Below are 45,747 nucleotides of genomic sequence, written 5' to 3' on the forward strand. Positions count from 1 at the left end.
GCTCAGAGATGTGTATAAGAGACAGGGTCGAACGTGAGTCCCGAAACCCACACGGGAGCAGAGCGGCGAGGAGAGCCAGGAGGAAGGCCGGGCCCGTTAGACGCCCGTCGAGTACCGCAAAATACCGGCGAACCCGCCGAACGCGTTGTACAGCTGTTCGCCCTTCTCGAAGTCGGTCGAGATGAACTTCGTCTCGGTGCCACGCTGTTCGGCGATCTCGATGAGGTGGTCGATCGCGTCCTCGCGGTCGTCTTCGGTTGCCTCGATCTCGGTGCCACAGTCCCTACAGGAGTGGTCCGGCGTCGCCTTGCGTCGGTCGATGACCTCACGATCGGTGTTGCCACACTCCTCACAGTCGTAGGTGACGACGTCTTTCCGGAGGTCCTCGCTGATTAGCAGACGGTCGACTGCGCCCATCATCAGGTTCTGTCGGGTCTGCTCGAACCCGTAGGTCGCGAGGTCGCCAGCGTTGAGTTCCTGGAAGAACTCCTCCATCTGCTTTTTGTCTTTCATCACCTCGGCGTCGGCCAGTGCGTCCTCGGCGTTGTCGACGAGGTCGTACAGCCCCGATTCGTCGGTGTAGGCGACGTCGAACTTGCCGATTACGTTGTCCTGAATCTCGTGATGGAGATAGTCGCCGTCCAGAAACTCGTCTTTGGTCGGCGAGGGACCACCCACGAGGATCCCATCGAGTTCGTGGCGCTTGGCGACGAACAGGTCGTTCGCCATGCCGGCGACTTCCTGGTAGAAGTTGTCGATCGCCTCGAGTCGCAGGCGGGCGAATCGCTGGGCAGACTGGCCACCTTTGCGCTGCTTGCCCGGGACCAGCGAGGACGCGGACTTGACGGGTTCGACGCGTTTGCCCTTCAGCCAGCCGACGTTGGCCTCGCGCCGGTCGAGGACGATCAGGCCGTAGAGGCCCTTGTCCGCCATCATCTCTTCGAGTGGCTCCGTCAGGAAGTCCGAGTCGCAGTGATACCGGAACGACTGGACGGGTTGGGGCGGACTCTCGAGGACGCGGGTGACCATCTCGGTGCGGCCGCCTCCGGAGTCGACGGCACCGGAGAAAAGCACCATCCCGTTCTCTGGTGGGTAGGTGTCGTAGTACCGAAGCCGATCCTTGATGCTGGTAAGCGCGTCCTGAACGGCCGTTCGCGTCTGTTTGGATTTGATGTTGGCCGCCTCGCTGTGCTCCTGAGTGACGTGTTGGACGACGTCGCTGACCTGTCTATCTTCAGGAACGTAGATCGAAACGAGTTGCGTACCGGACCCTTCGTAGTCCTTGAGATCCTCGATAACCTTCCGGAACTCGTACTTTTTCCGGTCGGAATGCTCTTGTTCGCCCTCCTGGCTCATTGGGCGTACAAAACGGTGCTGCGGCTAAGTATTCTTTGACACGCCGACGAGCGCGTAACAGTCCGTGACGGCAACCGGATCGACTCGACTTGTTTTCCCAATCGTCTCCTCCGGACGCGAGGTGACGATTTAAGGTGTTGCCGTTCGTCGGTTCGGACAGTAACTGAGTATGTCTCAAGAGACGGTGTACGCCATCGCGAGCGGGAAGGGCGGCGTCGGGAAGACGACGACGACGGTGAACCTCGGCACAGCACTCGCTCAAGCGGGCGAGCGCGTCGCCGTCGTCGACGTCGATCTCGGCATGGCGAACCTCGCCGGGTTCGTGAGTCTCTCGCCCGACGCGACGACGTTACACGACGTGTTGACCAACGATGCATCGATCGAAGACGCTACCTACCGACTGGCGGACAACATCGTCGCCGTCCCCAGCGGGACGGGACTGGACGACTACGCGAAGGCCTCCCCCGAAGGGCTTCGTGACGTAGTCGCCGAACTGCGGGACGCCTACGATTTCGTCTTTCTCGACGTGGGCGCAGGCATCAGCCACGAAACCGTGCTCCCCCTCGGGCTCGCCGACGGGGTCCTGATCGTCTCGACTCCCGAACCCGCGGCGGTCCAGGACTCCCGGAAGACGATCGAGCTGACCGACCGCGCCGGCGGCGCGGTCGAGGGACTGATCGTCACCCGCACGCACGCGGACAGCGACGTTTCCTACGAAGAAATCGCCGCCCAGCTCGACATCCCGCTGATGGGCGCTGTCCCCAACGACTCCTCGGCGCGTGAGAGCGTCTACGCCGGCACCCCGCTGGTCGTCTACGATCCCGAGGGCCCGGCCGCGACTGCCTACCGACGGATCGCCGCCGATCTTGCCGGTATCGATCTCGAGGAGCGAGCCCGTCGCCGGAGCGAGAGCGACAGCGACAGCGAACGCGAAGACGACGGAGCGACAGGCGACGACCAGGATGGGACTCACGATCGCGAAGCGGCACACGACGAGGTCTCGAGCGCGATCACGGAAGCCGAATCCGACTCTTGAATTCGGTCTCCTCACGACTGGTCTCATACGGATTGCTGTACCGATGTCCCGGTGAACTCAAGTCCGAGTCGCGGTTGCACCGGAACTGACGGACAGGAAACCGTCTCAGTATCTCCCCTCGACGGCGACCGTCGTCGGTTCGCTGAATAGGCACTGCCTGTAACGGACTGTTCGGCCCTCGAGATACCGAAACTGGTCGAAAGCCATGGCTACCACCCGTTCCGGACGGTCGACCTATCGGGACCGTACGCCGACGTGACTGGTAAGCGTTCGTGAACGAGCTGTGAACCGTTCCGATCGTCACCTCATATCCCATAATACTGCTCGTTATGGCTTCTCCTCCGCAGAGGGAGCGTTCGTCAGCGACGATGACAGTACGAGCTAATTACTAATCCCGAAGTCTCTCGACCGCTCGAGCATGGAGCGACGTAAGATCCTCCTCGGCAGTGGAGCCGCGCTCGCAACCGCGCTTGCGGGCTGCTCAAGCACCGAAACCGGCGACGAAGACCCCGACGACGGCGACGACGGGTACGACGACGATGACGGCGGCTACGATGACGACGGGTACGACGACGATGACGACGATGACGACGATGACGACCACGACGAGGTCCCCGGCTTCGACGACGACCTCGAGGCGGACAGCGACGTGATGTCGATCATGGACATCGATCGCGACGACGACCGCCTCTACGTCGTCACCCAGACCGACACGACCGATCCTGACGTCCTCTCGAAGGAACTCGAGACGGTCGGATACGACATCGCGGCCGCGGTGAGCGATACAGACCACTTCAAAGCCGAGATCAGCGAGATCGAGTGGGTCCTCGAGCACGACGACAACCACGTGCTCGCCGTATTCATCGACGTGCAATGGGTCGTCGACTTTATCGAAGACGAACTCACCGACGACGAGTTCGTCAAGAAAGTCCTCGAGTCGAAAGACCAGTAATCCCGCCTCGCGGGCTCGCGACTCGGTCCCACGAGAGCGGAGAACTGTCGGACGACATCGTTTTCGTCTTTGTTTTTCGACGGCTGTCGGGTGTCGTGTGTCGTGTGTCGTCCGTCGCCGTCGACTTGCATCCGCTCGGGGTAGTTCCTCGTTCCAATGGTGGCCTCGAAAGAGAAGAGTGGAGGGGAAGAGAGGGGAAGAGAGGGGAAGAGAGTGGGAAGAGAGGGGAAGAGAGGGGAAGAGAGGGGAAGAGAGGGGAAGAGAGGGGGAAGAGAGGGGAAGAGAGGGGAAGAGAGTGGGAAGAGAGGAGAGTGGGAGGAGAGCAGAAAAAAGAGGGGAAAGGAGTGAAACACACAAAACGAGGAAACGCAGCGGCGTCGACGGCAGCGACGCTACATCGAGCGCGGTGCCGCTACGCCGAGGATCGACAGCGCGTTCGCGACTGTGTACTTCGAGGCCGCAACCAACGCGAGTCGGGCCTCCCGCAGTTCCGGATCGACACCATCGGCCAGCACCGGACACTCACGGTAAAAGGCATTGAATCGGTCCGCGAACTCCCGAGTGAACGTCGCGATCTGGTGTGGCTCGAGGTCGTCGGCAGCTTCGTCGACGACGGCGGGGAACCGACCGATCGTCTCGAGCAGACCCTGTTCTGCCTCCGTCCCGAGCAGGTCCGCGTCGAGGTCGCTGGCGACGTTGATCTCGCCGGCAGCGATCGCGTCGGGTTCGAAGCCGGCTTCCTCGAGGATGCCACAGCATCGCGCGTGCACGTACTGGACGTACGGAGCCGACTGGGCCTCGAAGTCGAGCGCGCGATCCCACTCGAAGGTGATCGCTTTCGTCGGCTGTTTCGAGACGACATCGTATCGAACCGCGCCGATGCCGACCTGATGGGCGATGCGTTCGACATCCTCGTCGTCCAGATCATCGTCGCGAATCCGGTCGTCCAGCCGATCCTCGACCTCCTGTCGAGCACGGTCGATCGCTTCGTCTAACAGGTCGTCCAGGTCGACGCCGGTCCCGCGCCGCGTGCTCATTTTCCCCTCCGGCAGGTTGACGTACGAATAGAGGACCTGTTCGAGCGGCTTCGTGTCGTTGCCCAGTAACTCGAGGGCGGTCCGAAGCTGGCGGGCCTGCAGTTTGTGGTCTTCCCCCAACACCGTCACCGCGCGGTCGTAGTTGTCGAACTTCCACTCGTGGTGGGCCAGGTCGCGGGTCGCGTACAGGGAGGTGCCGTCCGAGCGCAGGAAGACGAGGTTCTTGTCGATGCCGTGCTCGTCGAGGTCGAGTTGCCAGGCGTCTTCCTCGTAGACTGCCTCATCGAGGTCTTTGAGCCGTCCGACCAGCTCCTCGGTGTCGCCGTTTCGCATAAACCGGGTCTCCTTGACGAACTCGTCGAACACAGCGGGCAGACGTTCGAGACACTCCCGCATCCCCGACAAGACCTGATCGACGACCTCGCTGACCCGCTCGTAGGTCTCGTCGTCGCCTTCCTCTAGGCCCTGCATGATCGACTCGATCTCGGCTTCGGCCTCGGCGACCTCCTCGTCGGGGCCGTTCTCGAGGAAGGCGTTGCCTTTCCGGTAGTACCGGACGAGGTCGTACTCGACGCGGTCGCGTTCGGGACCGTCCTCGAGGTCGTCCTCGTCGAAGGTCTCGTAGGCCCACGTGAAGACGGCCATCTGCCGGCCGGCGTCGTTGACGTAGTAGTGCCGGTCGACATCGTACCCCGCGTAATCGAGCAGGTTCGCGACGGCGTCGCCGATGATCGGGTTCCGCGCGCGGCCGACGTGGACCGGACCCGTCGGATTCGCGCTGGTGTGCTCGACGACGACCGAGGTATCCCGATCAGGGAGTGCGCCGTAGGCGTCGTCGGTCGCGGTCTCGAGAGTCTCGGCGAGGTAGGCCCCGCTGGGCAGGAAATTGAGGTACGGCCCCTGTGTCTGTACCTCGGCGACGTAGGTCAGCTCGTCGGCATCGATCTCGTTTGCCAGCTGGCCGGCGACCTGCGGCGGCGGCGCGCCCGCTTCGCTGGCGAGTCGGAACGCCACACTCGAGGCAAGGACGCTGTCGACGTCGTCCGGCGGTTCTTCGATCCCGAGGTCGTCGGTGGGGAAGTCGAGTTCGGAGAGCGCCCCCTCGAGGGCGTCCTCGACCTCCGCGCGTAGGGAGAGGAACATACCCGCTCGTATTCAGGGCGGGAGTAAAGGAATGTCGGGTTTCGTTTTGTTGCCGTCCGGACACACGGCGTCGGCGGTGCTGTCGTCCACCTCGTGCTACTGTAGGAACAACTGCAACGATTTGCACACTGATCGCCGATCCGTCTGGCGGTCAGGTGCGCACTGACGTGCAGTGGCTGCTATAGCGTCGCGTGCAGTTGTCCCTCCCACCCCATCGGTTCCGCTGTTAGGAGGGGACGGTGTTCCACCCTCGAGAGGGTGGTTGGATCAGTGACGAACGTGCTACGGTTTCGGTTTTCACCACCAACAGTTAAACTTACTCGTTTATAGTAAGCACTAGAACAGTAGTAGACCACGGTACAGCAGAACTACAGTAGTAACAAAAGGCTATTTTGGCTCTACTGAAAATGGACGACAGCGTCGAGGTTAACCGATGATCTTTTCTCAAAAGTGAAACCGAGGAGACAGATATGGCAATCGACCTCCTTAACTTCGTTCAGAACGCACTACACGCAGCTAAACAAGCGTTGGGAAAACGAGCGGGGAAGCTCGCCTGACTCGGGCTTCCCCGCGAGACTCATATCGTCGTTCACTGCATCCGGAAAGAAGAGGGACACACATTCACAGGTTCCATGCCTTGTGAAGCGGTGTGAACTCACGATGCTTGATTAGTGGACGAATCTCGTGTTGACGGGCAAGCCGTCTGATTTTCTGGTCGTCGTAGCCTTTGTCCCCGAGCGAGATGTCGATTGCCTCGGGGTTCCGTTTGATCAACGACGGAGCGATCTGGCTATCGTGTTTTCGCTTCGTCGTCACGTGTAAATCAAGGACTGCGTTCACTTTGGAAGCGACGAGCAGTGTTACTTTGAGTTGCTGAATCGTGAGTTCGGCGCGTTTCGTGTAGTGTTTTGAGGCGTGGCTGCGGTCGAATCCCGAAGCATCGATTCCCGCAACGCCGTTGGTCGGGAACAGTGAAATAGAGAGATTGAGCAGCACTCGCAGACAGCCATATCGAGTCTATCGAACGCTTTGCACAGTGTTGATGGGGCTGGCAGTTCAGTGAGATTGATTGCGTTCCGGATATGGGGCATCTCGATGAGCTCGTCGAGGAGTGTACGATAGGTCGTGTTCTTCCGAACCTTGAGACAGAGGAGAACGATGTGCTGATGGAGCGTGTAGCGCTGTTTCGAGAACTTCGAGGAGTATCGAGCTACGGCACGTTTCGCTAACTGAAATGCTTCCTCAACAAATCGGAGCAACCGAGACTTTGGGAGGGTCTGCATCTACTCAAACTACTGACTGAACCTGTAACTCACTAAGGATTTCAACAGAGCCGCTATTTTCTAACATAACGAAGACACGGTACGGTAACAGCGGACGGGAACAGTACGATGACAGCCGACGGGAACAGTACGATGACAGCCGACGGGAACAGTACGATGACAGCCGACGGGAACAGTACGGTAACACGGGAACAGTACGGTAACAGCGGAACTGGTGGGGTCCGTCCGCAGTAACTACGGCCACCGACGACAGACACTCACCCAGTAACAGCGGAAGTGGTGGGGTGGGACGGGGTAAATCACTTGGAATAGAGCAGGGCGAGTGTTGGATATGAGGAGATGGTGATTGAGTACAAACAGGTCGATCCCCCAGTAACAGCGGAAGCGGTGGGGTAAGCTCCACGACGAGACCTACGGCGAGGTACCGATCAACTCTTCCAGTCCCGCTTTGACACTCGAGAGCGACTGGTTCAGCTCGTGTTCCTTGTACTTGCCGCCGCTTTTGCCGCGATTGTGCTGTGTCGAGTTAGTAATCCCGAGCGTCTCCAGTTCGGCCAGATACTCCCGCACCGCGCGATCGGACACTGGATCGGTCGCCCGCTGTGTGCACAACTCCTCGTAGGGATCGCGGATTTCCCTCGTTCGGGCGGGGGTCTCTCCTCGTTCCTCGAGCAAACACAGTGCCCAGAGCACGAGTTGACCGTGTCGCGAGTAGTTGCTGATCCCTTCTATCACCTGGTTCGTTTGCAGCCGTTCGCGAGCGCGGCTGACGTGGTCTTCGGTGACACGGTCGACGTTTTCCTCCCGAGCAATATCGCCGCTCTCGAGCAGCAGATCGAGTGCCTGTCGGGCGTCACCGGAGTCTTTGGCCCCGTACGCCGCACACATCTCGATGACGCCGTCCGCGAGGACGTCGTCTCGGAACGCGACTGACTCCCGCTGCCGGAGGACTTCGATTAGTTCCGGGGCGTCGTACGCGCTGAACGAGACTTCTTTTTCACAGAGACTCGAGCGGACTTTCGAGCTGAGGTGGTTCCGAAAGCTGAGATCGTTCGAGATGCCGATAACGCCGAGTCGCGCACGTTCGATGTCCCCGTTCGAGCGGGCTCGGGGCAGCTTGTAGAGGAGGCTGTCGTCTTCGATGTGATCGACCTCGTCGAGGACGATCAGGATAGTTCCGCCGAGGTCGTCGATCTCGTCGAACAAGAACTGGTAGACCGAGGCCTGCGGGTACCCCGTGTTGGAGATCTGGTCTGCGGGGTCCCGGAGCTCGTTGACGAGGGCGACCGCGGTCTGATAGCTCGAGTTGAGGCCATCGCAGTTGATCTCGACGGTGTGGAGGTCGAGCCCGTCGACGTCCTCGGCACTTTCCTCGAGCCGACCGAGCAGAAATCGCGTGGCTGCGGTCTTTCCGACGCCACTCTTTCCATACAGAAAGATGTTCGACGGAGTTTCACCCTCGATGACGGGTTGTAACGCGGCGTGGTACTGCTTGAGTTCCTGGTCGCGACCGACGAGTTTCTCTGGCGTCCACTCCTCGAGTAACGCTTCCCGCTCCGCGAATATTTTCCCCGTAGGCTCGAAGGTGAATTCGCTCATTAGGTTGCCTGTATCAGGCGAACGACTTAACCCTTCTTTCCGATGTTTCCGCTGCCGGCGATCGTTTATAATCGTCGAACCCCGTCACTTCCGCTGTTTGTCAACGAGTCTCGAGACCCGTCTCCGGGCCTGATACACCACCGCAGATGACTCACCTACTCCGGGCGACACAACACCGCAGACGGCCAAACCGTTCCGGAACGACGACCGAGCGACTGCCGTCCGGGACGGGTTCGGACGACGACCGGCTGAGAGGGACTCCAGCGGCTGCCGGCAGCCCCGACCCTTGACGGCTCAAAGCGTCTTCAACCCGCTGCCCGTCAGCGGTACGACCACGTCGTCGTCTTGGTCGACGACACCTGCCTCCCGGTAGCGAGACAGCGCAGCGGTGGCGACCGCGCTCGTCGGCTCGACGTAAAACCCGCCGCGGTGGAGTCGATCGATCGCCGTCTCGATCTCGTCGTCGTTCAGGGCGATCGCATCCCCGCCGGTTGCCTCGATAGCCTCGAGGATTTCGGTGTCGCGGGCGGGCTCGGTAATCTGGATACCGTCCGCGATGTCGCTTGGGTCGCCGTCACGGTCGGAGTCGGTGTCGGAGTCGGAGTCGGAATCGATACCACCCTCGAACTCCTCGACGATCGGCGCGTACCCCTGTGCCTGGCCGGCCAGCAGTTTCGGCATCCCGTCGACGATACCGGCCTGGTTGAGTCGGGCAAAGCCCTGGTAGGCACCGAGAAAGAGGGTCCCGTGACCCACCGGAAGCACGACCGCGTCGGGAACCGTCCAGTTTCGCTGGGCGGCGACCTCGAACGCGAAAGTCATCGTCCCCGCGTAGAAGGCGGGGTTCCAGGCGTGGCTGGCGTACCAACCCTCGCCGTTTTCGACGGCCTCGATGCAGGCGTCCGTGACGGCCTCCCGGGTCCCCTCGATTCGGACCGGCCGGGCATCGGCCCGCTGGATAGTCATCAGTTTCGACTGTTTGACATCCGCCGGAACGTAGATATCGGCATCGATGCCCGCACGGGCCGCGTAGGTCGCGATCGCCGCGCCGGCGTTGCCCGAGGAGTCCTCGATGACTTTCTCGACGCCGAGTTCGACTGCTCGCGAGAGCGTCGTCGTCGCGCCTCGGTCCTTGAACGAGCCCGTCGGGAAGACGTACTCGAGTTTGAACTGTGCGTCCCACTCGGGGGCATCGACCAGCGGCGTGAACCCTTCGTGGAAGGTGACGTGGGGTTCGATCGGGAGGAACTCGAAGAACGTCCACAGGCCGTCGCTGGTGTCGAGCTGTGACAGCGGAAGCGGATCGCCTGCTGGGAGCGGTTGTTCCGTGAACTGGAGGGCGCGACCGCACTCGCAGCGCCACGGTTCGTCCGGGCCGCTGGCGTACGTGTTTCCGCAGTCGGGGCAGGTAAGATCGGCAGTCATGTCAGTATGGTCAGTATGAGTCGAGGTCGGTCCCGAGCGAGCAGACGTACTCCCCGGTGGCGACCTGCGGGAGTCGCCGCGTTCGCCAGAGGAGACCGTCGCTGTCGGCGGTGACGGTCTCTTTCGTCTCGCCGAACGGCGTCGTGATACGATACAGCGTCTCGCCTCGGGCGACCTCGTCGCCCAGCTCTTTCTCGAAGTCGACCAGGCCGCCACAGGAGGCACCGTACTGTTCGAACCCGTTTGCACGGGTCTGTCGCTCGAGTTCGATCGGTTCCTCGAGGAAGTCGTAGTAGCTGAGGACGTTGAAGACGCCGTCGACGCCTTTCCGGATGCTCTCTTCGTCCCAGCCGACGGCACCGCCGAGCTCGGGGTCGACGGTCGGGATTCCTTCGTCCGGGGCCGCACGCGCGAGTTGGCCGTCCGGTCCTTTCTGATCGAGCACGTAGCCACAGCCGAAGGCTTTCGCGAGTTCGAGGCAGTCGTCGTGGAGCCGGTGGCGCTTGCCACAGCGGACGCGAACTTCGTCGATCATCCGACTCGTCGAGCCCTGGTGGAGATCGAGAATCAGGTCGGCTCGCGTCGCCGCGTCGAACGTCGCCGCGGCGATGCGCTCGCTCGAGGTGCCGTTCTCCGAGCCGGGGTAGGCCCGGTTCATTTTCGTGTCGTCGATGGGATTGCGGTGTTCGGCGACTTGGAACGCGTGGTAGTTGACGATCCCGACGAACAGGATCGTCCCTGCGATCTCGGCGGGATCGAGTTGCGGGACGACGCGTTGCACGACGCCGACGCCGTGGAGTTCGTCACCGTCGCTGACCGCCTGTACGTAGAGCGTCTTCCCCGGCTTCGCACCGTTTACGACGGCGACGGGGAGGCCGAACGGGGAGCCGTCTCTGGTTTCGCCAACCTCGAGACGGCCCGTATCGACCTCGCCGGGCCCCGCACTCGCCGTTCCGAGCCTCGTCGTCATGTCAGCTACGACGGACCCGTCGGCCTTTATTGGTTCGGTCTGGGCGCACGACAAGAACGGAGCCGTCCGGCAAACACGTCGAATTTCGCCGGAGACAAACATGTCGAATTTCGCCCGATAGTCGGAACGTCGCCGTTAGAGGAACGGCTGATAGTAGTACGGGCTGACGAACCCTTCGATGAACGCTGCAATCGCAAGCAAGACACCGACCCCGATCAACACCCAGAAGGCCTGTTCGAGGCGATCGGCGAACGCGACTCGGCCGGTCCGTCCCCGTACCACCCGCCAGAAGACGACGCCGAGTCGGATGCCGAGTGCGCTCGCGATCAGGATCGCGGGAATCTCGAAGAGTCCGTGGGGAACTACGAACGCGAGAAACTCCATCGGCTCGACCTCGAGGCGTCCGTACACGCCGATGAAGATACCGTTGAACAGCAGGGAGACGATCGCCGGAACCGCAAGCGCGAGGCCGCCTACTGCCGTCGTCAACGCGACCATCCAGTTGTTGCCGAAGAACTCGAGTGCCGCGGCGGGCGGGACGTGTCCCTCGAGACGAGCCGCGATCGATGCCTCGAGCCCTTCGACGCCGACAAGCGGCGCAGCGGCCCGCCAGCCGGCCCAGAAGCTCCCGACCGCGAGGACGATCACCACGGCGTGGGTAACCGGCGTCGAACGCACGAACGACAGCATCTCGGCCCAGCCGCGGCCGACGCCGCGGCTGAACTGCTCCCGGAGCGAGCGTTCCGGCGGCGCGGGCGGGGTCAGTCGGCCGCGATGATCGCAGTAGATCGCCGTCTTCAACAGGTCGAGTGCGGGCAACAGGAGGAACACAGAGACCACCGCCACGATGGAAGCGGCCTCGAGCAGTGCGAGCAGTCCCGTGAGCAAAGAGAGTGCAACCGTCGAGACGACGGCGACGACGTAGTAGAATCCAGCCCCGACCGGCTGTGCGCGGATGAACGACGTCGTCGCGGACAGCGAGCCGAAAACGCCCGCATCGTCGACGACGACGGCGACCGGCGCGAACGCGAACAGCGCCCGAACAGCCGCGAGCACGCCCACGGCGAGCAGTCCGACGAGCAGTGCCGCCAGCACGCCGGCCAGCGGCAAACCCGCAAGCGAGAAGACACCGACGAGCGCGCCGAGAACGGCACCAAATCCGACGATGACGAAGATCCAGAGGACGAACTCGAGAATGTACAGCGCGAGGAACCGTCCGGCGTATCGTCGCGAGCCCGCGATACCCGCGACGAGACCGCGTTCGTCACGCAGCCGACCGTAGCAGGCCGACAGCTGCGCCGCGGAGACGAGCGGGAAGAGGACGATCAACAGGAGAACGAACAGGAGGACCGATACGACGGTGAGTGTGACTGTCGGAACCGTCAGCAACTGTTCGGCGACCGGGACGAACTCCTCGACCCACGCCTCGAACGCGTCGGGGTCGGCCTCCGGGTCCGGTGGTGACATCTCGATACCAGCTAGTTCCTCCCGCGCCGCCTCGAGTCGGCCCGTCGTCTCGAGGTAGAGGTAGCCAACGGCGGCGGCGAGAAACGGAACGGCGCGGGCAATGGCCGGTATCGCGGCCCCGAGCACGTACAGCGGCAGGATATCTCCGGGCCGACGACGAAATACGGCGACGACCGCACTGATCGTGTCCGAAAGGGAACGGGACATGGTTGTCTGTCGACTCGTTGCGCGGTAAAGGAAATCGTTCCGGTACCGGCGACGAAACGAGGGGTTGGGATGGGGCGAAAACGAGCGGTTTCGACGGGCCAAAGGAGAAACGAAGAACGAGAAACGAGAAACGAAGGCGAGTCGTCAGTTGAACGTCCGGTCGTCGAACCCGCCGGCGTCTTGTTCGTCGCCGCTACCGCCGGAGAGTCGGGGCGTGAACCCGCCGGTGAGGATGACCGCGACGACGATAAGCGCCGCAGAGAGGACGACGTAGTTCGCGCTCGGTTCGTAGCCGGCGAGCCCAGCGCCGGTCGAGACCACGAAGATCGTGACGGTGAAGACGATGGTCGCGATCACTCCAATGACGACGATCCCGACGACGCTGGCGAAGAGCCCGCCGAGGAGACGACGAATCCGTGACATAGGGGGTCGCGTTCGGGTTCGTAGCGAGCGTACGTAGTCGTTGCGTCATCGCGTCATCGACCTCACGCGGGCCCTGGCGGGGGAGACGAGTTCGGAGACACGGGACTGGTAAAGACTGACTCAAGGACGTGAGACAGGCGGAGACGTGGAACGAAACGCGAAATCCGGGTCCGCAACGGAACGCAAAGACGACGCTGCGGGACCGCAATCGTGACTGTCCGCTGGGAACCTTAGGAGCCCCAGAAGTTCTCGCGGCTGCCGAGCCGTTCGCGGGCGTTGTCGGGACCGTCTTCCGTCTCTTCTTCCGCTTCCGCTCCCGACTCGTCGTCGCCGTCGTCGGCTGTACTGTCTTCCTCGTCGGAGTCGTCGATATCTTCCTCGCCGTCCATTGGAAGCCGCTCGACTTCCTCGGCACGGGCGTGGTTGCTGTGGACTTCCGTGATCTCGACCCTGGCGCGGACCTCCGGGAGGAGGCCGTCGACCATCACGATGAAACCGTCGTCGGTTCGACCGACGCCAGCGCCGCTCTCGTGCATGTCGACGACGTCGATGACGACCTCTTCGCCGGATTTGACAGGCTGAGTTTTCAGGTCCTCGATCGGTTGGTTGTAGTGGTTACACCACTCTTTGCCACCCCTGTCGCCGTAGTGTTGACATCCCATTCCCGAGATCCGTTCGGAGAAACTCGGACAATCGTCGGCGAGCGGACAGTCTGCCATGGCCCGTACTACCGCCGGCGGCGTTAAACCGTTTCCGTCTTTCTCCGGGCCGTCCCCACGCCAACGGCCGCTCGAGGGCGAGAGGCGACGATCCACGAACTGTCGAACACATCGAAAACGCGGGGAACAGATAAATGAACGACGACTCCGCAAAGTAGTGTTTCGAAAACGTTTACGGGTGGGCCGTGTGAGTGATACACGATGAAAATCCTCGTTACGGTCAAAGAGGTCGCGACCGTCGAAGACGAGTTCGAGATCGAGGGTACTGAAATCGCGGATCAGTACCTCGGTGCCGACCTCAACGAGTGGGACGACTACGCCGTCGAAGAAGCCGTCCAGCTCCAGGAGGCCGGCATCGCCGACGAAGTCGTCACGGTCACTATCGGCCCCGAAGACTGCGAACAGACCATCCGACAGGCGCTGGCCAAAGGCGCTGACCGCGCCGTCCGCGTCTGGGACGACGCCCTCGAGGACGTCGACCTGCTCGACGTGGAGGCAAAGACCGAGATCCTGCGTGGCGTCGTCGAGGAAGAAGACCCCGACCTCGTCCTCTCGGGCGTCCAGTCCGGCGACGACAGCTGGGGTGCCACCGGCGTTTCGCTGGCCGAAGAGCTCGGGTTCGAGTGGGCCGCCGTCGTCAACCACCTCGAGCACGACCTCGATGACGGCATCGCCTCCGTCCGCCGCGAACTCGAGGGCGGTGTCGAGGAGCTGACCGACGTCGAGCTGCCGGCCGTACTGACGATCCAGACCGGGATCAACGAGCCACGATACGCGAGTCTGCGTGGTATCCGACAGGCCCAGCGCAAGCCACTCGACGTACAGACGCTCGCCGATGTCGGCGTCGACGAAACCGTCGTCGACTCGGATCTCGAACTGACGGACATGTACGAACCCGAAAGCGAAAGCGACGTTACCGTTTGGGAGGGAAGCGCCGAAGAAACCGCCGGAGAGCTCGCTGATCTCCTCGAGGAGAAGGGGGTGGCACCATGAGTGACGTACTGGCAGTGGCGGACCACCGCCGCGGCGACCTGCGCGATGTCAGCTACGAGATCATTACCGCCGGCCGTGAGCTCGCCGACGAGACCGGCGGCGACCTCCACCTGGCGGTCATCAGCGGCACCGTCGACGAGTTCGCCGAGAAGCTCGACCGCGAGGGCGTCGATGCCATCCACACCGTCGACTACGGCGAGGAGTTCAACCACGGCGTCTACGCCCAGACGGTCACCCAGCTGTACGACGACCTCGCCCCGCAGTACGTGTTGACACCCAACAGCGTCAACGGGCTCGACTACGCCCCCGCAGTCGCGAACGAACTCGGCCTCCCGCTGGTTACCGACACCGTCGGCCTCGAGACCGACGGCGACACGCTGACCGCCACCCGTGAGATGTACGGCGGCAAGGTCGAGACGACGACCGAACTCGAGGGCCAGGCTGTCGTCACGATCCGCGGTGCCGAGTGGCCGGCTGCGGACGGAACCGGCGACGCCACAATCGAGGCCTTCGATGTCGACGTCGACGAGGACGCGCTGGGCACGACGGTCAACGGGTTCGAAGAGGTCGGCGGTGGCGACGTCGACATCGGCGAAGCCGACGTGCTCGTCTCGGTCGGCCGTGGTATCGAAGAGGAGGAGAACCTCGAGATCATCGAGGAGCTGGCGGACGCGCTGGATGCGACCGTCTCGGCCTCGCGCCCGATCGTCGACAACGGCTGGCTCCCGAAGAACCGGCAGGTCGGCCAGTCCGGAAAGGTCGTCACGCCGGACGTCTACGTCGCGATCGGTATCTCCGGCGCGGTCCAGCACGTCGCCGGGATGAAAGGCTCCGATACGATCGTCGCGATCAACACGGACCCGAACGCCCCGATCATGGACATCGCCGACTACGCGATCACGGACGACCTGTTCGACGTAGTGCCGGCGCTGACCGAACGGTTCCAGTAGTCGGATCGGTCGGGCTCAGGCCCGGATTCCGCCGACTCGAAAACGAGTTTCACTTTCAGACCGCGTTCAGTTCGAGAGTACCGACCACGAACTGGAAACCGTGATCCGTTAGCTACTTTTTCACCCCTTCCTAAGCCCGGGTAATGGAACTTCTCGAGCGCCGTCGGGCGCTGATCGAAGAGCGCCTCACCGAAGTCGTCGACGGACTCGAGCCCGAGACGCTCAACGAGGAAGTTCGCCACGTTACCCTCTCCGGTGGGAAACGCGTCCGGCCGATAGTGACGCTACTGGCTTGCGAAACCGTCGGCGGCAACGCCGAGGACGCGGTCGAGTTCGGCGTCGGTGTCGAACTCGTCCACAACGCGTCGCTGGTCGTCGACGACATCATCGACCGATCGGAGCTCCGGCGAGGAACCACGAGCGCCTGGGCCGAGTTCGGCCACGGACCGGCGATCATCACGAGTGATGGGCTACTCGGCGAGGCGTTCGACCTCTTCTCCGCTGATCCTCGAGCCATGCAGGTCGTCGCCGAAGCGATGGTCGAACTCGGCATCGGCGAGGCGACCGAGCTGTCCGCCAAGCCGGAAAACGAGGAGGAGTATATGACTCTCGCACGACGGAAGACGGGTGCACTGTTCCGCGCCGCCGCCGAACTCGGCGCGATCGCTGCCGATTCGGACCCCTTCACCGTCGAAGCCCTCGGCGAGTACGCCGAACGGGTCGGCGTTGCCTTCCAGATTCGGGACGACGTGTTGGACGCCGTCGCCGATTCCGAGGAACTCGGGAAACCGACGGGACACGACGCCGCCATGGAACGACCGTCGGTCGTACAGGTAACTGACCTCACGCCAGCGGAGGCAAACGCCCGCGCCAGATCGGAGGCCGATCGGGCGATCGATGCCCTCGAACGGGTCGATGTCGCCGATCCCGAAGCGAAAGCGTATCTGCTCGAGTTAGCCGAGTTCGTGGTCGAACGGGAACGGTAGCGAGACGAAAGCGAAGGCGAAGCGAGGGGCGTTCCGACGACGAGACAGTGGGCTACGAACTCGTCCCTTCTGCAGGCGGTCGGCCGTCGGTTTCCGACTCGGTGTCGCGGTCGTGGTCACGGTTCCGGTTCCGGTTCCGGTTCCGGTTGTGGGCTCTTTCTCGGTCACCGCTTCTGTCACGGTCCCGACTCCGCCGTCTCTCCCGTCCTCGAGTCCCCTGTTCCGAGTCGGAAAACCGCGACTCCGCGACCGCGAACGCGAGCGTACTCACGATCCCAAGCAGCGTCCCCGCAGTCAGCGCCGTCGCGAGGTAGCTGATCCCGACCTCGCCGAGGAAGTACGCACTGACCGCATGAAGGACGATCGCGATCGAGACGACGTAGAACGGGGCGTTGAGGTAGCGCCACTCGAGGGAGCCGGCGATGTACTCGTCGGTGATCTGGCCCAGACTGGTCGTGACTCCCGCAGCGGCGAGCCACTGGATCGAGCCGTAAACCAGCGCCGAGAGCATGACCGGAACGCCGACATCGCCGGCCGTCGTCTCCTGGATGCCCTCGAGTTCGTTCACGCCGCTGACCCCGCCGAGGACGAACAGTGTAGCGGCCACGACGTAGGCAAGCAGGGTCGTCCGACCCGCATACAGCGACCGACGAGCGCGTTCGGCGGCGGTATCGAGTCGATCCCCGAGCCCCAGACCCCGGGAGATGAGATACAGCCCGAGCAACGCCGAGGTCGTCCCCAGCACGAATCCCGGCATCTCGAGGGCGCTCCCGATCAACGCGAGCGGGTAGATCAACAGGAGGATACCAAGCGGGATGAGGACCGTCCCGCGTGTCTCCGGGTCGTTCAACACCTGTTTGATCGTGTAGTACATCGACTCGAGGTTCTGGGCCTGCCTGACGACGACCCGGCGGACGCCGTCGATTGGGACCCGCGAGCGGATGATGGGGATCACCGACTCGTCCTGTGCGCCGTCGGTGATGACCAGGGCGGTGACGTCCTCGGCGGTCGAGAGGCTCGCGAGGACCGTGTCGACCTCGTCGCCGACTTCGCGGTTGGCGGCGACATCGCCCTCGTCGTTGCCGGTGACGACCGCAACCTCGACGCTCTCGTCGCGGTCGACGAAATCGTCGTAGACGTGCAACCCCTGGAAGATGACGTTGACGTCGGAGTCCTCCGGGTCCGCGGTCGCGAGAGCGATCGCAGCCTCCTCGACGGAGTCTCGACCGATAACCGGCGTCGAGAACTCGGTCTTCCGACCGAGGTCGTCGTCGAGGTCGACACAGAGGACAAGCAGCATCGGTTCGTCGTTGGACGGCGTGGTATTTCCCTTTTCTGGACCAGCGAATCCGTGCGACCCGACCCCGCATTCGGCGGGTCGTTTCGCACATCTTTTGTGGCTCGGACGGATAGGAACGGTCGAATGATCTCGAAGGGGTGTGAACAGTGCGCCAAGGGCGGCAAGATGGTGCTTTTCGTCTACGGCTACTGCGATCAGCGCGATTGCTTCTACTGTCCGCTTGGCGAGAATCGCAAGAACGTCACCGACGTCTACGCCAACGAGCGACGCGTCGAGAGCGACGAGGACGTTCTCGAGGAAGCACACCGAATGGACGCGCTTGGCACGTCGATCACCGGCGGCGAACCCCAGGAGGCGCTGGATCGAACCTGCCACTACCTCGAACTCGTCAAAGACGAGTTCGGCGAGGACCATCACACCCACCTCTACACCGGCATCACCGGCGGCCGCGAAAACATGCGCCGCCTCTCGGAAGCGGGCCTCGACGAGATTCGCTTCCACCCGCCGTACGAACAGTGGGGTGAGCTCCACGGCACCGAGTGGGAGGACATCCTCTATATCGCCCGCGAAGAAGGCCTGACCCCTGCCTTCGAAATCCCCGGCATCCGCGCCGAAGCGGAGTTCCTCGAGTTCCTCGACGAAGGTGCTGCCGAGTTCTGTAACGTCAACGAGTTCGAGATGTCCCAAGGTAACTACCGCCGGATGCAGGAACAGGGGTACGAACTCAAGGAAGACCACATGAGCGCCGTCGACGGCTCCCGCGAGGAGATCCTCGACGTGATGGGCGACCACGAGCAGGTCTACTTCTGTACGTCCGTGTTCAAAGACGCCGCCCAGCACCGCCGACGACTGAAGCGCATGGCCCGCAACGTCCGCCGGGAGTTCGACGACGTCACCGACGATGGGACCCTCGTCTACGGGAAAACCCACGCCGATCCCGAGCGATTCGAGACACTGGGTGTCCCCGAAGAGTTCTACACCGTCAAATCGAACCACGTCGAAGTCGCCTGGTGGCTGCTCGAGGAGATGATCGAGGAAGGCGACCTCGAGGACGGGGAGATCGTCGAGCAGTACCCGAACTACGAGGGACAGGTCGTCGAACGAACGCCGCTTGCGTAGCGACACCGGAGGAGATTCGTATCGCCGGTTTGTGGCTTCAGATACTCCCGTAGCTCCTACCGCACTGAACACGACGGGTCAGCGGTGAGGTCCGAACGAAACCCGCGCAAGCGGAGAAAACGAGACTCACCATAACGAAGAGCCCGGACGATCCGCGACGATCGAGATCGGTCAGTCGATCTCCGTCGGATCGACATCGGGAAGCGTGATTAGATTCTCGCGGCCGATCCGGAGTTTCTCGATGTCGCCGTCTTCGTCCATCTGCGAGAGCAGTTGTGAGACTTTCGCGTTCGACCAGCCGGTCTCCGTGACGATGTTTGCCTGCTTCATTCGACCGCCGTTTTGCTTGAGAAGACGGAGGACACGTTCCTCGTCGGCTAACAGCTCGGGATCGATGTCTTCCTCGAACTCCTCTCGAAACTGCAACTGTTCGCGGGTTTCTCCGTCGGCGGACTCTGCACTACTGTCGTTGTCCCCACCAGTGGAATCAGTGACTCCAGCGGACGACGAGGACTCAGTACTAACGGCCTGATCGCTTCCCGATTCGGTCGTGCGGAAAAGCGGTATACGGGAAATGATAGGGTCGGCAGGCGAGTCGGTGCCGGTGTCAGTGTCGGTATCGGAGTCACGACTGGCATAATACCGGCTGTAAAGGGCGTAAGCGACGATTGCAGTGAGTAAAAAGGCGAGTGCACCGGAGAGATACCAGACGAGGCTAGACACGCCTACGGGACCACGAACGAATACGATTTCGAGCTCCCCTTCTTCGAATTGGTAGGGACCGTTCCAGACGAGATTCGTCGGCGTTTCGAGGGCGTAGCCGGGCGGCGCTTCGACGACGAGTCGCTGGTCTTCTGGAAGGGTCGGGAACCACGTTCCCTGTGGGGACTGGAAGGCATCGCCGAAGTAGATCCGATCGTCATCGACCGTGGCGAAGTTTTCCCAGACGAACGAATACGAGATCACGCCGACTCGGATGTCCGTGTCTTCGTTCTCGGTTACGCCCGCCAGATTCTCGGCCTCGGGGTCGTCGATCGGCTCGACTCGCCACTCTTCCCAGCCGGCGTCTTCGATCGCCATTTGACGGTCGGTCGCCGCTTCAGCCGCCTCGAGTTCGGAGTCAAAGCTCAGTTCTTCGTATCCTACCGAACGTTCTCCCGCGGTTACCGCTTCGGCAAACTCTTCGAACGTCTCTTCGTCCGCCTCGTCGGTGATCAAAAAGCGGCTCTCGAAGGACCAGTAGACATCGCCGCTCTCGGTGACGTTCAACCGGATTATCTGTTGGGGATCGGCCGGCTCGAGCAGGGATTGCTCCGCTGTCGGCGAAACCGCAGTTCGAAGTTCCGGATGGTGCTCGGTTAGACTCGGGTCAGAAGTGGACAACGGGAGGGGTTCCTCGTGGGACCGATCGTCGGTCGTCGTCGCCGGAGCGGTTGCCTGCTGTGAAGGAGCTGGCACCGAGGATGCCACAGCCACCGCCCCAAAAGCGGAGATAGCGAGGAGGACTGTCAGGGCAAGCGTAACGGCGGTGGATAACCGCATGCGTACCAACGGGTGGTTTCCCGGGGGAAAAAACACTTTCCATCGAAAATAAAACGTTATCTTCGGCCACAAACCGTCTCGCGGAGGCAGAACACGTTCGACTGGGATGGTAATACCGGATGAATCGGTTCGACTTCCTTTTATATCAGGAGCCCGTATAGGGGTTCGATGAAGAGCGCGATCCCCGCTTTCTTCGCGTTACTTCTCGTCTGTTCACTACCCGCAATAACCGTCGTTGCGGCCACTCCCGGAAGCGAAACCAGCGGTGAACTCGACGAGATCCCCCACCTCACCACTCAGGCTTCGATGCCAACCGAGGCCGAAAACACGACGAATCGGTTGGGACTCGAGGGAGAAGTGAGGAGTGAATACGCCGAGCACGAATCCGGCCTCGGATCGACGCTCGCTAGCGCTGACGATGCTCTCAGAGTGGACCATACCCAGTACGTCCTCTTAGAACGGGAGTTCAGCGAAGCGAACGCATCCGAGCGCGAAGAGATGCTCGATTCGGCACACGCACAACTGAAAGACCGGGCAGCCGCTCTCGAACAGCGAGAACGCGACGCGGTTCGCGCTCACGCGCAAGGTGATCGGTCGGACACCGAACTCCTCCAGACGCTACTACGAAATTATCACGAAGCAGAAGCGATCGGAAGCGCACTCGAGGATGTCGACGATAGAGCGGACACTGTTCCCGGATACTCCCTCCCTATCGACTCGGATATGAGACTGCTGGACTTCCATCGGACGCAGATCCTCTCGGGTCTCGCAGCCGAGGAGACTCTTACGGGGGAGCCGGACGAACTGTCGATTAAAACGTCGGAAACGGGCTACCAACTCTCGACGATCGAGGGCGGGACCTACGTCGTAGAGACGACTCGATTCGATCATCGGGATACGGACCAGGACGACCAGTTTAGCCGCTATGAACGCTCGGAGCGGTTCGATCGGACGATAGAAAACTACCCGTGGGCCGATGCGCTCGATGGTGGACGCGTCCTGTTCCACGAGTACGGTGCGGAGAACCTCTACTGGCTTCGAATCGATCACGAGGACGTAGATCTGGTAGCCAACTTCGACGGTGGCACAGGTGAGGTCCACCGGGAAGCACAGGAGCTCTCACTCAGTACGCTTCCCGTCTCGAACGAGAGGACGTACGTCGATGACGGTCTTGAGCTCACGCTCAACGAAACGCCTGCGAACGGGCCAGTCGAGCTAACCGTCGCCGATACAACAGTAGACGAACCGGTTGCTGCAACAGTCTCGATCGACGGAGTATCGATCGGACAGACTCGAGCTGACGGCTCCCTGTGGATCGTACCCCCCGCTGACGACTACGAACTGACCATCGAGTCCGAAACAGGAGCGATGGATGTCACCGTCCCAAACGAGAGCGGCGAGACCGCTGAAAGCGCGTGAGTTCGTCCTGATCCCGTTCGCTGATTATTTATATAGTATCGCGCGGCCAGGTCGGAGCGATGGAGAAACGACTGTTTTTGGCACTCAAATCCGGTATCGGGCGAGAACCGGGAATCAGCCCAGTCGTCGGCCTCTTGGTACTTATTGCGATCACCGTCTGCTTAGCTGTACTCCTCGCCGTCGGCGCGGCCTCGTGGGCCCTCGAGTCACCGGCACCCACAGCGGTGGTCGAACTATCCGTGGACGGTGATCGATCGCAGATCGTCCTCGAGCACGTCGCCGGCGACGCGATCGACGTACGCCAGCTGTCGCTGACGGTCGCGGTAGACGGGACGGAGCTTGCCCACCAGCCGCCGGTGCCGTTCGTCGGGGCGGAGGGGTTCGTCGGTGCACCTGGTGGTCCGTTCAACGGTGAATCGGGACCGTACTGGCGGACCGGGGAACGGGCGAGTCTATCAGTTGCCGGGACCAACGAGCCGTCGATCGAGTCCGGGGACACGGTTCGGGTGACAGTCGCTGCCGACGGCCGACTGCTCGCGGAACTCGAGGCGACGGCAACGTAAAACGAGAGGAGAAACGCGATTCGAAGCCAACTGAACGGGCCTACTCCGGCGCGCGACCGATCGTCGTGATCGCGACATCTGGCTCGTAGGACGGGCCCATGAAAGCGTGTTTCACGTCCTCGAAGCCGGCACGCTTGAACATCGCGTCGGCCTCGTACTCGTCGTAAAACAACATTATCGAGTCGGCGAGACGCTGTGCGAGGAAGCTATCCGGGTAGTTCGGGCCGACCACCAGTACTTGACCGCCAGGCTTCAAGACGCGGCGAAACTCCCGCAATGCGAGGATCGGGTTCGGCCAGTACTCGATCGAGCCCGACGACCAGACGACATCGAACGTGTCGGTCGCAAACGGGAGCCGCTCGGCGTCGCCGCGATGGAAGTGCACCGGCGGAGCGTGCTTGCCGAACTTCTCGTAGGCTTGCTCGAGTTGGTGGCGACTCTGGTCCAGTCCGTAGACCTCGTCGACGTGTTCGAGTAAGCCTTCGGTCGCGAACCCAGTCCCACAGCCGACGTCGAGAACGGTCATGTCGTCCTCGAACTCGAGTAATTCGAGGGCTTCGGCGCGCATCTCCTCGTTCCAGATGAAGGGATTGACCTGGTCGTACACCGTCGAGAGGTATTTGTAGAACAGCCGAGCCCGGGCCTTGTTCTCGAGGATTCCCATTAGTTCTCCATTCCAATCGGATCGGGATATGTCTACTGTTCCGGTCCGAACGGACCGTAGTCGTCGCTCGTGATTCCCGGCGAACGGGAGTCCCAACCGATACGGATCGGTGACGGAATCGTAGCCTGAAGAGCGGACGACCGATCGGAGTAAGAAGAGTATACCGCCACTGTGACGCTGCGAGTACCGAGGCGCTTTCGCAACTACCATATACGCGCTCTATCAAAGGTTCGTTTGCTTAGAGTATGCCGAGGCCAGAGGTTCTCGAACGAATTAAGTCGGCGGAACAAGAGGCCGACGAGATCGTCGCGGAAGCGGAAGACGATCGCGACGAGCGAATCGCCGAGGCCCGGGAACGTGCCGAGGAGATTCGCGCGGAGGCCCAGCAGGAGGCACAGGAGCTGAAAGAGCGCCGACTCGAGGAGGCGCGAGACGAAATCGACGCGGAGTGTGAACGCGTCCTCGAGGACGGCGAAGCGGAACGCGAAGAGCTTGCCGCACACGCCCAGGATCGGATCGACGAAGTGACTGACCACGTCGTCGAACTGTTCCAGGAGGACGTCCATGCTCAGACCTGAGCGGATGAGCAAGGTCTCGGTGACCGGCTCCAAGGGCGTCATGCCCGAAGTCATCGAGACGATCCACGGTCTGAACCTGGTTCATCTCTCGGACTACGACGGCTCCTGGGAGGGGTTCGATAACGGGAGCCCGATCGAAGGAGCCGAGGACGCGTCCGAGAAACTGGTGACAGTTCGGGCGCTCAAGAGTACGCTCGCCCTCTCGGAGGAAGATCTGGACTCGGACTGGCGCGCGCAGGCGGTGCAGATAGCCGCGCCAGTACCGAATCTGGACGAAGAGGGGACGCAATCGCGAGCAGGAGCGGAACAGATTCAAGAAGATTGGCGAGAGCGTCTCGACGAGGTTCGCACGCGAGTCAACGAACTCGACGACCAGCGCGACGACGCCCGTGACGAACTCCGACAGGTACAGGAGCGGATCGACCGCGTCGCCCCCTTCGCCGAGCTGGGGATCGACCTCGACCTGCTGTCGGGGTACGACACGGTCGACCTGCTCGTCGGCGAAGGCTCCCAGCGCGAGGTCGAAGAAGCGCTTGCGGAGTCCGACGACGTTCGGGCCTTCGAGACGTTCACCGGCGGCGACGTCGTCGCGATCGTCGCGGCTCCCGCGGGCGGCGTCGACGCCGACCCAGGCGGGATCATCGACGACTCGCTGGTCGGCGTCGACTTCCAGCGCCACGAGGTCCCCGAGACCGAGCGGGGCCCGCGCGCGTACGTCGGCGAACTGGAGGACAAGCAGACGCAACTCGAGTCCGAGATCGACGAGATCGACGCGGAACTCGAACGAATCAAGGCTGAAGAGGGGCCGTTCCTTCTCCGAGTCGAAGAGGAGCTGTCGGTCGAAGTTCAGCGCGCCGAGGCACCGCTGCAGTTCGCGACCAGCGAGCGTGCGTTCATCGCCGAGGGATGGATCCCGACCGAAGAGTACGACGACCTCGTCGCCGCGTTGCGCGATGCGGTCGGCGACAGCGTCGAGATCGAAGAACTCGAGCGAGCGAGCTACGACCGCCACGGGTCGACCCACACCGAAGACATCGCCCAGGGGACCCAGAAGGCACGAGCCGAGAAGGAAGACGACGAGGCCGCTGCGGAGGCCGAATCCGACGACCAACAGCAGAAGGCCGTCACCGACGGTGGAACGACGGTGACGATGGGCGACGAACCGCCGACGATCCAGAAGAACCCGAAAGGCGCGAAGTCGTTCGAGGCCCTGGTCAACGCGGTCAACCGTCCGAAGTACAACGAACTCGATCCGACGATCCTCCTGTTCCTGACGTTCCCGCTGTTTTTCGGTTTCATGATCAGCGACGTCGGGTACGGGCTGTTGTACGTGCTCGTCGGGTTCTACATGTTCCAGAGCTTCGAACGGCCGGGAATTACGAGTCTCGGCGGTGTCGCGATGTGGTGTGGCGCGTTTACGATCTTCTTCGGCATCCTGTTCGGAGAGTTCTTCGGGCTACACGAACTTGGCTACATGATCTTCGGCGAAGAAGGTGCCCCGATGGGCGACAAGGGGCTCTCCCCAGCGACGGCTGACTTCGTCTACGCGTGGCTGATCGTTGCAGTCGCGCTCGGCGTGCTCCACCTGAACATCGGCTGGATCGTCGACTTCGCCGAGAACATCCTCCACGGCCACGGTCTGTGGGGTGCAATCACCCACAGCGGCTCGTGGCTCCTGGTCCTCAACGGGATCTGGCTCTGGGTGTTCTCGGCTCAGGCAGCCGACGTCAAGCCCGAGTGGATCTACACCACCTTCGACGGACAGCCGTTCGCACTCGGCTTCGACGGCTTCGGGATGATGACGGTGTTTACCGTTCCAGGTGTCGTCGAAGCGATTCCTGCCATCGGCGGTGCCCTGGCTGGCTTCGACGTCACGTTCCCGCTGCTGATGATCCTCGCCGGCTTCGTGTTGCTCGGCATGGGCGATCCGGCCGAACTCGCCGAGTTCGTGATGCCGTTCGCACACGTCGTCTCGTACGCCCGGATCACGGCGGTGCTGCTCGCGAAGGGTGGGATGGCGTTCGTCGTCAACCTGCTTGCCTTCGGTGCCGTCGAGACCCAGGCCGGCGATCGCCCCTTCATCGCACCCTGGACCGGCGCTACTCCAGCCGACGGGCAGGTGATGTTCGAGGGTCTGTTCCACATGGGCCCAGCCGCCTTCGTCGCCGGCATTCTCGTGTTGATTGTCGGACATATAGTAGTCCTGTTACTTGGTGTCACAAGTGCCGGATTACAGGGTATCAGGCTCGAGTACGTCGAGTTCTTTAACAAGTTTTATGAGGGCGGTGGGAAGAAATACGAACCGTTCGGACACGATCGAAACAACAGTGAGGACTAATGACAATGGAACTTGCACTCGCAGAACTGGCCAGTAACGTACTACAGAACGGAGAGATCAACGAAGCACCCTTCCTCGAAGGAGACGCCGCTGCCGCACTGGCAGTCGGTCTGGCTGCGATCGCAGCCGGCTACGCGGAGCGCGGTATCGGTGCAGCCGCGATCGGCGCTATCGCCGAGGACGACGATCTGTTCGTCCCGGGTCTGATCATGACCGTCCTTCCTGAGACGATCGTGATCCTGGCTCTGGTCGTCGTCTTCGTCTAGATACCACCCCCTTCTCTTACCAATGAGTTTGGACACAGTCGTTGAAGACATACGGGAAGAGGCCCACGCGCGTGCGGAGGACATCCGCGACGAGGGCGAGTCCCGCGCCGAGGAGATCGAGTCGGCCGCCGAAGCCGACGCCGACGAGATCCTCGCCGAGGCCGAACGGGAGGTCGAGCGCGAGGTGGAACAGCTGCGCGAACAACGCCTCTCCAGTGCGAAGCTGGAAGCGAAACAGAAGCGTCTGGAGGCTCGCCGAGACGTCCTCACCGACGTTCGTGAGTCGGTGGAGTCGGAGCTGACCGACCTCGAGGGCGACGCTCGCGAGGAACTCACCCAGATCCTGATCGAGGCAGCAAGCGCGGAGTTCGACGAGGGCAACGATGTCAGCGTCTACGGCCGCGCCGACGACCAGGAGCTAATCGAGTCGCTCGTCGAAGACTACGACGGCTACGAGTTCGCCGGCGAGTACGACTGCCTCGGTGGCGTCGTCGTCGAGAGCGAACAGTCTCGCGTCCGAGTCAACAATACGTTCGACTCGGTGCTCGAGGACGTCTGGGAAGACAACCTCCAGGAGATCAGCAACAGACTCTTCGAGCAATGAAACTGGGCGCCTCGAACACGGAATACGTCAACGCTCGCGTTCGGTCGCGACGCGCCAAGCTGTTCGGCGACGAGGACTATCGAAAGCTGGTCCGGATGGGCCCGAGCGGTATCGCTCGGTTCATGGAAGAGTCCGAGTACGAACGCGAGATCAACGAGCTCGGGGCACGCTTTTCGGGAGTCGACCTGATCGAATACGCCTTGAACCGCAACCTCGCGAAACACTTCCAGGACCTCCTGGAGTGGTCCGAGGGACGGATCGAGGACCTCATCGGCCGGTATCTCCGCAAATTCGACGTCTGGAACCTGAAGACGATCATCCGCGGGATCTACACCGACACGCCGGGCGACCAGATTCGGACTGACCTCATCCGTGCCGGCGAGCTCGACGACCGGACTCTCGACCGGCTGCTCGAGGTCGACACGATCGAGGACGCTATCGAGATCCTCGAGGGGACGGTCTACTACGAGCCACTCGGTGACGGCCTCGAAGAGTTCGAGGAGACCGGCGCACTCGTTCCGCTCGAGAACGCCCTCGACCGGGAGTTCTACGAGCACCTGTTGGACGACCTCGGTCGACCACAGGAGGGGCCGGAAGCCAAGTACGTCGAGTTCCTACAGGCCGAGATCGACTTCCGAAACGCTCGCAACGCCTTGCGTCTCGCACGCAGCGGCGCAGACCTCGACCCCGCAGCGTACTACATCGAGGGAGGCGTGTTGTTCGAACAGGACGAGCTGAGTCGCCTCGTCACGGATTACGACGAGTTGGTTGATCACATCGCCGAAAACAAACGCTACGGCGACCGGCTCTCGGGAGCACTCCGTCGACTCCGAGAAGCTGACAGCCTTATCCAGTTCGAGCACGCACTAGACGCTGCGTTGCTCCAGTACTCCGATACGCTCTCGAGCATCTATCCAGTGTCGGTCTCGGCTGTGCTGTCGTACATCCTCGCGAAGGAGCGCGAGGTCGAAAACATCCGCGCGATCGCACGGGGTCGTGAGGTCGGGCTCGACGAAAGCGAAATCGAAGAGGAGTTGGTGATCCTATGAGCCAGGAAATCGCAGTCGTCGGCAGTCCGGAGTTTACGACCGGGTTCCGTCTCGCGGGCGTTCGACGGTTCGAGAACGTCCCGGACGACGAGAAAGACGACGAGTTAGACGACGCGGTAACCGACGTCCTCGAGGACGACGGCGTCGGTATCGTCGTCATGCACGACGACGACCTCGAGTACCTCTCTCGTGCCGTGCGCCAGGAAGCCGAGACGAGCGTCGAACCGGTCGTCGTGACTATCGGAAGCGGAGCCGGTGGCGGCGGACTGCGCGACCAGATCAAGCGAGCGATCGGGATCGACCTGATGGAAGAGGAAGAGGCGGAAGACACGGAAGACAGCGAGTAACCAACTATGAGCCAGGCAGACGAAACACAAACCGAGACCGTCAGCGAAGACGGTGTCATCGAAAGCGTGAGTGGTCCAGTCGTGACCGCCACGGACCTCGACGCCCGGATGAACGACGTCGTCTACGTCGGCGACGAAGGCCTGATGGGCGAGGTCATCGAGATCGAAGGGAACCTGACCACCATTCAGGTGTACGAAGAAACGTCCGGCGTCGGCCCGGGCGAGCCCGTCGAGAACACGGGCGAGCCCCTTTCCGTCGACCTCGGACCCGGCATGCTCGACTCCATTTACGACGGCGTCCAGCGGCCGCTGGACGTCCTCGAGGACAAGATGGGAACGGCGTTTCTCGACCGTGGCGTCGACGCGCCCGGTATCGACCTCGAGAAGCAGTGGGAGTTCGAACCCGAAGTCGAGGAAGGCGACGAGGTCGAGCCCGGCGATGTCGTCGGGACCGTCCCCGAAACGGTCACCATCGACCACAAGGTCATGGTCCCCCCGGACTACGAGGGCGGTGAGGTCACCGCGATCGAAAGCGGCGAGTTCACCGTCGAGGAGACCGTCGTCGAACTCTCCTCCGGCGAGGAGATACAGATGCACCAAGAGTGGCCGGTTCGTCAGGCCCGACCGGCCGAGAACAAGGAGACGCCGACCGAGCCGCTGGTCACCGGCCAGCGCGTGCAGGACGGCCTGTTCCCGCTCGCGAAGGGCGGAACGGCGGCCATTCCGGGCCCATTCGGCTCCGGAAAGACCGTCACCCAGCAACAGCTCGCGAAGTGGTCCGACGCGGACATCGTCGTCTACATCGGCTGTGGCGAGCGTGGCAACGAGATGACCGAGGTCATCGAGGACTTCCCGGAACTGCCGGACCCACAGACCGGCAACCCGCTGATGGCCCGGACCTGCCTCATCGCGAATACGTCGAACATGCCCGTCGCAGCCCGTGAGTCCTGTATCTACACGGGCATCACGATCGCCGAATACTACCGCGACATGGGCTACGACGTCGCGCTGATGGCCGACTCCACCTCCCGGTGGGCCGAGGCCATGCGCGAAATTTCGAGCCGACTCGAGGAGATGCCCGGCGAAGAGGGATACCCCGCCTATCTCGCCGCGCGTCTCTCGGAGTTCTACGAACGCGCCGGCCGATTCGAGCTGATCAACGGCGACGAAGGGACGATCTCGGTCGTCGGTGCAGTCTCGCCGCCGGGTGGGGACTTCTCCGAGCCGGTCACCCAGAACACGCTGCGTATCGTCAAGACGTTCTGGGCGCTCGACGCCGACCTCGCGGAGCGTCGACACTTCCCCTCGATCAACTGGAACGAGTCGTACTCGCTGTACAAGGACCAGCTCGACCCCTGGTGGACCAGCGAAATCGCCAGCGACTGGGCGGAGGTACGCCAGTGGGCCGTCGACGTGTTAGACGAGGAAGACGAACTCCAAGAGATCGTCCAGCTCGTCGGAAAGGACGCGCTGCCGGAAGACCAGCAGCTCACGCTCGAGGTCGCTCGCTACCTGCGTGAGGCCTGGCTCCAGCAGAACGCCCTGCACGACGTCGACACCTACTGCGAACCGGAGAAGACGTACCGGATGCTGACGGCGATCAAGACGTTCAACGACGAGGCCTTCGACGCGCTCGAGGCCGGTGTCCCGGTCGAGGAGATCCAGGATGTCGATGCGGCACCGCGACTCAACCGGATGGGAACCTCCGAGGACTGGGAGGCGTTCATCGACGAGATCGAAGCGGACCTCGAAGAACAACTGCGAGCACTGTACTAACGATGAAAGAGTACCAGACTATCACGGAAATCAGCGGACCGCTGGTGTTCGCCGAGGTCGACGAGCCCGTCGGCTACGACGAGATCGTCGAGATCGAGACGCCCCAGGGCGACACCCTTCGCGGACAGGTACTGGAATCGAGCGACGGACTCGTCTCGATCCAGGTGTTCGAAGGCACGGGCGGTATCGACCGCAACGCCTCCGTTCGCTTCCTGGGCGAGACGATGAAGATGCCCGTCACCGAGGATCTGCTCGGGCGGGTGCTCGACGGCTCCGGGAACCCGATCGACGACGGCCCGGAGATCGTCCCCGACGAGCGACGCGACATCGTCGGTGAAGCGATCAATCCCTTCTCCCGGGAGTACCCCGAGGAGTTCATCCAGACCGGCGTGTCGGCTATCGACGGCATGAACACGCTGGTTCGGGGTCAGAAGCTGCCGATCTTCTCCGGCTCGGGGCTGCCCCACAACGAACTCGCACTACAGATCGCCCGTCAGGCGACCGTTCCCGAAGAAGAAGAAGGAGACGAAGGCGACGGCTCGGAGTTCGCAGTCATCTTCGGCGCGATGGGGATCACCCAGGAAGAGGCAAACGAGTTCATGGACGACTTCGAGCGTACCGGCGCACTCGAGCGGTCGGTCGTCTTCATGAACCTCGCGGACGACCCGGCAGTCGAACGCCAGGTCACGCCGCGACTCGCCCTGACCACGGCCGAGTACCTCGCCTTCGAGAAGGACTACCACGTACTGGTCATCCTTACGGACATGACCAACTACTGTGAGGCGCTCCGTGAGATCGGTGCCGCACGTGAGGAGGTCCCTGGCCGACGTGGGTACCCCGGTTACATGTACACCGACCTGGCCCAGCTCTACGAGCGTGCCGGTCGAATCGAGGGCAAGGAAGGATCGGTCACCCAGATTCCGATTCTGACGATGCCCGGCGACGACGACACCCACCCGATCCCGGACCTGACTGGCTACATTACCGAGGGCCAGATCATGATGGACCGGGACCTGAACAGCCAGGGCGTCGAGCCGCCGATCAACGTCCTGCCCAGCCTGTCCCGGCTGATGGACGACGGTATCGGCGAAGGGCTCACCCGCGAGGACCACGGCGACGTCTCCGACCAGATGTACGCCGCCTACGCGGAGGGTGAGGACCTGCGTGACCTCGTGAACATCGTCGGTCGCGAAGCGCTCTCCGAGCGGGACAACAAGTTCCTCGACTTCGCCGACCGGTTCGAAGAGGAGTTCGTCCAGCAGGGGTACGACACCAACCGCTCGATCGACGAAACCCTGGAGATCGGCTGGGACCTCCTCTCGATGCTGCCCGAGGAGGAACTCAACCGTATCGACGAAGAGCTCATCGACGAGCACTACCGCGAGGAAGAGGTCGAGGCCGTCCAGGCCGACTGATCGCACCGCGTTCTTGCCGTTTTTCGAAGGCCACTCGAGCCGTGTGCAGGCTCCGTGGACGAATCTCCCCGCAGATACGTCCGGAGGGACGTCACGGCCCCATCGATTCTCGTGAACGATTGAAACGACTGTAGTGCCAGGGAGGCGGTTACTTCGGCACTGAGACCCGCGTCGTCTCCTGCGAACTGCGGCTACGCGGAGCTTTACAAGGGTCGCCAGACGAGCGACGTGGTCGATCTCTTTCTCGGCAGACATACCGTTCGTCGGGGCGTCGCGAACGGGCCGCCTTCGGGGCAAACAAAACTGTAAACAGTTATCCGACTGGGGGCGCAATCCCCCGACAAGATGGCCAAGGACGTAAAGCCCACCCGCAAGAACCTGATGGAGATCGAAGATCGGATCGAACTCTCCGAACGCGGGCACGGCACCCTCGAGAAGAAACGGGACGGGCTGATCATGGAATTCATGGACATCCTGGACAAGGCCCAGGACGTCCGTGGAGACCTCGCCGACGACTACGAGGACGCCCAAAAGAAAATCAATATGGCACGTGCCATGGAAGGCGATGTCGCGGTCCGGGGCGCTGCTGCAGCCCTGCAGGAACACCCCGAGATCACCACCGAATCGAAGAACATCATGGGCGTCGTCGTCCCACAGATCGAGTCCTCCCGAGTCTCCAAGAGCCTCGACGAACGCGGGTACGGCATCATGGGCACCTCGGCCCGTATTGACGAGGCCGCCGAAGCCTACGAGGACCTGCTCGAGAGCATCATCCTCGCCGCCGAGGTCGAGACGGCGATGAAGAAGATGCTCCGAGAGATCGAGACGACCAAGCGTCGCGTCAACGCCCTCGAGTTCAAGCTCCTGCCGGAGCTGTACGACAGCCAGGAGTACATCGAACAGAAACTCGAAGAGCAGGAACGCGAGGAGACGTTCCGCCTGAAGAAGATCAAGGAGAAGAAAGAAGCCGAAGAGGCCGAAGAAAAACGAAAAGCCGCCGAGGAGGGAGACGGTGAAGCTGCCGACGAGAGCCAGGAAGAACTCGACGACGTTCAGCCGGACACGGCTGCACAGTCACCGACGGGTAACTGACCTGCCGGCCGGTTCGCTCGGCTCGCATTTCTCCTCTCGTCTCGTCTCTCCCGGCCTCGTTTGCCGCCTCCATCGTGAGGTCGTCTCTCTGCGCGCGTTTCCGAGGCGTATCGACCGTACCTCTATACAACCCCCGCACCGACTGCGACCGAATCCATGACCTGTTCCGCCTGCGGTGACACCACGGTCCCGGTTTCCGTTCCCGAAGAGTACCGCGAGCATGCACCCGCGGAGTCGGCCCGCGTTTCGTGTTGTACCAACTGTCTTCGGGTAGCCCCGAACGAAGAGGCCGAAGCCGACGACGGTGAGGAGCCCGACTTCTCACGTATCAGCGACGCGTTTCCCACGGCATCGTCACGAGCGGTCCCGCTCGTACTCGCGATGCACCTGTGTTCGTCGCTCGCGACGAACAAACGTGCGATCGAGTCCCTGCTCCGAGAGGTGGAACGTGCCGGCACGGACCCGCTCCTCACGATCGATCGTCTCGCGGCCGACCCTGAACTCGAGCCGGCAATCGATCTCGATCGTCGTCGACACCAACTCGAGCAGCTACTATACTGAACTCGTCGAACCGTCTTCCCGGGTCGAATTCTCCGAGACACGAGTCCGGTGTGGTCGATCGAACTCACGGATTTCGCGGCCCGGCAAGGATGATTCTATCGGTCGAGGAACAGAACAGGCGTCGAGACCCAGATCGATACCAGCACGGAAGAGACAGCTAGCGGCGGCCACGTCCATCGGCAGATGGGTGTGACGTGATGTGACGTGACGTGACGTGACGTGCGGGCCTGACGGACGTGACGTGCTGCTATTTCGCCGTCGGCGTCACGTCGTTACTGATCGCCTGTTTGACCTGCAGTGCCGCCGTCGCGGCCAGCCCGCGTGCGACTTCGTCGCGCTCGTCGGCCGTAATGAGCTCTTCGGCGGGGTCCTCGAGGTCGGGGGTGAAGCCGGCGCTGACCGCGTGGCCGATCGGCGGGCGAACCGCGACGGTGACCTGCGGGCCGGTAGCGCCGGTCGAAACGTTGGCGTCGACGACGTATTCGTCGGGCAGGTACTCGCGCGTGCGCGCGGCGATCCGGGAGACGTCCCGGTTGAGGGTCCGTTTCTGCGTTCGCGAGAGGTCGGGAACGTCCGCCGCGGCGCGTTGACCTGCGGCTGTTTCACCCGGCAGCCCTGCGTACGGCGTATTTCCGTTCATGAGAAACGTATGCCTGACCAAAGAGCCCACAGGTCAAAAGCGTTCGCCTTCGCACACCAGCCAATACGGGTACGAACTCGGCTCTCGAGACCCGTCACAGAATAGAGTCGGACTCGCCGTAGACCGCGAGAACGACTGCCGTCGCGTACGTTCCGGACTCGGCTCGTTCGTTCTCGACCGCGACCGAAGCGTCGCCGAACTCCCACTCACGGAGGCCCTGTCCGGCTGCCAACCCTTCGCGAACGCGTCGTTCCACGTCGTTCGGATCGATCTCGCCGGCGGCCTCGTAAAAGAGGCCGGGGCCCGGTTCCGCGTCGTCGGCTGGCCGTGACTGTGACCACGAAAGCGCGGCGCTGACGCTTCCCGGTCCGGCGGTCGTCGCCTTCGCTTCGACGACGGTCAGTCGCTGGCCTGCAGGTCCGAGATCGGGTGCAGTCCCGACTGGTTCGACGTCGGTTCCGGCCGGGATCACCGAGGACACCGGGACGAGATTGTAGTTCTCGACGCCGGCGTCCGCGAGGGCGGCATCGTACGACGACATCGCCGTCGGGGCCGTCGCCGATCCCCAGACGATTCTGATCGTGCTCATACCGGTGCTCGGAGTCCCGCAGCGTAAGGGGTTGCGGTTCGGTTCCGATTCGTGCCGAATGGGTGTTCGGCGATAGGAACCACAAAAAGCGGTGGGCAAGCGACGCTGAATACCGAGAGAGGAGAGAGAAGCGTTCGAGAGTGCGCGATCCGGGTTGAGGTCGGGGCGGGTTCCGGGTCGGAGTCGGGGTCGAACTCGGTTCAGGTCGGTTACTGGTAGAAGTACCCCGCCGACGAGACCACGTCGCTCGAGTTCTCGTCCTCGAGTTTCTCGAGGGCCTCGAGGAAGTCCTGATGGGTGACTTCGTCGCGTTCGTTCCGGATGGCGAACATGCCGGCTTCGGTGGCGAGGCTCTCGATGTCGGCTCCGGAGTACTCCTCGGTTTCGTCGGCCAGTGCGGCGAAGTCGACGTCGTCGCTGACGTTCATGTCACGGGTGTGAATCTCGAGGATCTGCTCGCGGCCGTCGCGGTCGGGCTCGGGGACCTCGATGAGACGGTCGAATCGGCCGGGCCGGAGGATAGCGCGATCGAGCATATCGAAGCGGTTGGTCGCCGCGATGATCCGGATCTCACCGCGGGGTTCGAAGCCGTCCATCTCACTGAGTAGTTGCATCATCGTTCGCTGGACCTCGGCGTCGCCGGAGGTCTTCGACTCGGAGCGAGTGGTGGCGATGGCGTCGATTTCGTCGATGAAGATGATTGCGGGTTCACGCTCGCGGGCCATCTCGAAGAGGTCGCGCACGAGCCGCGAGCCCTCGCCGATGAACTTGCGCACGAGTTCGGAGCCGGCCATCTTGATGAAGGTCGCGTCGGTCTTGTTCGCGACGGCCTTCGCGAGCATCGTCTTCCCGGTCCCCGGCGGGCCGTACAGTAGGACGCCGCTCGGTGGGTCGATACCGACCTCTTCGAACCGTTCGGGCTCGGCGAGTGGCTGTTCGACGGCTTCGCGGACCTCGCGAACCTGCTCGTCGATGCCGCCGATGTCTTCGTAGCCGACATCGGGCCGTTCGGTGATCTCCATCGACTGTGCGCGGGCGTCGGTCTCGGCATCGAGAACCGTCTGGATCGCGAACGAATCGTTGACGGCGACGCGGTCGCCGGGATCGACCCGGTCGGCGACCCGCGGGGAGACCTCGGTAAGCACTTCCTGGTTGTTGCCGTGCTGCTTGACGACGACCTCGTCGTCGTCCATCACGTCCTCGACCGTCGCGATGTACAGCGACGAACTCTTGAGCGTCTCGTTCTCTCGCTCGACGCGGTCGACCTTCCCCCGGAGCCGCTGGCGGCGGTGCTCCGCTTCCTCGAGTTGCTCCGAGAGCTGGTCGTTCACGTCGACGAGATCCTCGAAATGGCCCCGCAGCGCCTCGAGTCGCTCGTCGTCGGGGAGCTCCGGATCGATATCGCGATGAGGTCGGTCGGGGATAGACGGGCTTCGAGACATCCTGACGTTCGCCGATACGGCCCCGACGATAAATGTGCCTTTGGGTCGCGGTCGGATTTCGGGAGAGGCGAGATGGCTTCCGGGACACCGACAGCTACCCACCGGTTCCAGTAGCGGGTTAGTCGCGGTCAGTCCGTTCCGCTTTCAACTGTCGAGCGATGTCTCGGACTCATTGTTCGTGCGGTGCCGACAGATCGGTTTGCTGGGCGCTCTCGAGTTGCGAATCGACGACTTCGTTGTCTCCGGTCCGTTGATGATTATAATTAAAACTGTTTGACTTGACTACGATCGGGTTCGACTCTCTTTTAGCCGACTTACGAAGTAAAGACAAATAGCTACAGTTGGGGTCGGGACAGCGCGTCAGTCCAGCAGCGACTCCATCTCCTCGAGTCGATCCCCGTACGTCTCGAGTGCGCGCTCGATCGGCTCCGAACTGCTCATGTCGACGCCAGCAGTTTGCAGCAACTCGAGCGGGTACTCGCGGGAGCCCTGTCGGAGGAACTCGAGGTAGTCTTCGGCTGCGGTCTCGCCGTCCTCGAAGATGCGGTCGGTGATCGCCAGGGCGGCGGAGATGCCGGTGGCGTACTGGTAGACGTAGAAGGCCCGGTAGAAGTGCGGGATGCGCATCCACTCGCGGGCGATGCGGTCGTCGACGACGGCGGGCTCGTAGTAGTCGGCCTTGAGCCCCTGATAGAGGTCGTCCAGCCGGTCCGCGGTCAGCGGTTCGCCCTCCTCCTCGAGTCGGTGGGCCTCGTGTTCGAACTCGGCGAACAGCGTCTGGCGATAGAGCGTCGAGCGTACCCGCTCGAGGAACTCGTTGAGGACGGCCTTGCGGAACTCGGGATCGTCGACGGTCTCGAGCAGGTGGTTCGTCAGCAACGCCTCGTTGACCGTGCTGGCGACTTCGGCCACGAAAATCTCGTAGCTCGAGTAGACGTAGGGCTGTTCGTCGGTGGTCAACTCGGAGTGCATCGAGTGGCCGAGTTCGTGGGCCAGCGTGTACATCGAGGCGACATCGTCCTGGTAGTTCATCAGGATGAACGGCTGGGTGTCGTAGGTGCCACCCGAGTACGCACCGGACTGCTTGCCCTCGTTCTCGTAGACGTCGACCCAGCGCGATTCCAGGCCCTCGGCGACGCGGGACTGGTACTCCTCGCCCAGTGGCTCGAGCGCGTCGACGACGTACTCGGCGGCCTGATCGTACTCCAGGTCCGGCCCTTCGTCACCCGTCAGGGGCATGTAGAGGTCCCACATCCGGAGGTCGTCGACATCGAGGGCCTCGCGTTTGAGTTCGGCGTGACGGTGGAGCTTGTCGTGGTTGTCACGGACGGTGTCGACGAGCGTGTCGTAGACGTCGACGGGGACGTTCGGTCCGTCGAGTGTGGCTTCGCGGGCGGTGTCGTAGTTGCGTGCCCGGGCCAGTTTCACGTCGGCCTTGACGCTGTTCTTGTAGGCCGTCGCGACGGTGTTTCGCATCGACTCCCACTCGTCGAAGTAGCCCTCGTAGACCTGCTGGCGGAACTCGCGGTCGGGACGTTTGAGCAGATTGGTGAAATTGCTCTGGGTGATCTCGACGGCGTCGCCGTCGGGGTCCTCGACGGTGGGGAACTCCATGTCCGCGTTCGAGAGCATGTTGTAGACGTCCCCGGTCGCGCCCGTGACCTCGCTCAACTCCGCGAGCAGTTCCTCGACCTCCGCCGACCGCGTGTGCGGTTTCATCCGGAGCACGTCGTCGACGTAGTGGTCGTACGTCTCGAGGTCTGGCTCCTCCTCGATCATCTCGTCGAACTCCTCGCGGGTCAACTCCTGGAGTTCGGGCTCGATGAACGACGCCGCGGACTGGGCGTCGGCCACGAGCGACTGTGAGCGGGCAGTCAGCGCCTGGTAGTGCTGATCCGTCGTATCCTCGTCGCGTCGCATCCGTGCGTAGGCTGCGACCATCTCGACGTCCCGCATGACCTCCTCGTATAGCTCGAACACCGACAGCAGCGTGTCGGCGTCCTCGGTGACCCGGCCCTCGTAGGACGCGAGGTCCTCGATCCGTTCCGAGACGGTCTCGTATGCCTCCTCCCAGTCGTCGTCGCTCGCGTAGATACTCTCGAGATCCCAGGTGTATTCCTCGTCGATCTCCGAGCGGTCAGGCACTGAACTCATACTGCGTGCTCGGAAACGGACGTGGTAAAGAATATCGAAGTCGGCTCCCGGACGTGTCGGCGGACCGGCGCGTCGGTTCCGCCGTCCGACGGCTTTTGTCGGTTCGTGGGTAACGGCGACACATGAGCGACGGCCACGACGACGCGACCGCGACCGATGACGACCCGCGAATCGACCAGTACGATCCGACCCTCGAGCGTGCGCTCGGCCGTGCCTGGCGAGACGACCTGTCCTGGGAACTACTGACCCAGTTGACGGAACTGCCACACCGGATGGGTGGCTCCGAACACGAACTGCAGGCCGCCGAGATCGTCGCCGAGACCTTCGAGGACGCGGGACTCGAGGGCGTCGAGCGCCGCGAATTCCCCATGCAGCGCTGGCAGCGGGGCCACGCCGAGTTCACGGTGTTGCGGTCGGACGGACCGAACCGCCCGTTCGCGGCGATCGCACTGCCGTACTCGCCGGCCGGGGACGTCGAGGGGCCGCTGGTCGACGTCGGCCACGGCACCCCCGAACAGATCGCCGAGGCTGGCGACGACCTCGAGGGAGCGATCGCCGTGGCGAGCACGACCACGCCGCCGGGCGAGCGGTTCGTCCACCGTATGGAGAAGTTCGGTCACGCCATCGACGCCGGGGCCGACGCGTTCGTCTTCGTCAATCACGTCGAAGGCCAACTGCCACCGACCGGCGCGCTCGAGTTCGCGGACGAGGCAGCGGCTCCGGGGATCGGCGTCAGCGCCGAGACCGGGGACTGGCTCGCCGAATACGCCGATCGCGGTACCCGCGCGCGCATCGCGGTCGAGGCGACGACGGAAGCGGCCACGAGTCGGAACGTCTCGGGCGTCGTCGGTCCGGAAACCGACGAGGAGGTCGTCGTCGTCGCACACTACGACAGTCACGACATCGCGGAGGGTGCGCTCGACAACGGGTGTGGGATCGCGACCGTCACCGGCGCGGCCTCGATCCTCGCGACCGTCGCGGACGACCTCGAACTCGACTGTCGCGTTCGCATCGTCGGCGTCGGCTGCGAGGAGATCGGCCTGCTCGGTGCGGAGGCGCTGGCCGCGGAACTCGACTTCGAGTCGGTCCGGGCCGTCGTCAACGTCGACGGTGCGGGTCGGTTCCGGAACCTGGTAGCGATGACCCACAGCTCCGACGAGCTCGGTGAACTGGCCGATCGCGTGACCGACGCCGCCGGACAGCCGGTCGTTCGCGACGACGACCCCCACCCGTTCAGCGATCACTGGCCGTTCCTCCGGGCCGGCATCCCCGCCCTGCAGTTACACAGCGACCCGCCCGAAGGCGGCGACAGGGGACGGGGGTGGGGCCATACCGCGGCCGACACCCGGGACAAGGTCGATCCGCGGAATCTGCGGGAACACGCCATGTTGACCGCGCTGCTGGTACTCGCAGCGACCGAAACGCCGATCGAGCGGATCGACGAGACGGCACTCCGCGAGGCGTTGCGTGCCCAGGAGTACGAACCCGGAATGCGAGCGGCGGACATCTGGCCGGCCGAGTGGGACGGCGAAGAAAGCAGCTGACGCTAGAACGGCGTGTCCGGCACGTCCCGCGACGTGCCCTCTGCCAGCCCGTCGAAGCCGGTGGTGACCGAGACGAGGTCGATCGACTCGAGTTCGGCGGGTAGTCGCCGCTGGATCGCCTCGGTCGTCATCGAACTGACGCCACAGCCGTTGCAGGCCCCCGTCAGATTGATCGACACCCGCCGTTCCTCGAGATCGATCTCGGTCACGGAGAAGTCCCCGCCGTGGCCCCGGATCTGTGGGAAGTTCCGCTCGAGGAACGCGGCGACGGCGTTTCGAATCTCGTCTTCCGTCGCCCGGTCGTCCGACCGACTGTCAGCATCGTCCATACGACCAGGGAGGGACTGGAGCGGGGTATGCCTATCGTCTACCCGCGCATCTCGGCGTCGACGGCCGTCCGGACGACGCGGGCGACGCCGAGCATCGTGGCGAAACAGCCGGCAAAAACCAGCGCGGCGAGCAGGAAGACCCCGAGGCCGATCGCACCCGGATTGGGGTGGGCCAGCAGCGGCGAGGTGAGACGCACCGCGAGAAAGAGGATCAACACGCCTCCGGCGACTCGGATCGACGCACGCCAGTACGCACCGTACTCTTCCGGCGACAGTTCCATGCGCCGAACTGTGTCCCCCGACCTAAAAAGCTCTCCTCCCCGCGTCGCCGTACGCCGGCCGAGCCGTCACGGGGACGGTTACTCGCGGTCGTCGGGCTCCGACCTCGAGTCGACCCCCAACGGTGCTTCCGACCCGGACGCGGAAACCCCAGCTGCGAGCTGGCTTGCGACCCGCGAGCCCGTCTTCCGTTCGACAGACCGAGCGCCGAAGACGTTTCGGGCGCTTTCGGCCGCCGCCGGATCGACGCGGAACTCGAGGTCGTGATCCCCGTAGGTGACGTCGGTCAGGACGAGCGGCTCGGGCGGGGCAGGTCCGACCCCCGCCGGACCAGGGAGCGGATCGTCGGCGAGGACGCGGTCGAGCTTCTCGAGTGGCGACTCCCCGGTACCGATCTCGCGGACGAGGGCGACGAGCCGCCGGACGAGCTGCCGGGCGAAGCCGTCCGACTCGACACGACAGACGAGATAGTCGCCGTCGCGACTCACCGTGATCGTCAGCGAGCGCTCGGTACGGTTCGGGTCGTCGTCCGCGGAGAGGTTGTGGTAGTCGTGGTCCCCGGAGAGGGCACGACAAGCGGCCCGAACCCGGTCGTCGTCGACACGGGCGGCGTCGGTGGGTGGGACGGGCGGGGCCGGGCACTCGAGGTCGAAGGCGTCTGTGGTGTCCGATTCCCCATCTCCCTCGTGACCGGTGTCGTCGCCGTCGTCCTCGAGTCCCTCGGCCTCGAGTGGCGGCGCGTATAGCTGGTAGGTGTACTCCCGGCGAGTCGCGTGATGTGTGGCGTGGAACTCCGGGGGCGCGTCGGCGACGGCCCAGGCTCGCACGTCTGCCGGGAGATCGCTGTTGAGTGCTCGCGGCGTGAGCCAGTCGGGGGCCTCGAAGGCGATCGTCTGGGCGACGGCGGAGACGCCGCTGTCGGTCCGGCCAGCCGCAGCGTAGCCGTCGGGTCTGTTGGCATCGGTGTCGGTCGACTCCCGTTCGGGATCGAAGACCTCGAGCGATCGTAGCGCCGCGAAGATCGCGCCCTCGACGGTCGGGACCGACGGCTGGCGCTGGAACCCGTAGTAGTCGGTGCCGTCGTAGGCGATCCGGTAGGCCCGCAGCGATCTCGGCCCCGAACTCGAGGGGGTGTCACCGTCGCTATCGCCGTCCCCGTTGCACATGCTCGGTTCCGTCGACGCACGCCACGGTGTTAGAGTCGTCGAAGGGCCTCGAGAGCGAGACAGCGGTCGGAAGCAGTTACCAGTCTTCGTCGCCGTCGTCACCGTCGACCAGATCGTCGATCCAGCTCAGTGCCGCCATCGCTTGCGGGAATCCGACGGTCGGGATCGAGAGGATCGCGACCTGCCGCAGCGCTTCCGGGGACACGTCTTCGTCGAGGGCTCGCCGCACGTGGGAGTGAACCGCCCCTTCGGACTGGGCAGCGACGGCGAGCCCGAGCTTGACGAGACGTTTCGACTCGCCGTCGATGGGACCGCTCGCCGCACAGGCTTCGCCCAGATCGGCGTACTGTTCCCAGACATCGGGGTACTCGTCCGCGAACTCGCCGGCAGTCGATGGCAGTTCGTCCGTATCGTCGACTTCGTCGGCCATAGCAGTCGCATCAACGCCGACCGTGTTAACCGTCGGGGGCAATCCTCACTCCGGCGGCGCGTCACGATATCGTGAAACACCTGCATAGGCCGGGTGGGTGGCCTTCTCCGTGAGTGGTGGAGTGGGCTGTAGCACCGATGTCGGACTCCAACGGACGTGACCTCGAGTCACATGATACCGTCGAGAACGTGGTACTGGTCGTCCTCGATACGGCTCGTGCCGAGAGTATCGGGGAACGAACGACGCCGACCCTGCGGCGACTCGCCAAGGAGGGCGTCGCCTTCGAAAACGCCTTCGCTCCAGCGCCGTGGACGTTGCCGTCCCACGCCTCGATGTTCACCGGGACCTACCCCTCGGAACACGGCGCTCACGGCGGTCACCCCTATCTCGAGGCCGATCTTCGGACGCTGCCGGAAGCGTTCGCCGACGCCGGCTTTCGGACGGTCGGCGTCTCGAACAACACCTGGCTCACCGAGGAGTTCGGCTTTCACCGTGGGTTCGACGAGTTGCGGAAAGGGTGGCAGTACATCCAGTCCGACACCGACATGGGCGCGGTCGTTCGCGGCGAGGATCGCCGGGAGAAGCTGCAGGCTGCCCGTGATCGTCTGTTCGACGGGAACCCGTTGATCAATGCGGCCAACGTCCTCTACAGCGAGTTCCTCCAGCCGGCAGGCGACGACGGCGCTGATCGGTCGACGACCTGGATCGCCGACTGGCTCACCAGCCGGGACAGTGATCGCCCGTTCTTCCTGTTCTGTAACTTCATCGAACCCCACGTCGAGTACGATCCGCCCCGGGAGTACGCCGAGCAGTTCCTCCCAGAGGGGACGAACTACGCGGACGCGACCGGTATCCGACAGGACCCCCGGGCCTACGACTGTGACCAGTACGAGCTCTCCGAACGCGAGTTCGCGGCCCTTCGTGGACTGTACCGAGCGGAACTCGCCTACGTCGACGACCAGTTGGCCGCACTCCGGGACGCCCTCGAGGTGGCCGACAAGTGGGAGGACACGCTGCTCGTCGTCTGTGCCGACCACGGCGAACACATCGGCGAGCGGGGCTTTTTCGGCCACCAGTACAACCTCTACGACACGCTACTCAACGTCCCGCTGGTCGCCCACGGCGGACCCTTCACCGGGGTTGGCTCGCGAACCGATCTCGTCCAGTTGCTCGACCTCCCGATGACGCTACTCGAGACTGCGGGTATCGACGACCCGGCGCTTCGCGACCAGGGGTCCGGGCGGTCGATGCTGCCGGCCGTAACCGGAGCCGACGAGGGGGACGACGCGACGGTCCGTGACGCCGCGTTCGCGGAGTACGTCGCCCCACAGCCGTCGATCGAGCGTCTCGAGGCGCGTTTCGGGGAAGACGAGATTCCGGAGCACGTCCGGGCGTTCGACCGTCGGCTCAGAGCGGTCCGGACGTCCGAGTACAAGTACGTCCAGGGCAGCGACGGCTCCGAACGGTTACACCGCGTCCGGAGCGATCCCGCCGAGCGAACCGATCGACGCGACGACGAACCCGAACGCGTCCGTGAGCTTCGTGCCCGACTCGAGGAGCGGTTCGGACCGCTTGAGGGTGTCGACGCCGGAGACGACGAGGGCGTCGCGATGGAGGCGGGGACGAAAGAGCGGCTGGCGGATCTGGGGTATCTCTGACCGTCTCGATCCGCTACGATGGCAGGTGCCGATCGGTGTCTACTCGGGTCGGATGCTCCCTGCAGTAGCCTTTTGCCGGCCGCGCCGATAGCGGGAGCGCCGCGGATCGCTGTGCCTGCCCGGTCCAACCACGACTCGGGGCAGGCTGGCTCGTACCGGAACGCACCACAGCAGCCGGTCCGCCGTGGCGATCGTCCGGGTCGCTGGGGCTGCCAGTCTCGAGGTACCGAGCTAACGGGAAACGGGAAGATCATGGCAACACACGACACTCGAATCGAAGAGCCGGGGTTCGTCCCGTTCTTTCGTTCGTACACCCGAACGTGGGTCCACGCCGTCGCGACGGCCGGGTTGACGGCGTTTGGCACCCTCACGTTCGTCGATCACTGGTTCGCCGTGCTCGCGATCGCGTCGTACGTCGTGCCGCCGATCGCACTGTACGTCCGAACCTTGCGAGAACACGAGCGCAACGCGGTGGGGCGGTCGGCCGACGGTCACGACCGCCCGACGGCGGCCGCCTCGAGGGGAGAGCGGGGTTGGTCGTCCGAGACGAGTCCCCGCCGGGGAAGCGACGCGCCACTGCACTCCACCGCATCCGCGACGGCGACCGGAAAGGAGGGGGACTCCGCGCCAGCGTCCGAAACCAGTTCCGTGGCCGAGTCCGGCGTCCACGACGAACACACTCGAGGCGAAGGCAGGGACACCGCCGGAGATCGAGGGGATGACTACGACGACTACGACGAGGGAACCGACCACTCGGACGAGGGACCACCCCCGAGCTGGACCCCGCTCGAGACGCCCGTCCCGGACGACGCCTCGCTCGTGGACGTCGTCGTGGCTGGGTCGGACGCGGTCTATGCCGTCGGAAGCGGGGGACTGGTCGCCGCCGAGGTCGGAGGGGAGTGGACGACACCCCTCGAGACCGGCCCGGGGGCACAGGGGAACGACCTTCGAGGTATCGACGCGACGGACGACGGTGGGGCCGTCTGGATCGCGGGCGAGGGCGGAGCAGTCGGCCGCATCGATACCGAGACGGGACGGCACGTCGATTACACGGCACCCGCAGGCCGGACCGACACCCTGCTGGATATCGCCGTCGGCGGATCGGTCGGGGACGAGACCGTCCTCCTTGGCAACGGCTCCGGGGAAATACTCCGCGGTCGGTACGTCGACGGCGACCTCTCGTGGGACGACCCCACGACGCCGGGAAGCGGCTCGAGTCTGGCAGCGCTCGTCCTCGTCGACGCGTCGCTTGGCTACTGCTGTGACACGAACGACGGCGTCTTCGAGACTGACGACGGCGGCGAGTCGTTCACACGGGTCGGACTCGAGGGGGCCGACGGAACCCTCGAAGGGGTCGCGACCGCATCGGCGTCGGCCTCCGAACGCGGGTGTCTTGTTACCGCCGACGACGGGGTCGTCCACCGCTACGACGGTGGGACCTGGACCCCGGAACGAGTTACCGACGCCGCGCTGACGGGGATCGACTGCTCGGCCGAGCGAGCGATCGTCTCTGCTGGCGACGGAACGATCCACGAACGGACGGGGACGGGACCCTCGGGCTGGAGCGCGTTCGAAACCGACGCATCCGGACCGCTGCATGCAGTCTCGGTCGGTGACGACCGAGCGGTCGCCGTCGCGGATGGGACGGTACTCGAGCGGTCGTGACCGAACCGTTGCGATCCCCTGGCACGGGCCTCACTCGACGGACGTTCTCGAGCCACAGTCCGGACACTCGAGGCCACCGTCCTCGTCCCCGTCCCTGTCCTGGTCGTCAGCATCGGTGTCGGCGTCGTCCCCAGCCGAGACGATACGCATAGTGTCGCGTCCACAGTCCGGGCACGCGACTGCTGCGTCGAGCACCGGGATGCGGTCGATCAACACGTCGCCGGTCTCCCGGGGAGCACCCAGCGCCAGCGCGACGAGACGGTCGTCGCCATCGTTCCACCCCGTCTGGAACTCCCCGGGTGCGAACCGTAGCGCCTCGTTCTCCTCAATCGTCACTCGCTGAGGCCCGTCGTCGTCTGCCGCCCGCCCGACCTCGAACGTCGCCTCGCCCTCGAGGACGACGAACACCTCTTCCTGGTCCGGGTGGGCGTGGGCCGCGCCGCTGAACCGTTCGCCCGGTTCGAGGGTGTACTGGACCATCGAGACGCCCTCGAGCGACAGCGGCTCCGTCAGCTCCCGACGGTCGGTGTGGAGGTTTTCGTCGTACGGTTCGGCGGGCAGGTCGCCGATCGAAATTCGTTCCATTACCCTGTTGCACGTTCAAGATTAGTTCGCCGGACGGGACGGGCAGACCAGAAACTGACCACCTATCGGCAGTGCTGACCCAATGAT

The 45,747-nt window shown here is 63.5% G+C and carries 42 protein-coding genes and 1 pseudogene; 22 read left to right on the forward strand and 21 right to left on the reverse strand.

What is annotated here, in order from left to right; all coding sequences use genetic code 11:
* Window positions 1–96: 96 nt before the first annotated feature.
* Window positions 97–1,356: a peptide chain release factor aRF-1 gene (gene prf1, locus C446_RS13965; RefSeq protein WP_006673776.1), complete on the reverse strand. Its 1,260-nt coding sequence runs from the start codon at window positions 1,354–1,356 to the stop codon at window positions 97–99.
* Window positions 1,357–1,525: 169 nt separating this feature from the next.
* Between prf1 and minD the strand changes: the two genes are divergently transcribed.
* The 3 genes from minD (at window position 1,526) to C446_RS18850 (ending at window position 3,692) form a co-directional block, all read left to right on the forward strand.
* Window positions 1,526–2,392, forward strand: coding sequence for a MinD/ParA family ATP-binding protein (gene minD / locus C446_RS13970; protein WP_006673777.1), 867 nt, complete (start codon window positions 1,526–1,528; stop codon window positions 2,390–2,392).
* A 418-nt stretch (window positions 2,393–2,810) separates the two neighbouring features.
* Complete coding sequence (locus tag C446_RS13975; protein ID WP_006673778.1) at window positions 2,811–3,344, forward strand: hypothetical protein; 534 nt, start codon at window positions 2,811–2,813, stop codon at window positions 3,342–3,344.
* A gap of 156 nt (window positions 3,345–3,500) precedes the next feature.
* Window positions 3,501–3,692: a hypothetical protein gene (locus C446_RS18850; RefSeq protein WP_152419445.1), complete on the forward strand. Its 192-nt coding sequence runs from the start codon at window positions 3,501–3,503 to the stop codon at window positions 3,690–3,692.
* A 44-nt stretch (window positions 3,693–3,736) separates the two neighbouring features.
* Here C446_RS18850 and argS read toward each other — a convergent pair whose 3' ends face one another.
* From argS to C446_RS14015, 8 genes and pseudogenes are all read right to left on the reverse strand, one after another.
* Window positions 3,737–5,524: an arginine--tRNA ligase gene (argS, locus tag C446_RS13980; protein WP_006673779.1), complete on the reverse strand. Its 1,788-nt coding sequence runs from the start codon at window positions 5,522–5,524 to the stop codon at window positions 3,737–3,739.
* 627 nt (window positions 5,525–6,151) lie between these two features.
* Window positions 6,152–6,807: pseudogene (locus C446_RS13985) on the reverse strand (IS5 family transposase); the annotation flags it as partial.
* A 411-nt stretch (window positions 6,808–7,218) separates the two neighbouring features.
* On the reverse strand, window positions 7,219–8,406 hold the full coding sequence (locus tag C446_RS13990; RefSeq protein ID WP_006673781.1) for an orc1/cdc6 family replication initiation protein: 1,188 nt from the start codon (window positions 8,404–8,406) through the stop codon (window positions 7,219–7,221).
* Window positions 8,407–8,700: 294 nt separating this feature from the next.
* Window positions 8,701–9,831, reverse strand: coding sequence for a pyridoxal-phosphate dependent enzyme (locus C446_RS13995; protein ID WP_006673782.1), 1,131 nt, complete (start codon window positions 9,829–9,831; stop codon window positions 8,701–8,703).
* Between the two features lie 10 nt (window positions 9,832–9,841).
* Window positions 9,842–10,801 carry a succinylglutamate desuccinylase/aspartoacylase family protein gene (locus C446_RS14000; RefSeq protein WP_006673783.1) on the reverse strand — a complete coding sequence of 320 codons (960 nt, stop codon included), beginning with the start codon at window positions 10,799–10,801 and terminating at the stop codon, window positions 9,842–9,844.
* Between the two features lie 135 nt (window positions 10,802–10,936).
* The gene (locus tag C446_RS14005) at window positions 10,937–12,475 is read right to left on the reverse strand and encodes a stage II sporulation protein M (RefSeq protein ID WP_006673784.1); all 1,539 of its coding nucleotides are present in this window, start codon (window positions 12,473–12,475) and stop codon (window positions 10,937–10,939) included.
* Between the two features lie 144 nt (window positions 12,476–12,619).
* Window positions 12,620–12,898, reverse strand: a complete 279-nt coding sequence (locus C446_RS14010) for a hypothetical protein (protein ID WP_006673785.1) — start codon at window positions 12,896–12,898, stop codon at window positions 12,620–12,622.
* Window positions 12,899–13,128: 230 nt separating this feature from the next.
* Entirely contained in the window at window positions 13,129–13,617 is a 489-nt protein-coding gene (locus tag C446_RS14015) for a TRAM domain-containing protein (RefSeq protein ID WP_006673786.1), read from the reverse strand.
* A 201-nt stretch (window positions 13,618–13,818) separates the two neighbouring features.
* Here C446_RS14015 and C446_RS14020 point away from each other — a divergent pair, with 201 nt between their 5' ends.
* From C446_RS14020 to C446_RS14030, 3 genes are all read left to right on the forward strand, one after another.
* On the forward strand, window positions 13,819–14,610 hold the full coding sequence (locus tag C446_RS14020) for an electron transfer flavoprotein subunit beta/FixA family protein (RefSeq protein WP_006673787.1): 792 nt from the start codon (window positions 13,819–13,821) through the stop codon (window positions 14,608–14,610).
* Complete coding sequence (locus C446_RS14025) at window positions 14,607–15,560, forward strand: electron transfer flavoprotein subunit alpha/FixB family protein (RefSeq protein WP_006673788.1); 954 nt, start codon at window positions 14,607–14,609, stop codon at window positions 15,558–15,560. Before C446_RS14020 ends, C446_RS14025 begins: the two co-directional genes overlap by 4 nt.
* A 143-nt stretch (window positions 15,561–15,703) precedes the next feature.
* A complete protein-coding gene (locus tag C446_RS14030) occupies window positions 15,704–16,546 on the forward strand; it encodes a polyprenyl synthetase family protein (RefSeq protein ID WP_006673789.1) in 843 nt (280 codons plus the stop codon).
* A 52-nt stretch (window positions 16,547–16,598) separates the two neighbouring features.
* Here C446_RS14030 and C446_RS14035 read toward each other — a convergent pair whose 3' ends face one another.
* Window positions 16,599–17,846: a DUF373 family protein gene (locus C446_RS14035; protein ID WP_006673790.1), complete on the reverse strand. Its 1,248-nt coding sequence runs from the start codon at window positions 17,844–17,846 to the stop codon at window positions 16,599–16,601.
* A gap of 123 nt (window positions 17,847–17,969) precedes the next feature.
* On the opposite strand from C446_RS14035, the gene C446_RS14040 reads away from it, so the two are divergent.
* Window positions 17,970–18,965, forward strand: a complete 996-nt coding sequence (locus C446_RS14040) for a radical SAM protein (protein ID WP_006673791.1) — start codon at window positions 17,970–17,972, stop codon at window positions 18,963–18,965.
* A gap of 171 nt (window positions 18,966–19,136) precedes the next feature.
* On the opposite strand, the gene C446_RS14045 is transcribed toward C446_RS14040, so the two are convergent.
* A complete protein-coding gene (locus C446_RS14045; protein ID WP_006673792.1) occupies window positions 19,137–20,423 on the reverse strand; it encodes a helix-turn-helix transcriptional regulator in 1,287 nt (428 codons plus the stop codon).
* 252 nt (window positions 20,424–20,675) lie between these two features.
* Between C446_RS14045 and C446_RS14050 the strand changes: the two genes are divergently transcribed.
* Both C446_RS14050 and C446_RS14055 read left to right on the forward strand, forming a co-directional pair.
* The gene (locus C446_RS14050; RefSeq protein ID WP_006673793.1) at window positions 20,676–21,926 is read left to right on the forward strand and encodes a DUF7096 domain-containing protein; all 1,251 of its coding nucleotides are present in this window, start codon (window positions 20,676–20,678) and stop codon (window positions 21,924–21,926) included.
* A 59-nt stretch (window positions 21,927–21,985) separates the two neighbouring features.
* Window positions 21,986–22,489, forward strand: a complete 504-nt coding sequence (locus C446_RS14055) for a type IV pilin (RefSeq protein ID WP_006673794.1) — start codon at window positions 21,986–21,988, stop codon at window positions 22,487–22,489.
* Window positions 22,490–22,529: 40 nt separating this feature from the next.
* Here the strand turns inward: C446_RS14055 and C446_RS14060 are convergent, their stop codons facing one another.
* Window positions 22,530–23,153 carry a methyltransferase domain-containing protein gene (locus tag C446_RS14060; RefSeq protein WP_006673795.1) on the reverse strand — a complete coding sequence of 208 codons (624 nt, stop codon included), beginning with the start codon at window positions 23,151–23,153 and terminating at the stop codon, window positions 22,530–22,532.
* 245 nt (window positions 23,154–23,398) lie between these two features.
* On the opposite strand from C446_RS14060, the gene ahaH reads away from it, so the two are divergent.
* The 10 genes from ahaH (at window position 23,399) to C446_RS14110 (ending at window position 33,179) form a co-directional block, all read left to right on the forward strand.
* Window positions 23,399–23,731, forward strand: coding sequence for an ATP synthase archaeal subunit H (gene ahaH / locus C446_RS14065; protein ID WP_006673796.1), 333 nt, complete (start codon window positions 23,399–23,401; stop codon window positions 23,729–23,731).
* Window positions 23,718–26,069 carry a V-type ATP synthase subunit I gene (locus C446_RS14070; protein ID WP_049920249.1) on the forward strand — a complete coding sequence of 784 codons (2,352 nt, stop codon included), beginning with the start codon at window positions 23,718–23,720 and terminating at the stop codon, window positions 26,067–26,069. Before ahaH ends, C446_RS14070 begins: the two co-directional genes overlap by 14 nt.
* Window positions 26,069–26,335 carry a hypothetical protein gene (locus C446_RS14075; protein ID WP_006673798.1) on the forward strand — a complete coding sequence of 89 codons (267 nt, stop codon included), beginning with the start codon at window positions 26,069–26,071 and terminating at the stop codon, window positions 26,333–26,335. The genes C446_RS14070 and C446_RS14075 overlap by 1 nt, the downstream gene beginning before the upstream one ends.
* Before the next feature lie 22 nt (window positions 26,336–26,357).
* Window positions 26,358–26,939, forward strand: a complete 582-nt coding sequence (locus tag C446_RS14080) for a V-type ATP synthase subunit E (RefSeq protein WP_006673799.1) — start codon at window positions 26,358–26,360, stop codon at window positions 26,937–26,939.
* Entirely contained in the window at window positions 26,936–27,988 is a 1,053-nt protein-coding gene (locus C446_RS14085; RefSeq protein ID WP_006673800.1) for a V-type ATP synthase subunit C, read from the forward strand. The genes C446_RS14080 and C446_RS14085 overlap by 4 nt, the downstream gene beginning before the upstream one ends.
* Window positions 27,985–28,335: a V-type ATP synthase subunit F gene (locus C446_RS14090; protein WP_006673801.1), complete on the forward strand. Its 351-nt coding sequence runs from the start codon at window positions 27,985–27,987 to the stop codon at window positions 28,333–28,335. The genes C446_RS14085 and C446_RS14090 overlap by 4 nt, the downstream gene beginning before the upstream one ends.
* Window positions 28,336–28,341: 6 nt before the next feature.
* Window positions 28,342–30,111, forward strand: a complete 1,770-nt coding sequence (locus tag C446_RS14095; protein WP_006673802.1) for an ATP synthase subunit A — start codon at window positions 28,342–28,344, stop codon at window positions 30,109–30,111.
* Between the two features lie 2 nt (window positions 30,112–30,113).
* Complete coding sequence (locus tag C446_RS14100) at window positions 30,114–31,526, forward strand: ATP synthase subunit B (RefSeq protein WP_006673803.1); 1,413 nt, start codon at window positions 30,114–30,116, stop codon at window positions 31,524–31,526.
* Window positions 31,527–31,871: 345 nt separating this feature from the next.
* A complete protein-coding gene (locus C446_RS14105; protein WP_049920250.1) occupies window positions 31,872–32,618 on the forward strand; it encodes a V-type ATP synthase subunit D in 747 nt (248 codons plus the stop codon).
* A gap of 156 nt (window positions 32,619–32,774) precedes the next feature.
* The gene (locus tag C446_RS14110; protein WP_006673805.1) at window positions 32,775–33,179 is read left to right on the forward strand and encodes a DUF6276 family protein; all 405 of its coding nucleotides are present in this window, start codon (window positions 32,775–32,777) and stop codon (window positions 33,177–33,179) included.
* A 247-nt stretch (window positions 33,180–33,426) separates the two neighbouring features.
* Here C446_RS14110 and C446_RS14115 read toward each other — a convergent pair whose 3' ends face one another.
* From C446_RS14115 to pepF, 4 genes are all read right to left on the reverse strand, one after another.
* The gene (locus tag C446_RS14115) at window positions 33,427–33,819 is read right to left on the reverse strand and encodes a DUF5811 family protein (protein WP_006673806.1); all 393 of its coding nucleotides are present in this window, start codon (window positions 33,817–33,819) and stop codon (window positions 33,427–33,429) included.
* A gap of 94 nt (window positions 33,820–33,913) precedes the next feature.
* A complete protein-coding gene (locus tag C446_RS14120) occupies window positions 33,914–34,408 on the reverse strand; it encodes a pyruvoyl-dependent arginine decarboxylase (RefSeq protein WP_006673807.1) in 495 nt (164 codons plus the stop codon).
* Window positions 34,409–34,617: 209 nt separating this feature from the next.
* On the reverse strand, window positions 34,618–35,850 hold the full coding sequence (pan2, locus tag C446_RS14125) for a proteasome-activating nucleotidase Pan2 (protein ID WP_006673808.1): 1,233 nt from the start codon (window positions 35,848–35,850) through the stop codon (window positions 34,618–34,620).
* A gap of 360 nt (window positions 35,851–36,210) precedes the next feature.
* Window positions 36,211–38,004, reverse strand: a complete 1,794-nt coding sequence (gene pepF / locus C446_RS14130) for an oligoendopeptidase F (RefSeq protein WP_006673809.1) — start codon at window positions 38,002–38,004, stop codon at window positions 36,211–36,213.
* Between the two features lie 122 nt (window positions 38,005–38,126).
* Between pepF and C446_RS14135 the strand changes: the two genes are divergently transcribed.
* On the forward strand, window positions 38,127–39,548 hold the full coding sequence (locus C446_RS14135) for a M28 family metallopeptidase (RefSeq protein ID WP_006673810.1): 1,422 nt from the start codon (window positions 38,127–38,129) through the stop codon (window positions 39,546–39,548).
* Window positions 39,549–39,550: 2 nt separating this feature from the next.
* Here the strand turns inward: C446_RS14135 and C446_RS14140 are convergent, their stop codons facing one another.
* The 4 genes from C446_RS14140 to C446_RS14155 all read right to left on the reverse strand — a co-directional run bounded on the left by C446_RS14140 (window position 39,551) and on the right by C446_RS14155 (window position 41,752).
* Complete coding sequence (locus tag C446_RS14140; protein ID WP_006673811.1) at window positions 39,551–39,877, reverse strand: NifU family protein; 327 nt, start codon at window positions 39,875–39,877, stop codon at window positions 39,551–39,553.
* Window positions 39,878–39,915: 38 nt separating this feature from the next.
* Window positions 39,916–40,158: a hypothetical protein gene (locus C446_RS14145; RefSeq protein WP_006673812.1), complete on the reverse strand. Its 243-nt coding sequence runs from the start codon at window positions 40,156–40,158 to the stop codon at window positions 39,916–39,918.
* Between the two features lie 78 nt (window positions 40,159–40,236).
* Window positions 40,237–41,322 (reverse strand): tRNA pseudouridine(38-40) synthase TruA, encoded by a 1,086-nt coding sequence (gene truA / locus C446_RS14150; protein WP_006673813.1) that lies wholly within the window; start codon window positions 41,320–41,322, stop codon window positions 40,237–40,239.
* Window positions 41,323–41,398: 76 nt separating this feature from the next.
* Window positions 41,399–41,752, reverse strand: coding sequence for a carboxymuconolactone decarboxylase family protein (locus C446_RS14155; RefSeq protein ID WP_006673814.1), 354 nt, complete (start codon window positions 41,750–41,752; stop codon window positions 41,399–41,401).
* Between the two features lie 137 nt (window positions 41,753–41,889).
* On the opposite strand from C446_RS14155, the gene C446_RS14160 reads away from it, so the two are divergent.
* Together C446_RS14160 and C446_RS14165 are read left to right on the forward strand one after the other, a co-directional pair.
* Window positions 41,890–43,410, forward strand: a complete 1,521-nt coding sequence (locus tag C446_RS14160) for a sulfatase (RefSeq protein ID WP_006673815.1) — start codon at window positions 41,890–41,892, stop codon at window positions 43,408–43,410.
* A 252-nt stretch (window positions 43,411–43,662) separates the two neighbouring features.
* The gene (locus C446_RS14165; RefSeq protein WP_006673816.1) at window positions 43,663–45,075 is read left to right on the forward strand and encodes a WD40/YVTN/BNR-like repeat-containing protein; all 1,413 of its coding nucleotides are present in this window, start codon (window positions 43,663–43,665) and stop codon (window positions 45,073–45,075) included.
* Window positions 45,076–45,105: 30 nt separating this feature from the next.
* Here the strand turns inward: C446_RS14165 and C446_RS14170 are convergent, their stop codons facing one another.
* The gene (locus C446_RS14170; RefSeq protein WP_006673817.1) at window positions 45,106–45,660 is read right to left on the reverse strand and encodes a cupin domain-containing protein; all 555 of its coding nucleotides are present in this window, start codon (window positions 45,658–45,660) and stop codon (window positions 45,106–45,108) included.
* Window positions 45,661–45,747: the final 87 nt, after the last annotated feature.

The sequence above is a fragment of the Halobiforma nitratireducens JCM 10879 genome, from assembly GCF_000337895.1.
GTDB lineage: Archaea > Halobacteriota > Halobacteria > Halobacteriales > Natrialbaceae > Natronobacterium > Natronobacterium nitratireducens.

Bases quoted from the DNA above. Each gene is read 5' to 3' on its own strand.
- prf1 (WP_006673776.1), bottom strand. From the start codon at position 1,356: ATGAGCCAGGAGGGCGAACAAGAGCATTCCGACCGGAAAAAGTACGAG.
- minD (WP_006673777.1), top strand. From the start codon at position 1,526: ATGTCTCAAGAGACGGTGTACGCCATCGCGAGCGGGAAGGGCGGCGTC.
- C446_RS13975 (WP_006673778.1), top strand. From the start codon at position 2,811: ATGGAGCGACGTAAGATCCTCCTCGGCAGTGGAGCCGCGCTCGCAACC.
- C446_RS18850 (WP_152419445.1), top strand. From the start codon at position 3,501: ATGGTGGCCTCGAAAGAGAAGAGTGGAGGGGAAGAGAGGGGAAGAGAG.
- argS (WP_006673779.1), bottom strand. From the start codon at position 5,524: ATGTTCCTCTCCCTACGCGCGGAGGTCGAGGACGCCCTCGAGGGGGCG.
- C446_RS13990 (WP_006673781.1), bottom strand. From the start codon at position 8,406: ATGAGCGAATTCACCTTCGAGCCTACGGGGAAAATATTCGCGGAGCGG.
- C446_RS13995 (WP_006673782.1), bottom strand. From the start codon at position 9,831: ATGACTGCCGATCTTACCTGCCCCGACTGCGGAAACACGTACGCCAGC.
- C446_RS14000 (WP_006673783.1), bottom strand. From the start codon at position 10,801: ATGACGACGAGGCTCGGAACGGCGAGTGCGGGGCCCGGCGAGGTCGAT.
- C446_RS14005 (WP_006673784.1), bottom strand. From the start codon at position 12,475: ATGTCCCGTTCCCTTTCGGACACGATCAGTGCGGTCGTCGCCGTATTT.
- C446_RS14010 (WP_006673785.1), bottom strand. From the start codon at position 12,898: ATGTCACGGATTCGTCGTCTCCTCGGCGGGCTCTTCGCCAGCGTCGTC.
- C446_RS14015 (WP_006673786.1), bottom strand. From the start codon at position 13,617: ATGGCAGACTGTCCGCTCGCCGACGATTGTCCGAGTTTCTCCGAACGG.
- C446_RS14020 (WP_006673787.1), top strand. From the start codon at position 13,819: ATGAAAATCCTCGTTACGGTCAAAGAGGTCGCGACCGTCGAAGACGAG.
- C446_RS14025 (WP_006673788.1), top strand. From the start codon at position 14,607: ATGAGTGACGTACTGGCAGTGGCGGACCACCGCCGCGGCGACCTGCGC.
- C446_RS14030 (WP_006673789.1), top strand. From the start codon at position 15,704: ATGGAACTTCTCGAGCGCCGTCGGGCGCTGATCGAAGAGCGCCTCACC.
- C446_RS14035 (WP_006673790.1), bottom strand. From the start codon at position 17,846: ATGCTGCTTGTCCTCTGTGTCGACCTCGACGACGACCTCGGTCGGAAG.
- C446_RS14040 (WP_006673791.1), top strand. From the start codon at position 17,970: ATGATCTCGAAGGGGTGTGAACAGTGCGCCAAGGGCGGCAAGATGGTG.
- C446_RS14050 (WP_006673793.1), top strand. From the start codon at position 20,676: ATGAAGAGCGCGATCCCCGCTTTCTTCGCGTTACTTCTCGTCTGTTCA.
- C446_RS14055 (WP_006673794.1), top strand. From the start codon at position 21,986: ATGGAGAAACGACTGTTTTTGGCACTCAAATCCGGTATCGGGCGAGAA.
- C446_RS14060 (WP_006673795.1), bottom strand. From the start codon at position 23,153: ATGGGAATCCTCGAGAACAAGGCCCGGGCTCGGCTGTTCTACAAATAC.
- ahaH (WP_006673796.1), top strand. From the start codon at position 23,399: ATGCCGAGGCCAGAGGTTCTCGAACGAATTAAGTCGGCGGAACAAGAG.
- C446_RS14070 (WP_049920249.1), top strand. From the start codon at position 23,718: ATGCTCAGACCTGAGCGGATGAGCAAGGTCTCGGTGACCGGCTCCAAG.
- C446_RS14075 (WP_006673798.1), top strand. From the start codon at position 26,069: ATGACAATGGAACTTGCACTCGCAGAACTGGCCAGTAACGTACTACAG.
- C446_RS14080 (WP_006673799.1), top strand. From the start codon at position 26,358: ATGAGTTTGGACACAGTCGTTGAAGACATACGGGAAGAGGCCCACGCG.
- C446_RS14085 (WP_006673800.1), top strand. From the start codon at position 26,936: ATGAAACTGGGCGCCTCGAACACGGAATACGTCAACGCTCGCGTTCGG.
- C446_RS14090 (WP_006673801.1), top strand. From the start codon at position 27,985: ATGAGCCAGGAAATCGCAGTCGTCGGCAGTCCGGAGTTTACGACCGGG.
- C446_RS14095 (WP_006673802.1), top strand. From the start codon at position 28,342: ATGAGCCAGGCAGACGAAACACAAACCGAGACCGTCAGCGAAGACGGT.
- C446_RS14100 (WP_006673803.1), top strand. From the start codon at position 30,114: ATGAAAGAGTACCAGACTATCACGGAAATCAGCGGACCGCTGGTGTTC.
- C446_RS14105 (WP_049920250.1), top strand. From the start codon at position 31,872: ATGGCCAAGGACGTAAAGCCCACCCGCAAGAACCTGATGGAGATCGAA.
- C446_RS14110 (WP_006673805.1), top strand. From the start codon at position 32,775: ATGACCTGTTCCGCCTGCGGTGACACCACGGTCCCGGTTTCCGTTCCC.
- C446_RS14115 (WP_006673806.1), bottom strand. From the start codon at position 33,819: ATGAACGGAAATACGCCGTACGCAGGGCTGCCGGGTGAAACAGCCGCA.
- C446_RS14120 (WP_006673807.1), bottom strand. From the start codon at position 34,408: ATGAGCACGATCAGAATCGTCTGGGGATCGGCGACGGCCCCGACGGCG.
- pan2 (WP_006673808.1), bottom strand. From the start codon at position 35,850: ATGTCTCGAAGCCCGTCTATCCCCGACCGACCTCATCGCGATATCGAT.
- pepF (WP_006673809.1), bottom strand. From the start codon at position 38,004: ATGAGTTCAGTGCCTGACCGCTCGGAGATCGACGAGGAATACACCTGG.
- C446_RS14135 (WP_006673810.1), top strand. From the start codon at position 38,127: ATGAGCGACGGCCACGACGACGCGACCGCGACCGATGACGACCCGCGA.
- C446_RS14140 (WP_006673811.1), bottom strand. From the start codon at position 39,877: ATGGACGATGCTGACAGTCGGTCGGACGACCGGGCGACGGAAGACGAG.
- C446_RS14145 (WP_006673812.1), bottom strand. From the start codon at position 40,158: ATGGAACTGTCGCCGGAAGAGTACGGTGCGTACTGGCGTGCGTCGATC.
- truA (WP_006673813.1), bottom strand. From the start codon at position 41,322: ATGTGCAACGGGGACGGCGATAGCGACGGTGACACCCCCTCGAGTTCG.
- C446_RS14155 (WP_006673814.1), bottom strand. From the start codon at position 41,752: ATGGCCGACGAAGTCGACGATACGGACGAACTGCCATCGACTGCCGGC.
- C446_RS14160 (WP_006673815.1), top strand. From the start codon at position 41,890: ATGTCGGACTCCAACGGACGTGACCTCGAGTCACATGATACCGTCGAG.
- C446_RS14165 (WP_006673816.1), top strand. From the start codon at position 43,663: ATGGCAACACACGACACTCGAATCGAAGAGCCGGGGTTCGTCCCGTTC.
- C446_RS14170 (WP_006673817.1), bottom strand. From the start codon at position 45,660: ATGGAACGAATTTCGATCGGCGACCTGCCCGCCGAACCGTACGACGAA.